General features: G+C 65.5%; 40 protein-coding genes, 2 tRNA genes and 3 rRNA genes. 30 read left to right on the forward strand and 15 right to left on the reverse strand.

Annotated features, from left to right (window positions below; translation table 11 throughout):
* The first annotated feature begins 1619 nt into the window (after positions 1-1619).
* Positions 1620-1946, forward strand: a complete 327-nt coding sequence (locus WS66_RS33010; RefSeq protein ID WP_059600788.1) for a hypothetical protein — start codon at positions 1620-1622, stop codon at positions 1944-1946.
* A gap of 366 nt (positions 1947-2312) precedes the next feature.
* On the opposite strand, the gene gcvA is transcribed toward WS66_RS33010, so the two are convergent.
* The gene (gene gcvA, locus WS66_RS33015; RefSeq protein WP_059600791.1) at positions 2313-3215 is read right to left on the reverse strand and encodes a transcriptional regulator GcvA; all 903 of its coding nucleotides are present in this window, start codon (positions 3213-3215) and stop codon (positions 2313-2315) included.
* 140 nt (positions 3216-3355) lie between these two features.
* Here gcvA and WS66_RS33020 point away from each other — a divergent pair, with 140 nt between their 5' ends.
* Positions 3356-4645: an adenylosuccinate synthase gene (locus WS66_RS33020; RefSeq protein ID WP_059600793.1), complete on the forward strand. Its 1290-nt coding sequence runs from the start codon at positions 3356-3358 to the stop codon at positions 4643-4645.
* Between the two features lie 225 nt (positions 4646-4870).
* Positions 4871-5812, forward strand: a complete 942-nt coding sequence (locus tag WS66_RS33025) for a LysR family transcriptional regulator (RefSeq protein WP_059600850.1) — start codon at positions 4871-4873, stop codon at positions 5810-5812.
* A 352-nt stretch (positions 5813-6164) separates the two neighbouring features.
* On the opposite strand, the gene WS66_RS33030 is transcribed toward WS66_RS33025, so the two are convergent.
* The 3 genes from WS66_RS33030 to WS66_RS33040 form a co-directional block, all read right to left on the reverse strand.
* The gene (locus WS66_RS33030) at positions 6165-6878 is read right to left on the reverse strand and encodes a dienelactone hydrolase family protein (RefSeq protein ID WP_059600795.1); all 714 of its coding nucleotides are present in this window, start codon (positions 6876-6878) and stop codon (positions 6165-6167) included.
* A gap of 312 nt (positions 6879-7190) precedes the next feature.
* The gene (locus WS66_RS33035) at positions 7191-7502 is read right to left on the reverse strand and encodes a DUF4148 domain-containing protein (protein WP_059600798.1); all 312 of its coding nucleotides are present in this window, start codon (positions 7500-7502) and stop codon (positions 7191-7193) included.
* Positions 7503-7916: 414 nt separating this feature from the next.
* Positions 7917-8882, reverse strand: coding sequence for a GlxA family transcriptional regulator (locus tag WS66_RS33040; protein WP_059600800.1), 966 nt, complete (start codon positions 8880-8882; stop codon positions 7917-7919).
* Positions 8883-9105: 223 nt separating this feature from the next.
* On the opposite strand from WS66_RS33040, the gene WS66_RS33045 reads away from it, so the two are divergent.
* The 5 genes from WS66_RS33045 to WS66_RS33065 all read left to right on the forward strand — a co-directional run bounded on the left by WS66_RS33045 (position 9106) and on the right by WS66_RS33065 (position 13483).
* Positions 9106-9747 (forward strand): HD domain-containing protein, encoded by a 642-nt coding sequence (locus tag WS66_RS33045; RefSeq protein ID WP_059600803.1) that lies wholly within the window; start codon positions 9106-9108, stop codon positions 9745-9747.
* A gap of 313 nt (positions 9748-10060) precedes the next feature.
* Positions 10061-10516, forward strand: coding sequence for a type II RES/Xre toxin-antitoxin system antitoxin (gene parS, locus WS66_RS33050; RefSeq protein ID WP_006753033.1), 456 nt, complete (start codon positions 10061-10063; stop codon positions 10514-10516).
* A complete protein-coding gene (locus WS66_RS33055) occupies positions 10513-10992 on the forward strand; it encodes an RES family NAD+ phosphorylase (RefSeq protein WP_059600805.1) in 480 nt (159 codons plus the stop codon). Before parS ends, WS66_RS33055 begins: the two co-directional genes overlap by 4 nt.
* Before the next feature lie 335 nt (positions 10993-11327).
* On the forward strand, positions 11328-12005 hold the full coding sequence (locus WS66_RS33060; protein WP_059600853.1) for a heavy metal response regulator transcription factor: 678 nt from the start codon (positions 11328-11330) through the stop codon (positions 12003-12005).
* Positions 12002-13483, forward strand: coding sequence for a heavy metal sensor histidine kinase (locus WS66_RS33065; protein WP_059600808.1), 1482 nt, complete (start codon positions 12002-12004; stop codon positions 13481-13483). Before WS66_RS33060 ends, WS66_RS33065 begins: the two co-directional genes overlap by 4 nt.
* Here WS66_RS33065 and WS66_RS33070 read toward each other — a convergent pair.
* The 3 genes from WS66_RS33070 to WS66_RS33080 are packed head-to-tail and all read right to left on the reverse strand — an operon-like array spanning position 13464 to position 19635.
* A complete protein-coding gene (locus WS66_RS33070) occupies positions 13464-14957 on the reverse strand; it encodes an efflux transporter outer membrane subunit (protein ID WP_059600811.1) in 1494 nt (497 codons plus the stop codon). The two genes, WS66_RS33065 and WS66_RS33070, sit on opposite strands and share 20 nt — an antisense overlap.
* Before the next feature lie 30 nt (positions 14958-14987).
* Complete coding sequence (locus WS66_RS33075; protein ID WP_059600814.1) at positions 14988-16355, reverse strand: efflux RND transporter periplasmic adaptor subunit; 1368 nt, start codon at positions 16353-16355, stop codon at positions 14988-14990.
* 49 nt (positions 16356-16404) lie between these two features.
* Entirely contained in the window at positions 16405-19635 is a 3231-nt protein-coding gene (locus tag WS66_RS33080; RefSeq protein WP_059600817.1) for an efflux RND transporter permease subunit, read from the reverse strand.
* Between the two features lie 269 nt (positions 19636-19904).
* Here WS66_RS33080 and WS66_RS33085 point away from each other — a divergent pair, with 269 nt between their 5' ends.
* The 6 genes from WS66_RS33085 to WS66_RS33115 all read left to right on the forward strand — a co-directional run bounded on the left by WS66_RS33085 (position 19905) and on the right by WS66_RS33115 (position 28151).
* Positions 19905-20186: a DUF4148 domain-containing protein gene (locus WS66_RS33085; RefSeq protein ID WP_059600819.1), complete on the forward strand. Its 282-nt coding sequence runs from the start codon at positions 19905-19907 to the stop codon at positions 20184-20186.
* A gap of 832 nt (positions 20187-21018) precedes the next feature.
* A complete protein-coding gene (locus WS66_RS33095; protein WP_059600824.1) occupies positions 21019-21558 on the forward strand; it encodes a hypothetical protein in 540 nt (179 codons plus the stop codon).
* Positions 21559-22087: 529 nt separating this feature from the next.
* Positions 22088-23338 carry a metallophosphoesterase family protein gene (locus tag WS66_RS33100; protein ID WP_059600826.1) on the forward strand — a complete coding sequence of 417 codons (1251 nt, stop codon included), beginning with the start codon at positions 22088-22090 and terminating at the stop codon, positions 23336-23338.
* Between the two features lie 3 nt (positions 23339-23341).
* A complete protein-coding gene (locus WS66_RS33105) occupies positions 23342-26812 on the forward strand; it encodes an ATP-binding protein (protein WP_059600829.1) in 3471 nt (1156 codons plus the stop codon).
* Positions 26813-26933: 121 nt separating this feature from the next.
* Positions 26934-27458 carry an HD domain-containing protein gene (locus tag WS66_RS33110; RefSeq protein WP_059600831.1) on the forward strand — a complete coding sequence of 175 codons (525 nt, stop codon included), beginning with the start codon at positions 26934-26936 and terminating at the stop codon, positions 27456-27458.
* Positions 27459-27467: 9 nt separating this feature from the next.
* The gene (locus WS66_RS33115; protein ID WP_059600833.1) at positions 27468-28151 is read left to right on the forward strand and encodes a DUF429 domain-containing protein; all 684 of its coding nucleotides are present in this window, start codon (positions 27468-27470) and stop codon (positions 28149-28151) included.
* 183 nt (positions 28152-28334) lie between these two features.
* Here WS66_RS33115 and WS66_RS33120 read toward each other — a convergent pair whose 3' ends face one another.
* The gene (locus WS66_RS33120; protein ID WP_059600836.1) at positions 28335-28805 is read right to left on the reverse strand and encodes a hypothetical protein; all 471 of its coding nucleotides are present in this window, start codon (positions 28803-28805) and stop codon (positions 28335-28337) included.
* Between the two features lie 672 nt (positions 28806-29477).
* On the opposite strand from WS66_RS33120, the gene WS66_RS33125 reads away from it, so the two are divergent.
* The 5 genes from WS66_RS33125 (at position 29478) to rrf (ending at position 34728) form a co-directional block, all read left to right on the forward strand.
* A 16S ribosomal RNA gene (locus tag WS66_RS33125) occupies positions 29478-31010 on the forward strand.
* Between the two features lie 63 nt (positions 31011-31073).
* Positions 31074-31150 (forward strand) — tRNA-Ile (locus WS66_RS33130).
* Positions 31151-31187: 37 nt separating this feature from the next.
* A tRNA-Ala gene (locus WS66_RS33135) sits at positions 31188-31263 on the forward strand.
* A 281-nt stretch (positions 31264-31544) separates the two neighbouring features.
* Positions 31545-34426: ribosomal RNA gene (locus WS66_RS33145) — 23S ribosomal RNA — on the forward strand.
* Positions 34427-34615: 189 nt separating this feature from the next.
* Positions 34616-34728 (forward strand): 5S ribosomal RNA (rrf, locus tag WS66_RS33155).
* Together the 16S, 23S and 5S rRNA genes with 2 tRNA genes alongside form the textbook arrangement of a ribosomal RNA operon.
* Before the next feature lie 239 nt (positions 34729-34967).
* Here the strand turns inward: rrf and WS66_RS33160 are convergent.
* Both WS66_RS33160 and WS66_RS33165 read right to left on the reverse strand, forming a co-directional pair.
* Positions 34968-36088, reverse strand: a protein-coding gene (locus WS66_RS33160; RefSeq protein ID WP_108064606.1) for an IS3-like element IS407 family transposase whose coding sequence is annotated in 2 segments (ribosomal slippage) — positions 34968-35830 and positions 35830-36088 — 1122 coding nt in all. Because the reading frame shifts where the segments join, the coding sequence is not laid out codon by codon here.
* Between the two features lie 181 nt (positions 36089-36269).
* Positions 36270-37274, reverse strand: coding sequence for an AraC family transcriptional regulator (locus tag WS66_RS33165; RefSeq protein ID WP_059606005.1), 1005 nt, complete (start codon positions 37272-37274; stop codon positions 36270-36272).
* Positions 37275-37409: 135 nt separating this feature from the next.
* Between WS66_RS33165 and WS66_RS33175 the strand changes: the two genes are divergently transcribed.
* The 3 genes from WS66_RS33175 to WS66_RS33185 are packed head-to-tail and all read left to right on the forward strand — an operon-like array spanning position 37410 to position 41080.
* Entirely contained in the window at positions 37410-39083 is a 1674-nt protein-coding gene (locus WS66_RS33175) for an acyl-CoA synthetase (RefSeq protein WP_059606008.1), read from the forward strand.
* Between the two features lie 20 nt (positions 39084-39103).
* Positions 39104-39871 (forward strand): 3-hydroxyacyl-CoA dehydrogenase, encoded by a 768-nt coding sequence (locus WS66_RS33180; RefSeq protein WP_059606011.1) that lies wholly within the window; start codon positions 39104-39106, stop codon positions 39869-39871.
* Positions 39872-39889: 18 nt separating this feature from the next.
* Positions 39890-41080, forward strand: a complete 1191-nt coding sequence (locus WS66_RS33185; RefSeq protein ID WP_059606014.1) for an acetyl-CoA C-acetyltransferase — start codon at positions 39890-39892, stop codon at positions 41078-41080.
* Between the two features lie 112 nt (positions 41081-41192).
* Here the strand turns inward: WS66_RS33185 and WS66_RS33190 are convergent, their stop codons facing one another.
* Positions 41193-41885, reverse strand: coding sequence for a TetR/AcrR family transcriptional regulator (locus WS66_RS33190; protein ID WP_059606017.1), 693 nt, complete (start codon positions 41883-41885; stop codon positions 41193-41195).
* 362 nt (positions 41886-42247) lie between these two features.
* Between WS66_RS33190 and WS66_RS33200 the strand changes: the two genes are divergently transcribed.
* The 8 genes from WS66_RS33200 to cdd all read left to right on the forward strand — a co-directional run bounded on the left by WS66_RS33200 (position 42248) and on the right by cdd (position 52977).
* Complete coding sequence (locus WS66_RS33200; protein WP_059606020.1) at positions 42248-43528, forward strand: Zn-dependent hydrolase; 1281 nt, start codon at positions 42248-42250, stop codon at positions 43526-43528.
* Positions 43529-43657: 129 nt separating this feature from the next.
* The gene (locus tag WS66_RS33205; protein WP_059606023.1) at positions 43658-44995 is read left to right on the forward strand and encodes an NAD(P)-dependent oxidoreductase; all 1338 of its coding nucleotides are present in this window, start codon (positions 43658-43660) and stop codon (positions 44993-44995) included.
* 90 nt (positions 44996-45085) lie between these two features.
* Entirely contained in the window at positions 45086-46393 is a 1308-nt protein-coding gene (preA, locus tag WS66_RS33210; RefSeq protein WP_059606025.1) for an NAD-dependent dihydropyrimidine dehydrogenase subunit PreA, read from the forward strand.
* 99 nt (positions 46394-46492) lie between these two features.
* Positions 46493-48001, forward strand: coding sequence for an NCS1 family nucleobase:cation symporter-1 (locus tag WS66_RS33215; RefSeq protein WP_059606029.1), 1509 nt, complete (start codon positions 46493-46495; stop codon positions 47999-48001).
* Positions 48002-48047: 46 nt separating this feature from the next.
* Positions 48048-49505 (forward strand): dihydropyrimidinase, encoded by a 1458-nt coding sequence (hydA, locus tag WS66_RS33220; protein ID WP_059606032.1) that lies wholly within the window; start codon positions 48048-48050, stop codon positions 49503-49505.
* Positions 49506-49846: 341 nt separating this feature from the next.
* Complete coding sequence (locus WS66_RS33225; protein ID WP_059606035.1) at positions 49847-51121, forward strand: NupC/NupG family nucleoside CNT transporter; 1275 nt, start codon at positions 49847-49849, stop codon at positions 51119-51121.
* A gap of 20 nt (positions 51122-51141) precedes the next feature.
* Positions 51142-52458, forward strand: coding sequence for a thymidine phosphorylase (gene deoA / locus WS66_RS33230; RefSeq protein WP_059606037.1), 1317 nt, complete (start codon positions 51142-51144; stop codon positions 52456-52458).
* 129 nt (positions 52459-52587) lie between these two features.
* Positions 52588-52977, forward strand: a complete 390-nt coding sequence (gene cdd / locus WS66_RS33235) for a cytidine deaminase (RefSeq protein ID WP_059606040.1) — start codon at positions 52588-52590, stop codon at positions 52975-52977.
* A 17-nt stretch (positions 52978-52994) separates the two neighbouring features.
* On the opposite strand, the gene WS66_RS33240 is transcribed toward cdd, so the two are convergent.
* The 4 genes from WS66_RS33240 to msrB all read right to left on the reverse strand — a co-directional run bounded on the left by WS66_RS33240 (position 52995) and on the right by msrB (position 57569).
* Positions 52995-54110: an aromatic ring-hydroxylating oxygenase subunit alpha gene (locus tag WS66_RS33240; RefSeq protein ID WP_059606043.1), complete on the reverse strand. Its 1116-nt coding sequence runs from the start codon at positions 54108-54110 to the stop codon at positions 52995-52997.
* A gap of 205 nt (positions 54111-54315) precedes the next feature.
* Positions 54316-55059 (reverse strand): peptide-methionine (S)-S-oxide reductase MsrA, encoded by a 744-nt coding sequence (gene msrA / locus WS66_RS33245; RefSeq protein ID WP_059606046.1) that lies wholly within the window; start codon positions 55057-55059, stop codon positions 54316-54318.
* 60 nt (positions 55060-55119) lie between these two features.
* Complete coding sequence (locus tag WS66_RS33250; protein ID WP_059606049.1) at positions 55120-57000, reverse strand: cytochrome c biogenesis protein DipZ; 1881 nt, start codon at positions 56998-57000, stop codon at positions 55120-55122.
* Positions 57001-57035: 35 nt separating this feature from the next.
* Positions 57036-57569: a peptide-methionine (R)-S-oxide reductase MsrB gene (msrB, locus tag WS66_RS33255; protein WP_059606051.1), complete on the reverse strand. Its 534-nt coding sequence runs from the start codon at positions 57567-57569 to the stop codon at positions 57036-57038.
* Positions 57570-57671: the final 102 nt, after the last annotated feature.

Raw genomic sequence — 57671 nt, forward strand, 5'->3', positions numbered from 1 at the left:
TTATCAAAGATGTAAACACACGTGCGCCTGTGCAGAAAAACAACCCCCATAAACCGCTACCCAAGCGAACCAGTGAGGCTCCACAAGCACAGCAATCCTGACGCAAGGCCTGTGGATCCCTCATCTCTGCCTCATTTTGCACGCGTTCCAGGCCTGACAAGGCTTCCAAAGAAGGTGAGTACCTACTAACAAGTGCTCAAACGTGGAAACTTATGGGAGGGAATTGGTGTTTTCGGGACATAGGTTCCCACCTATGGGATTGAAAAATGCAGGCAGCGGTCCGTTTTCCGTCAGGGATTACCCGCAGACGACGGCAGCCTCGCTCGACACAGAAGCACCGCTAGCTTCCGTCACGGCGGTGAAAAATCGCCGGAATTCATTCTCAGGCCGTCTTTTTTCGTCAGCGCCGAGGCTTCCGCAGAAAAGTCTTCGGCTGTCACGTGTTGATCTGCCTGTCACTTTCCAGTCGATGGCGCGTGCACAGACGAAATTGGCTGGCTCTCGTCCCGCTCATTCTTTATCGCGGTTTTCTACCTTTGGGTCAGTATCGGAATTGGTACAGCGTTCCGATCGACGCGACCAGAATCGCATAGCTGTGCCGATCGAGACGCTGACCGCGGCCGCTTGATCACGACGATCCTGGCAACTGCCTCGAACGTGAGGCTGGCGTCATCAACATGGCTCATCCTCATCGGATCCGCACTCGAATCCCGAAAATTCTCACCGCTGGAAGTTGCCCCGTCCTGTAAAAGCTGACCTACAAGGTGTCCGTCGGATTAACAAACCGTGCGCGCGATGCCTCCGCACCAGATGCGGCCGCACAATGGAAAAGCTGTGATGAATGCGCCAAGCGCTGGACGTGTCGCCGTCCTTGCCGCACAAGCTCGAGACGCTTCGTGACGTCGGTACGATGCCAAGCGCCACGCATTCGCACAGGCGACCGCTCGCGTGATGCTCGTGCGCAATCGTGAACGAATGCCGATCGAAGGGCTCACCTTGCGCGGCGAAGGTCGCCTCACCCGCAAACGTCATCTCCCACATCTGGCGACGAATAGAATCGAACAGGTAGCCATGCGTGCGACATGCGGGGGAATGAGACAGGCTCGGTGCAGAATGAATCGTGGTCGTTTATGGGAGGAACCGTCGTTCGCGCGGCAGCGAGTCACAACATGGCGCACAGGTTCGCGATTTCGTCGTCTATCCCGCTCATGGGGCGACGATCGCGTTGCACGAGCAGCAGATTCCACAGGTGAAACAGTCGGCGTCGTGCGAGTGCATGCATCACCGAAATCGATCTCATCCTCACCGGTAATCTGCACCGTATCGGTGGAACGATCCGATTCGCCACGCGGTTGCCGCGGTCGTGCACGCTGCGTGATTCCCGAGCGCGATGTATCGTCGTAGCCCCTGCGAAACGCGGATAGGGCGGGCGCGGGATACGTGACAATACGACGTCTCCCATACGTGTATCCCTGAGAATGCACGCATGATGGCGCCACATTTTTTGCAACGCGGTTATGATGCAAAGGCCCTGACCGCGACATGAAGACCGGCTAGGGGCAGGGGCGGTATTTAGATGTGCTTTCACTCCGTGACCAATCAGAAAAGAGAGTTCAGCGATGCGAATCCAGATCAAAAAACTGACGCTGGCTGCTACAGCAGCAGCGTTCCTCTTCGGCTCGGCCGCTCCGGTGTTCGCGCAGACCGTCGCCAGTGCACCGGCCGCCTCCACCGCATCGGATGCGAAAGCCGCGAAGCGTGAAGCACGCAAGGCAGCTCGGGCAAAACGCAAAGCCGAACACAAGGCAGCGCGCGCGAAGAACAACGCCGAGCTGAAGAAACTCGAAGACGCTGGTTACAAGCCGGCGGCCAACGATCCGAACTATCCGCAGAATCTGCAGAACGCTCAGAAGAAGGCGGGCGAAGCCGCTGGCGCAAGCCAATAAGCGTTCCCCCACGAGACAAACCCCGGCGCGAACCGGGGTTTGTCGTTTATGCTGCTGAAACGCGATGCGCGACCGGTCATCGTGCAGGTGTGACATCCAAGTCAATTGATTCGGTATCCTTCGTTTCTAGGTGAGATGAATGCCATCTCGATGCGTTGAATCTTCCTGCTCTCCGTGAACGACACGCGCCATTCTGCTTGTTCAGTTTCAGAGGAATCCTACGGAATACAACAGATCGCTGGATGAATCACGAGACGAAAAGCGATCATGCACGAGCAATACGGCTCCGCGCAAAGGTACACGAAACCCGCGCGAATGGAGCCAGTGCGCGTGGCGCAACGACTGGTCGCCGACATACCGACTTGGTCAGCGCCGCGCTTCCGCCGTCGCGTTCCCAGTCGCTTTTAACCAGTCCTTGAAGGCCCGCACGGCTTCGTCTTCCGCGCGCGCAGTCGCCACGTAAGTGAAATAGCGCCACGGCGGGAGTGCTGGTTCGCTGAACGGCCGCACCAGCCGGCCTTCGGCGATGTCGTCCGCGACGAGCGCGATCGGCCCCATTGCGACACCGAGGCCGTCGAGCGCGCCCTGCAGCGTCAGATAGAAATGCTCCAGCGTGAGCGAATGCCGCGGCACCAGATTCGCGTGCCCGGCCGCCGCGAGCCACTCGGGCCACATACCGGGGTACGTCGCCGCGTGCAGCAGCGTGAAGCCGGCGAGATCAGCCGGCGTACGCAACGGCCGGCCCTCGAGCAGCTTCGGCGCGCATACGGGCAGCCGGATTTCGGACAGAAACTCCTCGGCAACATATCCGTCGATCGCTTGCGGGCCGCCGCGGACGATCAGGTCGACCTTGTCACGCAACTTCTCGATCGGCTCGTTCGACGTTGACAGCCGCACCTCGATGGCCGGATGCGCTACCTGGAACGACGACAGCTTAGGCACGAGCCAGCGCAGCGAAAACGTCGCGGGCGCGCTGACGCGCAGCACGCGCTGCTGCCCTTGGCCGAAATGCTGCGCGGTGGCGAGCGCGATCCGGTCGAACGATGCACCGACCTCGGCAAGGTATACGCGACCGGCGTCAGTCAGTTCGACGCGCCGGTTGTGCCGCTCGAACAGCGGTCGGCCAAGCCATGCCTCGAGTTGCTGAACATGCCGGCTGATCGCGCCATGCGTCACGCACAGCTCGTCGGCGGCGAGCGTGAAACTGCCGAGGCGGGCCGCGGCTTCGAAGGCGCGCAGCGAATTCAATGGAGGGAGTCGTCGGGCCATGCATCGTTTCGTGTGAAATTTACTCACACGACTGCTCAGATTTAATCGTTTGATTGGGTGATCCTAGTCCGCCAATATGGCACACGAACGGCCGATGCGGCCGAAACGGATGTCTGGATTTCTCACATGGAGTATGGAGCATGCCGAACGTGGTGGTGGTGGGCGCCCAATGGGGTGACGAAGGCAAGGGGCGCGTCGTGGACTGGCTGGCGGCGCAGGCCGATCTCGTCGCACGCTACAACGGCGGCCACAACGCGGGCCATACGCTGGTCGTCGGCAACAAGACCTACAAGCTCGCGCTGCTGCCGAGCGGGATTGTGCGTGGCAAGCGCGGCGTGATCGGCAACGGCGTGGCGCTCGATCCGGAGGCGCTGCTGGACGAGATCGGGCGGATGGCCCAACTCGGGCTGTCGGTGACGCCGGACAATCTGTCGATCGCGGAGAACGCCACGCTGGTCCTGCCGATTCACCGTGCGATCGACCAGGCGCAGGAGCGTCTGCGTCGCGAACCCATCGGCACCACGCTGCGCGGGATCGGGCCAGCTTACGAGGACAAGGTTGGGCGCCGCGGGCTGCGGGTCGCGGATCTGGCCGAGCCGGGCCGGCTTGCCGACAAGCTCGACGTGCTGGTCGATCACCACAATGCATGGTTCCGCGGCCTGGGGCTCGAGCCGTGCTCGCGCGACGCGATGCTGGCAACGCTGGTCGACATCGCGCCGAAGATCCTCCCGTTCGCGCGTCCCGTGTGGGCCGACCTCAACGACGCGAACGACCGCGGCGAACGCATCTTGTTCGAGGGCTCGCAGGCCGTGATGCTCGACATCGACTGGGGCACCTATCCGTTCGTGACGTCGTCCGGCACCGTTGCATCGGCCGCGGCGGCCGGCACAGGGCTCGGCGCGTCGAAACTCGGCCACGTGCTGGGCGTAACCAAGGCGTACGCGACGCGCGTCGGCGGCGGCCCGTTCCTCACCGAACTGACCGACGCCACCGGCGAAACGCTGCGCGCGCGCGGGCAGGAGTTCGGCGTCAACACCGGCCGGCCGCGCCGCTGCGGATGGCTCGATGCCGCGCAGTTGCGGCAGGCCGTCCGGATTTCGGGTATCGATTCGCTCACGCTCACCAAGCTCGACGTACTCGACGGCTTCGCGTCGATCGAGCTGTGCGTCGGCTACGAGCTCGATGGCGCACGTGTCGACCATCTGCCCGCGAGCCTCGATGCGCAGGCGCGCGCAACGCCCGTCTACGAAACGTTCGCCGGGTGGGACGGCACCGTGAAGGGCGTGCGCGAGTTTGCGGCGTTGCCGCGTGCCGCGCAGAATTTCATCGCGCGCGTCGAGGCGGTCGCGGGTGCGCCCGTATCGATGATCACGACCGGCGCCGAGCGCGACGACACGATCGTGCTGAGCAACCCCTTCGAGCGGGGCTGAGCGCGACGCGCACGTGCAATGCGTGCGCTGCAGGCCGCCGCCGTGCGGCCTGCAGCGATCCGATGCCGGCAGCGGTTGTCGCGTGAGCGAGGGCCCGCCGGAGCGGCGCACGGCAAACTGGACACGCCTGCACCGCTGCGGTACTGTTCCGCACAATTCGCGCCAGACCGGGCTGTGCCGGGGCGGGCGCCGCCGCGAAGCGATTTCAATCCCGGGGACATGTCGATGGACACGTTACAGATGATGCGCATTTTCGTCCGGGTGGCGGAGGAGGGCAGCTTCACGAGCGCGGCCCAGCGCCTGGACATCACCACCGCCTATGCCTCTCGTTCGGTCGCGCAACTCGAAACGCATCTGCGCACGCGTCTGCTCAACCGGAGCACGCGCCGCATCGCATTGACCGACGCCGGACAGCGCTATCTCGACCGCTGCCAGCGCATCCTCGGCTATATCGACGAAGCGGAAGCCGAGGCGGCCGACGCGCAGGCGAAGCCGTCGGGGCGCCTGCATGTGCACGCGACCACAAGTTTCGGCCAGGCCTACGTGGTGCCCGCGGTCGTGCGATACCGGCAGCGCTATCCGTCGGTGGCGGTCGAACTTACGCTGTCGCAGCACGTGCCCGACATCATCGACGAAGGTTACGACGTGTCGCTGCAGCTGAGCGCGACGGAGCTGCCCGACTCGGGCCTGGTGTCGCAGCGGCTCGGCGATGTTCACAGCGTGCTGTGCGCGTCGCCCGCGTACCTGAAGGAGCGCGGCACGCCGCGTACCGTGCGCGATCTCGAAGCGCATTCATGCCTGCAGATCGTCACGCCGATCTTTCCACGCGACCGCTGGCACCTCGACGGCCCCGACGGTCGCGAGACATTCGAGCTGCCGCTGCCGAACTTCCAGGTGAACATCGCCGACGCGCTCGGCGCCGCGCTGCGCGCCGGCCTCGGGATCGGCTCATTGCCGATGTCGAGTGCGGTGCCCGCCCTGGCGAGCGGCGCGCTGGTTCGCGTGTTGCCCGAGTACCGGCTGCAGAAGCTGACGGTCTACACGCTGTATGCGTCGCGCCAGTACCTCGACGCGAAGATCCGGACGTTCGTCGATTTCCTGCGGGAATGCGTGCCCGAAATGCTGGCCGCCGACGAGGCTGCGCTTCGCGGTTCCTGCGAGTCCTGAGCGGAGGCGAACAACGAGTTTCGGGTCGAATGACTCGTCACTTGCAACGTCGTCCGTGAATCGACGACCAGCCGTTCGGGATATTTTGCATACCGAACTTGATGATGACGGCACTGCGGCATGACGTCTTCGATTGGTTGCGTCGATCGACTCGCGCGTTTATGAGAATCCCAGTCCGGAGCCGGCCGTGCCACTCGCATTTCGTCGTGCGTGCTTCGGTGTCGAACCCGTGATGCGCGAGACGGTCGCATAAGAAATTCATCCCATAAAACGACAACGCCACGGCTGCAAGTCCGTGGCGTTTCGCTTCATGAGGATCGTTACCCGTCAGCGGCAGGTGCCTGCTGCGGTATTACTGCTGCTGGCCCCAGAGCGTGCGCCCGAAGAACGTCAGCGTGCGGTCCCACGCGATCTGCGACCACACCGGATCGAACTGCGTGCCGCCGATGCGGCCGGGGCCGACGGCCGTTTCGTTCGCGAACGCGTGATGGGCGAGATAGCGGTGGAATTCGATACCGACCTTCGCGTCGGTCAGCTTCTTCTCCAGCGCATCGACCTGGTCGATCGCGAAGAACGCATCCTGGGTACCCCAGTGACCCATCAGCGGCACCCTGATCTTCGACGGATCGAGGTAGTCAAGCGGAGGGAAGCCGTACCACGTGACGCCGGCATCGACATCGGCGAACTGCAGCGACAGCAGTGTGAGTGCGCCGCCCATGCAGAAGCCGGTGACCGCCACGCGTGACGCGCGCGTCTTCAGGTATTGCACTGCGCCGGGAATGTCCTGCGACGCGGCGTCGCCGAAATCGAGGCCGGTCATCAGGTGGTGCGCTTCTTCCTCCTCGACCGTCGACTTGCCGCGATACAGGTCGGGCACGAGCGCGAAGTAGCCGCAGCGCGCGAGGCGATCGGCAACGCCGCGGATCTGGTCGTTCAGGCCCCACCATTCCTGGATGACGACGACCGCGGGTGCACCTTCGGTCTTTTCCGGCGTCGCGAGATAGCCCTGCAGTTCCTGGCCGTCGGGGCGGCGAAACGTGATCATGGAACCGGATGTTTGAGACATGAAACCGCTCCTTTTCGAAAAATGCGATGAGTGCGGCATCGGGTCGGCCAGCGAGTGAGGTATGCCCGGGTGACTCGAGGCTTCGCTCGCGTTCGCTTCGGCCGGCGCCGACCACGCGGCCATTCTATGCGCAAACGCCGGCCGTCTGCGTGAACGGTTCGGGGCTGCAACCGATCCACGCTGCGCATCGATCGTGCGTCGCGGAGCGCGTAAGTCGGAGCCACCGAAAACGCAACACCCCGCCCCGATGAACGGGAGCGGGGTGTTGCGTCGACAGCGCGCGTATCGAGGTACGCGCTGCGTGCGTCGGTCTTACTGACCGAAATAGACCGAGTCTCGAGCGGTTTGCTTGACCGCGATCACGCGGCCGGCACGCACGCCGGCCGCGGCTTGCGCGCCGTAACCCGTTGCGTCGCTGTTCGTCACGCGGGCCTGCGCGGTTTGCAGCGCATTCGGATAGTGGGCGTCGGACACTTCCGGCTTGTAACCGGCTTGCTCGAGCTGCACGAGTTCTGCGCGGACCTGGGCGCGCGTCAGTTCTCCCGACGAGTTCGACTGGGCGAATGCGCCAACGGATGCGGTAAGGGCGGCGACAGCGGCGACTGCGTAGATGAACGACTTCATGGTGACCTCCGGTTTTCGTAGATTTCGCGCTTCGCTTGTTGCGTTCAGCGGTTGATTGCATCGTAGCGATCGCGATACCGGTCGGAAATAGGCGTTCCGGCGAATAATTATTGCAACTGGGTAAACGATTCGCGGGGAATGCGGGGTTTTGTCTGATGATTATCCGTATGCCGGCGCGCATTCGATGAGTGTGATTGCGGGCGCCGAACCGGGAGCTGGCGTGATCCGGGACAGAGGTGTATTGCAACCGCACGCCGACTTCGGCCGATGGAAAGATCAATTAAATCGGATAACGAATCATTGGTCGAGAACGAGGAAGTGTGTTCGCCCCTCGCTGTGCAATCCGGGCCGACTCCGCCTTCTCGCACATCGACGTGAGTATTAACGGCCGCATCGTCGTGCGTACCGCGTCACTCACTCCTCGACGACCGACTGTCGTTTCCGGTATTCGGCGGGCGTGATCCCGACGTGCCTCGCGAACGACCGTCTGAGCGTATCGACATTCGCGAAGCCGCATTTTGCGGCGACCTGCTTCGGCGTGTCATGTCCGTCTTCGAGCAGTTGCCGGGCAGCGGAGATGCGGGTCGCTTCGACCCACGCGGCCGGCGTCATGCCGACCTCCGCGCGAAAGAGCCGCGCGAAGTGGCGCGGGCTCATGCCCGCATGCTTCGCGAGTGCCGCCACCGAGTGTTCGAGTTCAGGATGGCTGGCGATCCAGCGCTGGACTTCCTGCAGCACGGAGCGCCCGGCCGGCCGTGCCTCGCCGCTGCGGCTGAACTGGAGCTGTCCGCCCGGGCGCTTGAAGAACATGACCAGTTGCGCGGCGACGCGCCGTGCGATTTCCCGGCCGAGATCTTCCTCGACCAGCGCGAGCGCGAGATCGAGCCCGGCCGTGACGCCCGCTCCGGTGCGCAGCTTGCCGTCGCGTACATACAGCGCGTCCGCTTCGACCGTGAGCGACGGATACGCATCGGCGAGCGCGTCGGCGGCGGCCCAGTGCGTCGTCAGGCGGCGTCCTTTCAGCAGGCCGGTCGCCGCGAGGATGAACGCGCCGGTGCAGATCGAGCCATACCGCTTGCTTTGCACGGCGGCCGAGCGCAGCCACGCGAGGACGTCGGTTCGCAGCGCGACCGCGGCGGCACCCGGCGCACCGGCGACGAGCAGCGTGTCGAGGCGATCGGGAATGGCGGGAGCGATCCAGTCGGCCAGCAATTGCGCGCCCGATGACGCGCGGATCGGCCCGGACTCGCTCGCGATGATCCGCAGCGTATAGAACGGCTTGCCGCATTCGGCGTTAGCCTGGGCGAATACGTCGAGCGGCGCGGAAACGTCGAGCAGTTGTACGCCCGGTACCGCGAAAATTCCCACGACCTTCGGCATGTTCGGTTGCGTGTGGTATCGATGTGTCGAACGTGACGCGTAGCAGTATAGACGCGCAACGCGAGGCGACGAGGGAGCATCGGCGCACTTCGCGGGCGCGGTTCGAGGGTTGCGGCCGCGATGGCCGTCGATCGCGCGAAATGGCAGAATTCGTCGTAACACGCCGATTGATGCCAAACCCGGGCCTCCGGAGAATGGGTGCTGTCTTCAATGGAGGTCGATCATGACTGTGAACGTCGCCGGCATCACCGTTCCCGATAGCCAACTCGCTCGCGAGATCACCGAACTCGTACGGGATACCGAGTCCGAGTTGCTGTTTCACCATTCCAGCCGCGTCTACTACTTCGCCGCGCTTGCGGGGCAGCACCGTGGGCTCCGCTACGATCCCGAACTGCTCTATTGCGGCTGCATGTTTCATGACATGGGGCTCACGCATCGGCACAGCAGCGCGTGCGAACGATTCGAAGTGGACGGCGCCAATGCCGCCCGCGATTTTCTGAAGAGCAAGGGCATTTCGCAGCAGGACATCGAGGTCGTATGGACTGCGATCGCGCTGCACACTACGCCAGGCATTCCGAAGCATATGCATCCGGTCGTCGCGCTCGTCACCGCGGGGGTCGAGATGGACGTGCTGGGCCTCGCGTATCCGGAGTACAGCGACGTCGAACGAGATGCCGTCGTCCGCGCACATCCGCGCACGCCGCATTTCAAGGAAGACATCATCCAGGCGTTCTACGACGGCATCCGGCACAAGCCGGACACGACGTTCGGCAACGTGAAGGCCGATGTGCTGGCCGACAAGGATCCGCATTTCCATGCAGGCAATTTCTGCAGCGTGATCCGATCGTCGGCATGGGCCGGCTGATCGGCATCGGCGCCGGGCAGGGCGTGGGAGGGAGGGCGCCCTGGGCCGCGCACGTCGCGCCTGCCGATCACTATTCCTTAGAAAAGTTGTTACGTGACAACCACATGACGTCGATGCAGGCCTTCATATCCTGAATTTCACCGCCTTGGCTTCCGCAGGGAATCGTCGATTCGCTCGATCCGGGCGACGGGTAATGGGGCCGGAGTCGGGTGCCGAAAGCCCGGTCCGACGCCCGGTGAACCCCTGACGACAAGAATCCGCCCGCCTTCGGCAAAACGCCTATAATGATTGGGCAAATTGCCGGAGAAGAATCATGAGCACGATCGCGTTTCACCCTTCGGGCGTCGCGCACCCGCGCCAGGCCGAATTCACGATACTCGAGCAACTGCTCGCGATTCGCGTGCGCTCGGGCGCCGATCTCGCCGAGCTGGCGAGCGCGCGCGTCGACGTCGCGGTAATCGATCGCCTGTCGGAGCGAGGCCTGAAGTCGGATGAACTCGCCTTCATCATCCCGCGGCGCACGTTGAGCCATCGTCGCCAGGCGCACGAGCGCCTGTCGCCGGAGGAATCCGACAAGGCGATCCGGCTTGCACGCATCGTCGCGCAGGCGACGGCCACGTTCGGCGACCAGGACAAGGCAATGGCGTGGCTGCGCAACGGGCTCCAGCGCTTCGGCGGCCGCACCTCGCTCGACATGTCGAGCACCGAGCACGGCGCCCGACTCGTCGAAGAGGCGCTCACGCAGATCGACGAGGGGTATTTCGCTTGACGACGCTGTGGCGCATCAGCAATTACGCCGATCTGAAAGGCATCGGCGGCTTGCGGGCCGGCGGGCGCTGGCATTTTGCCGGGCAGCCCGTCGTCTATCTCGCCGAGCATCCGGCGCTCGCGCTGCTCGAGACGCTCGTCCACTTCGAAATAGCCACCGTTGCGCAATTGCCGAGCGCATACCAGTTGCTGCGTGTCGAGGTGTCCGAATCGGTGGACGTTGCCGAGATCGCGGAAGGCGATGCGCCGGCCGACTGGCGGGAGAACGTCGACTGGACCCGCAGCGCCGGCACCGAGTGGCTGCACACGCAGCCGAGCGCGCTGCTGCGCGTACCGAGCGTCGTCGTGCCGCACGCGCACAACTTCCTGTTGAACCCGCTGCACCCGGCCGCATCCGACGTCCGCGTCGCGGAAGTCATGCAGTCGCCGTACGACAGCCGGATTTTGCGGCTGGTCCAGTCGAACAAGAGCGAATAGGGCGCGTCGCGCACGACGAGCCGCAGGAACATGTCGTTCATTGCGTCGCCGCAGCGTGCCGCGGGAAACGGTAGCGCCGCCGCAGGCGCACCCGCCGAGGTCGACCGCCATCCCACCAGCAGCCTATTACGCAGGAAGCGAACGTGCGGCGCAGGCCGCGGTATGGCAAATCGCCGACGCGTCGTCATGACGTGCGCAATGCCGCGACAGTCAATGCGCTGACCCTCGGATTACATTTTCGTAATCGAGCTGTCCCGCTGGTCGGCGAAGACTTTCACCTGCCGGTTTACCGGTAACATCGCCGCATATTTCAACCGAATGCGATGGAGCCGAGCATGCGCATCCTGATAGTCGAAGACGAACCGAAGACGGCCGCGTACTTGAAGAAAGGGCTCGAGGAATCCGGCTTCAGCATCGATCTCGCAAAGGACGGCGCGGAAGGGCTGATGCTCGCGCAGGAAGAGAACTACGACGTGATCGTGCTCGACGTGATGCTGCCCGTGCTCGACGGGTGGGGCGTGCTCAAGCGCCTGCGCGATACCCATACCACGCCGGTGCTGTTCCTGACCGCGCGCGACGATGTGCAGGACCGCGTGCACGGTCTCGAACTGGGCGCCGACGATTACCTCGTGAAGCCGTTCGCATTCGTCGAACTGCTCGCGCGCATCCGCACGCTTGCTCGCCGCGGCCCACCACGCGAGACCGAGCGCATCGTGGTCGGCGACCTGGAAATCGACGTCGTGCGTCGCCGCGTGAAGCGCGGCAAGGTGCGGATCGACCTGACGCCACGCGAGTTCTCGCTGTTGCAGTTGCTCGCGCGTCGACAAGGCGAAGTGCTGAGCCGCACGCAGATCGCGTCGTATGTCTGGGACATGAACTTCGATAGCGACACCAACGTCGTCGAAGTCGCCATTCGGCGACTGCGCGCGAAGATCGACGATGCGTTTCCGGTCAAGCTGATCCACACGGTGCGCGGCGTAGGCTACGTGCTCGAACCGAAGGACGGTGCATGACGCTCGGTCGATCGCTTGGCGCGACGCTCGCGCTCGCGTTCGGCGCGACGATGCTCGCGGTCTTCGCGCTCGTCGGCACGTACGTGTATACCGGCCTCGACCGGCAAGTGAGGACGCAGGACGATCTGGACATCGTGCTTGCCGCACGACATACGCGCCGGCTTGCGGGAGAACTCGATACGCTCGACGCCGTGCGCGCGCACGCGGACCGGCTGACGAGCCAGGTGCTCGGGAACGCGGCACTCTCGATGGCCGTGGTCGACGATCGGGGCAATGTGCTCGCGCGGCACAACGTCAGGCGGACCGAGCGCGAGGATCTGCCCTCGGCCGCGTCGGGCACGGCGTCGCCCGCACCGCCTGCGTTGCCCGATGCCGAACTGTTTCCGCCCCACGCGACGCCGGTGCCGGCGGCCGAACGGATCACCGTCGACCGGATCGCGACATGGCGCGCCGGCGGCGGCACGCCCGTGCGCGGTGTCGTGGCCGGCGCAATGCTGCGCGACGGTACGCAGATCCGCATCGCGATCGCGCGCGACATGAGCGATCGCGCCGAACTGCTCGACGGCTATCGCAACAAGCTGAAGCTCGCCGGCGGGCTGGGCGCGCTGTGCGCAATGCTGCTCAGCTACTGGCTGATCCGCACGGCGCTCGCACCGCTGCGCGAGATCGTCGCGAACACCGGCCGGATCACCGTCGACAAGCTCGACGCGCGGCTCGACGCCGCGCGTGCGCCGCGCGAACTGCGTGCGCTCGTCGATGCGCAGAACGCGATGCTCGGCCGCCTGCAGCAAGCTTTCGGACATTTGTCGCAATTCAGCGCCGATCTCGCGCACGACCTGCGCACGCCGCTGAACAACATGCGCGGCGCGACCGAAGTAGCGCTTGCGCGGCCGCGTTCGCCCGGCGAATACCAGGCGCTGCTCGAATCGAATCTCGAGGAATACGACCGTCTCGCACGCATGATCGAGAACGTGCTGTTTCTCGCGCGCGCCGAACACCCGACCTTCGTGACGCGGCAGCGCGCGTTTGACGTGCATGACGAGCTGACGCGCATCGCCGAATACTTCGAAGGGCTCGCCGATGAAGCGGGTTCGACGCTGCGCGTCGAAGGGCACGGCCAGCTGACTGCCGATGTCGAACTGTTTCGCCGCGCGGTCGGCAACCTGCTCGCGAATGCGCTGCGCTATACGCCTGCGGGCGGCGTCATTGCGCTGAGCGTCGACGAAACGGCGGACACGATACGCGTCGTCGTCGAGAATCCGGGCGAGCCGATCGATCCCGCGCTGCTGCCGCGCATCTTCGACCGATTCGTGCGCGGCGACCCCGCGCGCAGCGGCGGCGTGCCGGGCGGCACGGCCGGGCTCGGGCTCGCGATCGTGCGCTCGGTGATGGAGCTGCACGGCGGTACCGCGCGCGTCGAAAGCGATGCGGCGGGCACGCGGTTCATCCTCAACTTCGTCAGGAGCCCTGCGTCTTGATCGCTGTACCCGATCCGGCGGCGCGAGCGGCGATATCCGCGCCCGAGTGCCAGCCGCCGCCCAGCGCCTTCAGCAATCCGACCGATGCTTCCATCCGACGTGCGGCGATCTCGTCGGCCTGGCGCCGATTGGTCAGCGCGATCGTCTGCGCGGTCACCACGTCCAGATAGCTGACGGCGCCGGCATTGAAGCGATTCGTCGTCAGCCGCAGCGACAGGTCGGCCGCGTCGGTCGCGCGCTGCTGACTGGCGGCCTCGGACGCGAGCGCATCGAGCGCGGACAATTGATCCTCCACCTGCTGGAATGCGCCCAGCACGGTCTGCCGATAGCCGGCAACCTTGCCATCGTACTGCGCGTGCGTGCCGCGCAGCGTCGCGCTGCGCCTGCCGCCGTCGAACAGCGTGCCGACGAGTTGCGGGCCGAGCGACCAGAACAGGCTTGGCGCGGTCAGCCACGGCGTGAAGAGCCCGCTTTCGAGCCCCGCGCTCGCGGACAGCACGAGGTCGGGGAAGAACGCGGCGCGCGCTTCGCCGATCTGCGCGTTCGCGGCCGCGACGCGGCGCTCGGCAGCTGCGATGTCCGGCCGTCGTTCGAGCAGTTGCGACGGCACGCCGGCCGGAATGGCGGGCACGTCGAACGCTTGAACGCGCGCCGGCAATGCGAACGTCGATGCGTTTTCGCCGACGAGCGTCGCGATCGCATGCTGGAGCTGCGCACGCGACGCGTCGATGTCGGTATCCTGCGTGCGCGTCGCATCCAGTTGCGTTTCGGCTTGTGCGACGGCGGACGCATCGATCGCGCCGGCTGAGAACTGCTGTTGCAGCAGATTCAGCGCATCCGCATAGGCCCGCACCGTGTCGTCGAGCAGCTGCTTTTGCGTGTCGAGCGAACGCAGCGCGAAATAGTCGGTCGCGAGTTCGGCCGTGACCGACAGTTTGACGGCTTGCAGATCGGCCGCACTTGCGTCCGCGTTCGCCTGCGCACCTGCCACCGCATCGCGCACGCGGCCGAACACGTCGGGTTCCCAACTTGCCGCCACGCCGACCTGATGGTCGGGTGTCGTCTTGCCGGCGAGTGACGAACCCAGCTTGTTCCGCGATATGCGCGAACGACTTTGCGCCACGCCCGCCGTGACTGTCGGCAGAAACCCCGCATGCTGGTAGTCGACCGTCGCGCGCGCTTGCTCGAGGTCGGCAACGGCTTTCTTGACGGTCTGGTTCGACACGTCGACGCGCGCTTCGAGCGCGTTCAGATCCGCGTCGTTGAACACCGTCCACCACGCGCCGCGCGACGCGGCATCGGCCGGCGCCGCGACTTGCCAGCCCGGTTGCGCGGCCGACGTGCCGGCATAGTGCGTGGGTACCGCGACGGTCGGCGGCGAATAGGGCGGCAGCGTCGAGCAAGCGGCCAACGCGGTGACAACGCCGAGCGCGACGACGCGGCGGGCGAACGGGAGTGGGTGAGGAAGGCGCATGGCGGGAATCTCACAGGTAGGCATGGCGGGTCAGGTGCGGGCGTTCGAGGTACGCGCAACCGGCGCGGAGGCGGGCATGGACGTCGCCGCGCGTGGCACTGACGGCACACCGCTTGCCGTGGCCGGTTGCGCTGCCGGCGAAGCGGCCGGCACCGCGCTGTGCTCGACCGACACGATCTTCACGGTTTCGCCGCTTGCGATCGAATCGCCCGGGTTGTCGATCACGCGATCGGTCGCGCCGAGCCCGGCGACGATCTCGACATGCGTGCCGAAATCGCGTCGGATCTGCACGGTCTTCAGTGCCGTGCGTCCATTCGCGTCGACCGTTGCAACCGTCACGCCGTTCGGCCGGTACAGCAGTGCACTGACCGGCAGCTCGAACGCCGGCGCCGCGCTCGGCACGAGCAGGTGCGCCTGCGCATACGCGCCGGGCAGCAACGCGCCATCGCGATTGTCGACGTCGACCTCGACGCGCAGCGTGCGCGTGACCGGGTCGATCGCGCCCGCGCTGCGGACGACGTGCGCGGCGAAGCGCCGCCCCGGATACTGCTGCGTGGTCAGGTAGACGGCCGTGCCGGTGGAGACGCCGGCCGCGCTGTCCTGCGGCACGTCGACGAACACGCGCAGCGTGTCGGTCTGCTCCAGATGGAACAGTTCGCCCGACTGTCCGGGGCTGCCCGGCGTGCCGCCCGCCGTCACGAGCGTGCCGACGTCGACGTTGCGCGCGGTAATCACGCCGTCGAATGGCGCGCTCACCGATTCGAACGATACGAGTTCGTTCAGATGGGCGGTATTGGCCTGCGCGGATGAGAGCATCGCGCGCTTCGCGTTCATGTCGGCCACCTTCGTGTCGGTGTCCTGCTGCGACACCGATTGCGTCTTCAGCATGTCCTGCCAGCGCTGCGCGGTCGATTTCGCATAGTCGTAGTTCGCTTGCGCGGTCGCCGCGTCCGCGCGCGCCTGGCGCAGCTGCGCGTCCAGGTCGGGCGCGGTGATCTGCGCGAGCGTTTGCCCGGCCTTCACATGCGTGCCGATGTCCGCGCTCCAGTGGGCGATGTAGCCGCTGGTACGCGCGTAGATCGACGCTTCCGCATACGGCGTCACGGCACCCGGCAGCGTGAGCGTCTGATCGGCCGGCGCGGCGCCGGGCTGGATCACGGTCACCGGCAGCGCCTGCTGCGCCGCCACCTGGTGGCGCTGTGCGGCGCGCGCGGCGATGCGCGGCACGATGCCGATCGCGAGCAGCGTGGCGGCGAAGGCAATCGCGGCAAGCGGGACGGCCAGCTTGCGGCCGCGCCGGGACGGCGGCGTTTCTGGCGTTGCGTCGCGCGCGGCAGGCGGCATCGTTGCCGGTTCGGCAGCCGGCGGCGGGGTCAGCGGTTCGATCGTGTCGTTCATGATGAGTTCGATGTCGGGCGAGTCGTAGGGAATCGGGATGCGTTCTTGGTCAGCGCACCACCGGCATGTCCTGCACGCGGCGGGCGGCGGCCGCTTCGCGGCGTCGGTCGAGCCACGCGTGGATGAAGCCGAACAGCACGGGTACGAACAGCAGTGTCGACAGCGTGCCGAACGCCAGACCGCCGATCACCGCACGGCCAAGCGGGGCGTTTTGTTCGCCGCCGTCGCCGAGGCCGAGCGCCATCGGCAGCATGCCGATCAGCATCGCGAGCGCGGTCATCACGACCGGACGGAAGCGGCTGAAACCGGCCTCGAGCGCGGCCTGCCACGGTGATGCGCCGCTTGCGATCAGCTCGCGCGCCGCGTTGACGACGAGGATGCTGTTCGCGGTCGCGATGCCGATGCACAGGATCGTGCCGGTCAGCGCGGGCACCGACAGCGTGGTGCGCGTGACGAACAGCATCCACGCGATGCCCGCGAGCGACGCGGGCAGGCCGCCAACGATCACGAGCGGGTCCAGCCACGACTGGAAGTTGACGACCATCAGCAAGTAAACGAGCGCGATCGCGATCGCGAGGCCGCCGAGCAGTCCGGTAAACGATTCGTGCATCGCCTGCACCTGGCCGCGCAGCACGATCGACGAACCGGGCGGCAGTTGGGCGCGCGCATCGTCGACGAGCTTCGTCACGTCGGCCGTGACGCCGCCCAGATCGCGTCCCTGCACCGACGCGAAGATGTCGAGCACGGGCTGCACGTTGTAGTGCGACACCACGGCCTGCTGCGTCGCGCGGGAGAACGCGCCCATTGCGCCGAGCAGGTTCTGTGCGGGCGCGCCTGCGGCCGGACCGCCGGCGGGCGTCTGCGGCGGGCGCGCGGCACCCGCAGGCAGCGGTATGTTTGCCAGCGCCTGCAGCGAATCGACCGAATACTGCGGGGCCTGCACGATCAACGGGTAGCTGACTCCGTTGCGCGGATCGAGCCAGAAGTTCGGCGTCGTCTGCGAACTGCCCGACAGCGCGATCAGCAAGTTCTGCGCGACGTCGCGTTGTTCGAGGCCGGCCTGAATCGCCTTCGTGCGGTCCACGTCGACGTTGATCGCCGGCTCGTCGCCCGGCTGCTGGATGCGCGTATCGACGAGGCCGCGCACGCCGCGCAGCTTCGCAAGCAGCGCGTTCGCCACCGCGCGGTTCTGGTCCAGCTTGTTGCCGACGATCTGGATGTCGACCGGCGCGGGCAGTCCGAAATTGAGAATCTGGCTGACGATGTCGGCCGGCAGGAATGCGAACGTTACGCCCGGGAACGATTGGGCCAGCAGGTTGCGCAGCTTCGCGACATACGCCGCCGTCGGCGCATGGTTCGGCTTCAGCGTGATGTTCACGTCCGCATCTTCGGTGCCGATCGGATCGGACGAGTCGTACGTGAGGTTGATCCCGCTCACCGGCACGCCGATGTTGTCGAGCATGCCGGCCAGCTGGTTCGCCGGAATCACGGTACGGATGCGCGCTTCCACTTCGTCGGTGAGGCGCGCGGTTTCCTCGATCCGCGTGCCGGTCGGTGCGCGCAGATGCAGACGGATCTCGCCCGTGTCGACCGACGGGAAGAAGTCCTGGCCGGCGAATGCGAACAGGCCGGTCGATGCGGCGCACGCAAGAAGAAACGCGGCCGCGAAACGGCGGCGATTCGAGATCGCTGCCGACAGCAGTGCGCGATAGCGCAGCCGGACCGCCTCGAAGCGACGTTCGAATGCGGCCTGGAATCGTGTGATGCGCGCGAACACGCCACGCGGCGGGCGGCCTTGTCCCTTTGCGCGCATCAGGACCATGGCGAGCGTCGGCACCAGCGTACGCGAGAAGAAATACGACGCGACCATCGCGAAGATCACCGCTTCGGCCAACGGCGCGAACAGGTAGCGCGCGACGCCCGTGAGCATGAACATCGGCACGAACACGATGCAGATCGACAGCGTCGATACGAAGGTCGGCACGGCAATTTCGCCCGAGCCGGTCAGAATGGCGTCTTCCGGCGGCGCGCCGCGTTCGAGATGGTGCGTGATGTTCTCGATCGCGACGGTCGCGTCGTCGACGAGTATCCCGACCGCGAGCGCGAGCCCACCGAGCGTCATGATGTTGATGGTCTGGCCGAGCGCGCCCAGCGCGAGCAGCGATGTGAGCACGGCGAGCGGAATCGATACGGCGATGATCAACGTCGCGCGCCAGCTGCCGAGGAACAACAGGATCATCAGCGCGGTCAGGCAGGCGGCGATCAGCGCTTCGCGCACGACGCCCTGTACCGCCGCCTTCACGAACACCGACTGATCGCCGAGCGCGGAGATGTGCAGCGCTTTCGGCAAGCCGGCCGCGATCTTCGGCAGCATCGCCTTGACCTGGTCGATGATCGTCAGTGTCGACGCGCTGCCGGTCTTCTCGACGGTCAGCAGCGCCGCGCGCTTGCCGTCGACGCGCACGATGTTGGTCTGCGGGGCGTAGCCGTCGCGAACGTGCGCGACGTCGTGCACATAGACCACGTTGCCGTCGATCGTCTTGACGGGCAGGTTGTTCAGCGCGGCGACCGTCTGTGTGCTGCCGTTCATCTGCACGTTGTACTCGCGCGTGCCGATCTTCGCGGTGCCGCCCGGCAGGATCAGGTTCTGCGCGTTGATCGCGTTCACCACGTCGATCGGCGCGAGCCCCTTCGCCTGCAGCGCGCGCGTGTCGAGATCGACGACGATCTGGCGAATCTTGCCGCCGAACGGCAGCGGTACCGCCGCGCCTTGCACCGTCGCGAGCTGCGTGCGGATGAAGCTGTTGCCGAGGTCGTACAGTTGCTGTTCGGCAAGCGTGTTGCTCGACAGTCCGAGCTGCAGGATCGGCACCGTCGACGCGTTGTACGTGATGATGTTCGGCGGCAGCGTGCCGGGCGGCAGGATCCGCAGGATCGACGCGGAATTGCTCGCGGCTTCCGCGATCGCGCGATTGATGTCCGCGCCGGGGTGGAAGAAGATCTTCACGACCGACACCCCGTTCAGCGACTGCGATTCGATGTGCTCGATGTCGTCGACGTCCGACGTCAGTGCGCGCTCGTAGTTGGACGTGATTCGCTTGGCCATGTCCTCGGCGGAAAAGCCGTTGTATGACCAGACGATGCTGACGACCGGAATGTCGATGTTCGGGAAGATGTCGGTCGGCATGCGCAGGATCGCGAGCGGTCCCGCGATGAAGATCAGCAGTGCGAGTACGACGAATGTATAGGGCCTGCGCAACGCCAGCCGGACGATCCACATGATTTTTTTCCTCGAAGCAGGGCATGGGTGCCGCATTCGATGCGGTGAGCATGCAGTCTGCTGGCGCGGCGTTGACCCGTTGCTGACCTGAACATTACGAAACCGTTATCCGTGCGTGGGCGACGGATTTCAAAGTTGTCATCTGCCGGTCAGCGTGGGGTGCGGGTCGATCGCCAGAATGGACGTGTCAGGCGGCGAATCGCGATTGCGGTCACGCCGGCGGCGCATCGACGATGCGTCTTCATTGAACCGTTCTCGGGAGTGTCATCATGAATCGCAAACTGATCGCAGCCGCGCTGCTCGCCGTCGTCGTCGGAACGCCGGTCGCCGCCTTCGCACAAACTTCGTCGTCCGGCGTGACCCGTGCCGAGGTAATCGCCGATCTCGTTCAGGCACAACGCGACGGCACCGTGCCCACGTCGAACTCCGACTATCCGCCGAGCGCGGCGACGGTCGCACGCAACCGCGAGCTCTACGCGATCGCGCACGGTGACCAGCGCACCGGCATGGCCGCCGCGGCAACGACCGTATCGACCGCGAGCGCGCAATGAAGCAGGGGAACGCGACGAAGCTCCGTTCCCGGATGGTGGTCGCCGCGCTGCTCGCGGCGACGGCCATGCCGGCCTTTGCGCGCGGGCAGCCGGAATTGCCGAGCGACGACGGTGGCCGTGCGAGTGTGCTGCGCGAGCTCGATCCGACGCATGCGTCGGATGATGCGCGATCGTGCACGGCATCCGCCTCCTCGCATGGCGGCGGCAATGCACACGGGACTGCCGCGACCTGGCGGGTCCGAGCCTCGTCGAGCCCACAGGGGTGATCCGGGGTGCCGCCTCGAGACCCTTTTCACGCACGTACGTCGAAGTCGGCGCGACAGTGAGCAGCGACGGTGCAACCCTGTCGCGCGTCGGCCATCACCCAGGCGATCGGCTGGGTCGCATCGCCAGTTTCGCCCACCGTGTCTGAAGTCCCGATACCGAATCCGTACGCACGGTCACGCGTGGGGAGCCCGCATGCCGGCCCGGACGATGGTGTCAAAAAGGTGTCGTGCGGATTGGCACGGGAGACCGGCGGCGTAAGCGCCGGCGTCGTCAAGCAAGCCTTTCGGATGCCTACAGGAATGGTCGCTTTCCCTGCTAGCCGGTGCGTCGTGCCCGGCGCACCGAAGCAAGCCATCGGACGGCGCCAATCACGAGCCGGTTCCGATGATTGTCAAACAGTGTGAGTCAATCGTCAGCATTTGCAACGGAAGTAACAGTCCCCGCAATTCGACGGTTTTGGGCGGCGGCGCCGCTACATTAGCTCCACCTGCCGCACGTCGCGGTGAGGCATGCGACCAGCCGCGGAACGCGGCCCGCAGCAACAACGTCTTTGGGGAGAATGACCATGAACAAGATTCGCACGATTCTGCTTGGCGCCGCGCTGACGGCAATCGCATCGGCGGCTTTCGCACAAACGGCCCAGACGGGCGCTGAGGGTTCCGCCGGCGTCGGCGCCCAAGTCCAGACGCCGCTGCTCGGCGGCGGCGTGGGCGTGCAGGCAGGTGCCGGCGCGAATGCCGCGGGCTCGGGTTCGGGCGCAGGCAACGTCGTCGGCGGTGCGCTGAACGGCGTGGGCAAGACGGTTGGCGGCGTCGGCTCGGCGGCCGGTAACGCTGTCGGTGGCGCGACGCAGGCAGTCGGCTCGGCCGCCGGTTCGGCGAAGGACGCGGCGGTATCGGCCACGCACGCGGCGAAGTCGCACGTGAAGCACGTCGCGAGCTCGGCGAAGAACCATGCGCAAGGCGCGGCGTCGACGGCGGGCGATGTCGCCGGCGGCGCGAAGGCGAAGGCTGGCGAAGCGCTCGAAGGCGCGGCGAACTCGGTGCAGGGCGGCGCATCGGTCGGCTTGAAGGGTTCGGCGTCGGCGCAAGGCGGCGCGCTGTAAGCAACCTGCGTCCCGCACAGGCCCGGCCCGCTTCGATGCGGGCCGGGCTTTTTCATTGATGCGCCGTGCATCGTGACAGGAAGCGTGTGCCGCGGACCGAAACAGGCGGTCCGTATACTCTCTGCCCATTGCCTGCACGCCATGCTTAAATAGCGGGGCTCCCGGGCACCGAGGCTCCCGGCATGGTCCGGTAACATGCCGAGGCATCACGAATTCGAAGTACGGCGAGACGGCGAACGCCGGTGTCATCGGCGTCGCATTGTTCGCGCGGAAGGAAAGCGCCGAGGAAGCGCTGCGTCGCAACGCGAATCCGCTCCGGACAACGACAACGGCTTTGCACTGCCGCCCGTGACGCGCGGCGAGTGACGCCGACGAACTTCGCCGTCGTCGGGATGCTGGGCCGTGGTCTGCGCGGTGCCCGCTTTCAGGTACCATCCCGACCCGCTGGCGACGGGCGGCCGTGCCCGGCGTTCGATCGCGCACGATGCCGGTCGACATCGCCCCTTCGTCATGAAACAGAGGAATCTTCGTGAAGTTCATCCACGCGGCAGACATTCACCTTGACAGTCCGTTGCACGGCCTGAGCGCGTATCCCGACGCGCCGGCCGCGCAGTTGCGCAACGCGTCGCGCGAGGCGCTGCGGCAGCTCGTGGATCGTGCGATCGAAGAGGAAATTGCGTTCCTCGTGATCGCCGGCGACCTGTACGACGGCGACTGGAAGGACCACAACACCGGCATTTTCTTCGGCCAGCAAATGGGCCGCCTGCGCAAGGCCGGCATTCGCGCATTCGTGCTCGGCGGCAATCACGATGCCGAAAGCGAGATGACGAAGAAGCTCACGTTGCCCGACAACGTCACCGTGTTCGGCCACCGCAAGCCGGAAACCCACCGGCTGCCGGAATTCGACGTGGTGTTGCACGGGCAGAGCTTCAAGGACAAGGCTGTCGTCGACAATCTCGCGATCGGCTATCCGGACCCGGTGCCGGGTTACTACAACATCGGCGTGCTGCACACCGCGCTCGAAGGCTATGCGGCGCATGCGAATTATGCGCCGTGCACGCTGGCGGAACTGCACGCGAAGGGCTACGACTACTGGGCGCTCGGCCACGTGCACGAGTTCCAGCAATGGTCGGGGCCGTCGACCGTCGTGTTTCCCGGCAACCTGCAGGGTCGCCATATCCGCGAGACGGGCCGCCGCGGCGCGGTGCTCGTGACGATCGAGCAGGGGCGCACGCACATCGAACGTCTGTATCTCGACGTGTTGCGCTGGGAAGCCGTGTCGGTCGACGCGTCCGACTGCCTCACGGTCGCCGACCTGTCGAGAAAAATCGGCCAGTCGCTGGAGGCGCTGCTGAACGTCGATGGCCATGTGCCGCGCGCGGTGCGCGTGACGGTCACGGGGCGTACGCCCGCGCACGGCCTCTTTTTCGGGCGCGCCCCGCAACTGCGCGCGGAGGTGCTGAACCAGATCGGCATCATCGGCAACGAACGGCTGTGGCTGGAGAAGGTTCGGCTCGCGACATCCGCGCCCGAGCAGCCGCAGGGCGAGAGCGAGCAACTCGAGGCGCTGGAGGATCTCAAGCAGATCCTGGCCGATGCCGCGCACGATCCGGATTTCCTCGCGCTGCTTGAGCGCGACCTGAAGCCGTTCATCGGCAAGGTGCGCAGCGACGTGAAGGAGGAGGTGCCGCTGCTGACGATGGCGCGCGCCGGCGAACTCACGGCGCTGGTCGAGCAGGTCGGGCCCGCGTTGCTCGCGCGGCTGGCGAGGGGGGAATAAGCGATGCGCATCAGCCAGCTCGATCTGATCAAATACGGCAAGTTCACCGACGAGACGCTGCGCTTTCCGTCGGCCGGCCAGGATTTCCACGTGATCGTGGGGCCGAACGAGGCCGGCAAGTCGACGATCCGAACGGCCGTGTCGGAACTGCTGTTCGGGATGAAGCTGCAGACGCCGCTCGACTTCCTGCATGCGACGCCCGAACTGCGGATCGGCGGCGTGCTGGAGAGCGGCACCGGCGCGCTCGCATTTCATCGCGCCCGCGGACGCAGCCCGCTGCGCACACCCGCCGACGACAAGCTGCCGGACGACTATCTGAACGCCGTCGTCGACGGCGCGACGCGCGAATTCTTCGAGCAGATGTTCGGGCTCGACCACGGTCGGCTCGTCGACGGCGGCCGGAGCATACTCGATGCCTCCGACAAACTCGGCCAGGTGCTGTTCGAATCGGCGGCGGGCGTCGGCACGCTCGGGTCTGTGCGCGAGGAACTCGACGCGCGCGCGGGCGAGCTGTGGGCGCCGCGACGCAGCGGCAGCGCATTCGCGCAGGCCGAGGCATTGTTCAACGAAGCGGTCGGCGAACTGAAGGCAGTCCAGGTGCGCACGCGCGACTGGGTCGATCGCAAGGAAGCGCGCGATGCGGTCGAGCAGGAGATCGAGCAGGCGCGCGCGGAGCAGCGCCAGCTTGAGGCGCTGCGCTCGAAGCTCGAGCGCGTGCGGCGGCTGGCGCCGTACCTGAAGGAATTGACGATCAAGGAAGCGGCGCTTGCCGAACTGGGCGCCGTCGTCGAATTGCCGCCGACCGCGTACGCAGACCTGCTGAAAGCGCAAGGCGATCTCGCGGCCGAACAGAAGGTGCTCGAGGAGCGCCGCGCGGACCTGCTCGCGAAACGGCAGGCGCGCGACGCGATCGATCCGGATGCCGACGCGCTAGCTCTCGAAGGTGACATCGAAGCACTCGACCGGTTGCGCGGCGCCTGCATGAATCACGCACAGGATCTGCTGTTGCTCGGCGCGGACGTCGAGCGGCATCTGTCCGCTGCCGGTTCCGCCGCGGCTCAGCTCGGCTGGCCGACCGACGAGGCGTCACTGCGCGCGGCACTGCCGAGCGCGCTGTCGCTGAAGACGGTCGCGAACCTGTTGCGCGATCACGGCGCGCTGCATCAGGCGCTGGCCGGCGCGCGCGAATCGCTCGACGAACGCACGCAGGAACTCGCGCAGGCGCAGGAACAACTGGCGCGCCTGTCGACGGTCGATGTGCCGGAAGTGCTTCGAGCGGCGCTTGCCGACGCGCAGGGCTTTCGCAGCAGCGGCCAGCGCGAACAGGCGCTCGAACGCGACATTGCCGCCGCAGAGCGCGCGCTCGCCGATGCGGTCGATGCGCTCGGCCAGTGGCGCAAGCCGGTCGACGCACTGCGGGTGCTCGATGTGCCGTCGGCGGCGCGGCTCGGCGCGCTGCTCAACGAAGCAAGCGAGCGCGCGAGCGCGGCGGCTGCCGCACGCGATGCGCGGGACGGCGCGCAGGAGGAACTCGAGCGGCTCGTATTGCAGGAGAAGCATTTCGCCGAGACTCACAAGGTCGTCACGACCGCCGAGGTGCTGGCGGCGCGCGCACGCCGCGACGATGCGTGGGGCGATATCCGCAGCGGCGCGGTCGATCTCGCAACGGGTGCGCCGGCCGTCGACGATGCGATACGCCTCGCCGACGAACTGGTCGATGCGCAGCTCGGTGCCACGCAAGCGGCGGCGACGTTGCAATCGCTGCGTCAGCAGGTCGAGTCCGCCCGCGCGGTATTGACGCGCCGGCAGGCGGCAGTCGACGAGCGCGAGCGCGAGCTGGCCGCGCACCGCGACGCATGGTCCGACCTCGCGACGACGGCCGGCGTGCCCGGCATGCCGCTGGCAGCGATGGGCGACTGGCTCGCGAAGCGCGACGTGGTGTTTGCCGCGCAACTCGAGCTTGACCGCCAGCGCCGCGAATTCGAGGCGATCCGCGAAGCACGGGCCGGCGCGGAGGCTACGTTGCGTACGGCGCTGCGCCTGGTTTCGCGCGGCAGCGACGCCGACGGGCTGGCGGCGCTCATCGCGATCGCCGAGACGTTCGTGCAATCGGCTGAAAAGACGCTCGCGCAGAAGGACAGCCTGGAGGACCGCGCGCGCGAAGCCGAACGCGGCTGCGCGACGGCCCGTTCACGCGCCGGCCAGGCCCAGGCGGCCTACGATGCGTGGCAAGCGCAATGGCGCGATGCGCTCGCCGACGCGAAGCTGTCAGCGAATGCGGTGACGCTGGCCGCAGCAGAAGGGGCGCTCGGGCTCGCGAATGCGGTGACGGCCGAACTGGCCGGCGCCGATGCGCCGCGCAACCGGATGGCCGCGATCCGTGCTGAGCTGGCCGCGCTCGAGGCCGGCGCACGGCGGCTCGCTGATGCGCTGGAGCCAGCATGGCTGGCGAGCGGCGACTGGCTGGACGTTGCGCGCCGGTTGACGATGCGCGTGGCGGCCGCACGGGAAACCGCGCGCGCGATCGATCGTGCCGACGAGGCGGTGCGGCAGGCCGACGGCAAGGTCGCCGATGCGGCCGCCGCGGTGGCGGGTGCGGATGCACGCATTCAGCCGTTGCTGCAACTGGCCGGCGTTGCGTCGATCGACGCGGCGCTGCCGCTGGCCGAGCGATCGGATCGGCAGCGCCAGCTTCGGCAGGCTGTCGATGCCGCGAAGGAGGCGCTGGTGCGCGATGGCGACGGGTTGTCCCAGGCGGCCGTCGAGGCCGAGGTCGCGGAACAGGACATCGCAGACGTGCCCGCGCATCTCGAAGCAGTGAAGCAGTCGCTCGGCGACGTTGGCAAGCGCCTGAACACGCTCGCGCAGCAACAGGTCGTCGCCCAGCAGGCATTCGGTGCGATCGACGGCCAGGCGAGCGCGGCCGTGGCCGAGGCGAAGCGGCAGGAAGCGCTGGCCGCGATGGGTGACGCGGCCGAACAGTATCTGGAAGCGGCGACGGCGAGCCGTCTGCTGAAGTGGGCGACCGATCGCTATCGCGACCAGAAGCAGGGGCCGATGCTGCGCCGGGCGGGCGAGATTTTCGCGGGGCTCACGCTCGGCGAATTTTCGCGGTTGACCGTCGACACCGAACGGATGCCGCCCGCGCTGTACGCGCGGCGCACGAAGGGCACGTCGGTCGAGGTGGCCGGCCTGAGCGAAGGCACGCGCGACCAGTTGTTCCTCGCGCTGCGGATCGCGGCGCTCGAACTGCAGCTCGCCAGCCGGACCGCTCTGCCGTTCGTTGCCGACGATCTGTTCATCAACTTCGACGATGCGCGTGCGAAGGCGGGGCTCGAGGCGCTGCGCGATCTGTCGACGCGAACCCAGGTGCTGTTCCTGACGCACCACGATCACCTGCTGCCGCTCGTGCGGGACGTGTTCGGCGCGCAGGTCAACGTGGTCGCGCTGCAGCGCGAGGTAGCCGGCGCATGACACGGGGCGGCCCGATGGTCCCGATACTTGGGAATGGTCATCGCGTGCAGGTAGTATGTGCGGTTCCGAAACGGACGTGACCGGTTCTGCCGGCCGCAGTCCGGCCACACGAGGGATCAATATGAACAAGCTGGTAGCTGCCATCGCATTCGCGGCGGACAAGCATCGCAATCAGCGGCGCAAGGATGACGAGGCATCGCCGTACATCAACCATCCGATCGCGCTGGCCGATGTGCTGGCCAACGAAGCCGGCATCGAGGACGAGCGCGTGATCGTCGCGGCCGTGTTGCACGACACGATCGAGGATACGGAGACAACCGAGCAGGAACTGCTGCGGCTGTTCGGCAAGGACGTCGCGGACATCGTGATGGAAGTCACCGACGACAAGTCGTTGCCGAAGGACGAGCGCAAGCGCCTTCAGGTCGAGCATGCGGCGAACATCAGCCGGCGCGCGAAGCTCGTGAAGCTGGCCGACAAGATCTGCAACCTGCGCGACATCACGCGGCATCCGCCCGCGGACTGGCCGCTCGAGCGCAAGCAGGCGTACTTCGACTGGGCGAAGTCGGTCGTCGACCGCATGCGCGGCGTGCATCCCGGCCTGGAAGGAATCTTCGATGCCGCGTACGACGCGCGGCCGGCGGACTGACGCGCAGCCATGCAGGCGGCCCGATCCCGATCCGTCGCGTGGTCATCGCCTGCGGTGGCGGGCGTCGACGTCGGCGGCGACAAGAAGCAATGCGATCTCGTGATCCTGCGCGGCTCGACGATCGTCTGCCGCGAGGCGCGGATCGCGCCCGAAGCGCTGCCTGCGCTGTGTATCGAGCATGACGTGGTGGCCGTCGGCGTCGATGCGCCGAGCCTGTGGTGGACGGGAAGCGGACGCCGCGCGGCCGAGCAGGCGCTCGCGCTTGAACGGATCTCGTGTTTCCCGACGCCATCGCGCGAGCAGGCCGTGGCCAGCACGTCGGGCTTCTTCGACTGGATGTTCATGGGAGAGCGCGTCTACCGCGCGCTGGCTGAGGCCTATCCGCTGCTGACCGACGCACGCTATGCCGGCGGGCGCGTGAGCTTCGAGACTTATCCGTACGCGATTACCTGCGCGATGCTTGGCAAGGCGATCGCGTCGGCGAAGCAGAAACGCAACCAGCGCAGGCAATTGCTGACCAAACTCGGGATCGACGTGTCGACACTACGATCGGTCGACGCGCGGGACGCGACGTTGTGCGCATTGACCGCGCAATACGTGATCGACGGAAATGCGCACGCGTATGGCGATGCGGCGGGCGGGTACATCCGTGTGCCGATCGTCGGCGAGACGATCGTGCTCGATACGCTCTAGTCACTCACGGGCCGCGGTTGGCTGCTACCCGTGAATCCGTGACGGCAAGGTGAGCTTTTGCGGGGGACGTATCTGATCGTCGACGTCAAGGTGCCGAGCAGTGACAGCCGGTCGGCATGTGCGAAGCCGGTGGCATGCGCAACCTGTTTAGTCGATGCGCCGTGCGCCTCCCGACCGTGCTGCTCAGTCTTCGAGAATGGACTTCGGCACGCTGGAGAGATCGCAGGCAGCCGCGTGCTCGAAATAGCCTTGCGCATCGTCGATCATCACGACCGCGACATCGATCAGCTCGTCGAGTCGCTGCAGCAGCGATTCGCGCCACTCGATGTCCTCATCGCGCTCGGGCGTCTTGTCGAGCTGCTCGATGATCGAGTCGGCCGTTTGCAGGAACGGGATCGCCTGTTGATAGTTTTCGATCGAGACCATCGCTGCGTTGCGCGCGCCGACGAGTCGTTCACGATGCTCATCCGCCAATTCGGACACGCCGCTGATGCGCGGCAGGACATCCGAGATGCGTTGCAGTAGCGGTGGGACCTGTTCTTCGAGCATGACGGCGCGCTCGCGCAGCGCGGCGTATTCATCGCGAAGATCGGCGTCGCCGGATTGAGTGGTGCTGTCCATCGTCGGTATGAGAGGGTTGTTCGATCGCGGCATGATACTCGACGGCTTGCACCCCCTTTGTTTGATTCGCAGCCGGGTGACCGGCGTAAGGCAAATGGGGGCGTGCTCGAACAGCAGATGTTGTCGCCCAACCGGTATAGGAGTTAAGAACGGCTCGCCCTGAATCTGTCGCGGACTCTCCGCGCTGAGGTAATGTAGAGCGCCCCACCACCAAGCCCCCGTGCGCGTTAGCGCACGGGGGCTTTTTCAAAATATTTTCACAAAGGGGGTTGCGCAGACCGGGGCGGGTGCATAGAATCACGCCTCTTTCGCGCTAACGGAAACGCAGCGCGGAGGAAGAAGGGAAGCGGTGCGATGGAGGGTCGGTTGTCGAGCCCCGGCGCACACGAAGTTGAACCCAGTCGTCGCAACGAAGCAGTTCAAAAAGTTGTTGACTGACTGAGAAACACGGTTCATAATCTCGCTTCTCTGCTGCTGAAAACGCAGCGCTGCTGAGAAACTCCAGGTTTCTCGCAGAAATGCTCTTTAAAAATTAACAGCCGATAAGTGTGGGCGCTTGATGGCCGCGAGCTGATCTTCGGATCAGATGGCGAAAGTATCAAGAGTCTCACACTAAAGTAAGTCAGGTTTATGAAGCAATTCATATTCCTGTCAGCTTTGAGTGAGCGACCGGTTCTTAACCGAACCGAAAACAGTAACAGGTTTAAACTGAAGAGTTTGATCCTGGCTCAGATTGAACGCTGGCGGCATGCCTTACACATGCAAGTCGAACGGCAGCACGGGTGCTTGCACCTGGTGGCGAGTGGCGAACGGGTGAGTAATACATCGGAACATGTCCTGTAGTGGGGGATAGCCCGGCGAAAGCCGGATTAATACCGCATACGATCTACGGATGAAAGCGGGGGACCTTCGGGCCTCGCGCTATAGGGTTGGCCGATGGCTGATTAGCTAGTTGGTGGGGTAAAGGCCTACCAAGGCGACGATCAGTAGCTGGTCTGAGAGGACGACCAGCCACACTGGGACTGAGACACGGCCCAGACTCCTACGGGAGGCAGCAGTGGGGAATTTTGGACAATGGGCGAAAGCCTGATCCAGCAATGCCGCGTGTGTGAAGAAGGCCTTCGGGTTGTAAAGCACTTTTGTCCGGAAAGAAATCCTTGGTTCTAATATAGCCGGGGGATGACGGTACCGGAAGAATAAGCACCGGCTAACTACGTGCCAGCAGCCGCGGTAATACGTAGGGTGCAAGCGTTAATCGGAATTACTGGGCGTAAAGCGTGCGCAGGCGGTTTGCTAAGACCGATGTGAAATCCCCGGGCTCAACCTGGGAACTGCATTGGTGACTGGCAGGCTAGAGTATGGCAGAGGGGGGTAGAATTCCACGTGTAGCAGTGAAATGCGTAGAGATGTGGAGGAATACCGATGGCGAAGGCAGCCCCCTGGGCCAATACTGACGCTCATGCACGAAAGCGTGGGGAGCAAACAGGATTAGATACCCTGGTAGTCCACGCCCTAAACGATGTCAACTAGTTGTTGGGGATTCATTTCCTTAGTAACGTAGCTAACGCGTGAAGTTGACCGCCTGGGGAGTACGGTCGCAAGATTAAAACTCAAAGGAATTGACGGGGACCCGCACAAGCGGTGGATGATGTGGATTAATTCGATGCAACGCGAAAAACCTTACCTACCCTTGACATGGTCGGAATCCTGCTGAGAGGTGGGAGTGCTCGAAAGAGAACCGGCGCACAGGTGCTGCATGGCTGTCGTCAGCTCGTGTCGTGAGATGTTGGGTTAAGTCCCGCAACGAGCGCAACCCTTGTCCTTAGTTGCTACGCAAGAGCACTCTAAGGAGACTGCCGGTGACAAACCGGAGGAAGGTGGGGATGACGTCAAGTCCTCATGGCCCTTATGGGTAGGGCTTCACACGTCATACAATGGTCGGAACAGAGGGTTGCCAACCCGCGAGGGGGAGCTAATCCCAGAAAACCGATCGTAGTCCGGATTGCACTCTGCAACTCGAGTGCATGAAGCTGGAATCGCTAGTAATCGCGGATCAGCATGCCGCGGTGAATACGTTCCCGGGTCTTGTACACACCGCCCGTCACACCATGGGAGTGGGTTTTACCAGAAGTGGCTAGTCTAACCGCAAGGAGGACGGTCACCACGGTAGGATTCATGACTGGGGTGAAGTCGTAACAAGGTAGCCGTATCGGAAGGTGCGGCTGGATCACCTCCTTTCCAGAGCTTCTCGCAAAATTGAGCGCTCACGCTTATCGGCTGTAAATTTAAAGACAGACTCAGGGGTCTGTAGCTCAGTCGGTTAGAGCACCGTCTTGATAAGGCGGGGGTCGTTGGTTCGAATCCAACCAGACCCACCATTGTCTGGCGGTAACACCTGAGGCAATCTGTACTCATGGGGGCATAGCTCAGCTGGGAGAGCACCTGCTTTGCAAGCAGGGGGTCGTCGGTTCGATCCCGTCTGCCTCCACCAATCACCAACGCTAAGGGCTTGGTTCAGACACTGAACCGAGAATTTTGCATTGGCGATTGAGCCAGTCAGAGGATACGTAGTATGTATCGGCTGTCGTTCTTTAACAATCTGGAAGAAGTAAGTAATTTGGATAGCGGAAGCGTCTTGAGATGGACGTGGAAACTATCCGGGTTGTGATTGTATCGATGTATCTCAAGATGATTCGAACTCTATGTTCGGCTCGATTTTGGAATACGGCACAACGCGAGAACTCAACCTGTAACGAGACAGACTCGTTATAGGGTCAAGCGAACAAGTGCATGTGGTGGATGCCTTGGCGATCACAGGCGATGAAGGACGCGGTAGCCTGCGAAAAGCTACGGGGAGCTGGCAAACGAGCTTTGATCCGTAGATGTCCGAATGGGGAAACCCACTCCTTTTGGAGTATCCATGACTGAATACATAGGTCATGTGAAGCGAACGCGGTGAACTGAAACATCTAAGTAACCGCAGGAAAAGAAATCAACCGAGATTCCCAAAGTAGTGGCGAGCGAAATGGGATGAGCCTTGCACTCTTTATTTGTATTGTTAGCCGAACGCTCTGGAAAGTGCGGCCATAGCAGGTGATAGCCCTGTAGGCGAAAACAGTATGAAAGAACTAGGTGTGCGACAAGTAGGGCGGGACACGTGAAATCCTGTCTGAAGATGGGGGGACCATCCTCCAAGGCTAAATACTCGTGATCGACCGATAGTGAACCAGTACCGTGAGGGAAAGGCGAAAAGAACCCCGGGAGGGGAGTGAAATAGATCCTGAAACCGCATGCATACAAACAGTCGGAGCCTCGTAAGGGGTGACGGCGTACCTTTTGTATAATGGGTCAGCGACTTACGTTCAGTAGCAAGCTTAACCGTATAGGGCAGGCGTAGCGAAAGCGAGTCCGAATAGGGCGTTCAGTTGCTGGGCGTAGACCCGAAACCAAGTGATCTATCCATGGCCAGGATGAAGGTGCGGTAACACGTACTGGAGGTCCGAACCCACTAACGTTGAAAAGTTAGGGGATGAGCTGTGGATAGGGGTGAAAGGCTAAACAAACTTGGAAATAGCTGGTTCTCTCCGAAAACTATTTAGGTAGTGCCTCGTGTCTCACCTTCGGGGGTAGAGCACTGTCATGGTTGGGGGGTCTATTGCAGATTACCCCGCCATAGCAAACTCCGAATACCGAAGAGTGCAATCACGGGAGACAGACATCGGGTGCTAACGTCCGGTGTCAAGAGGGAAACAACCCAGACCGCCAGCTAAGGTCCCCAAATATAGCTAAGTGGGAAACGAAGTGGGAAGGCTAAAACAGTCAGGAGGTTGGCTTAGAAGCAGCCACCCTTTAAAGAAAGCGTAATAGCTCACTGATCGAGTCGTCCTGCGCGGAAGATGTAACGGGGCTAAGCTATATACCGAAGCTGCGGATGCGTGCTTTGCACGCATGGTAGGAGAGCGTTCCGTAAGCCTGCGAAGGTGCCTTGTAAAGGGTGCTGGAGGTATCGGAAGTGCGAATGCTGACATGAGTAGCGATAAAGGGGGTGAAAGGCCCCCTCGCCGTAAGCCCAAGGTTTCCTACGCAACGTTCATCGGCGTAGGGTGAGTCGGCCCCTAAGGCGAGGCAGAAATGCGTAGCTGATGGGAAGCAGGTCAATATTCCTGCACCATTGTTAGATGCGATGGGGGGACGGATCGCGGAAGGTTGTCCGGGTGTTGGAAGTCCCGGTCGCTGCATTGGAGAAGGCACTTAGGCAAATCCGGGTGCGTAATTCAAGGGTGTGGCGCGAGCTTCTTCGGGAGCGAAGCAATTGGAAGTGGTTCCAAGAAAAGCCTCTAAGCTTCAGTCTAACGATGACCGTACCGCAAACCGACACAGGTGGGCGAGATGAGTATTCTAAGGCGCTTGAGAGAACTCGGGAGAAGGAACTCGGCAAATTGGTACCGTAACTTCGGGATAAGGTACGCCCTTGTAGCTTGACTGGCCTGCGCCAGGAGGGTGAAGGGGTTGCAATAAACTGGTGGCTGCGACTGTTTAATAAAAACACAGCACTCTGCAAACACGAAAGTGGACGTATAGGGTGTGACGCCTGCCCGGTGCCGGAAGATTAAATGATGGGGTGCAAGCTCTTGATTGAAGTCCCGGTAAACGGCGGCCGTAACTATAACGGTCCTAAGGTAGCGAAATTCCTTGTCGGGTAAGTTCCGACCTGCACGAATGGCGTAACGATGGCCACACTGTCTCCTCCCGAGACTCAGCGAAGTTGAAGTGTTTGTGATGATGCAATCTACCCGCGGCTAGACGGAAAGACCCCATGAACCTTTACTGTAGCTTTGCATTGGACTTTGAACCGATCTGTGTAGGATAGGTGGGAGGCTATGAAACCGGAACGCTAGTTTCGGTGGAGCCGTCCTTGAAATACCACCCTGGTTTGTTTGAGGTTCTAACCTTGGCCCGTGATCCGGGTCGGGGACAGTGCATGGTAGGCAGTTTGACTGGGGCGGTCTCCTCCCAAAGCGTAACGGAGGAGTACGAAGGTACGCTAGGTACGGTCGGAAATCGTGCTGATAGTGCAATGGCATAAGCGTGCTTAACTGCGAGACCGACAAGTCGAGCAGGTGCGAAAGCAGGTCATAGTGATCCGGTGGTTCTGTATGGAAGGGCCATCGCTCAACGGATAAAAGGTACTCTGGGGATAACAGGCTGATACCGCCCAAGAGTTCATATCGACGGCGGTGTTTGGCACCTCGATGTCGGCTCATCTCATCCTGGGGCTGTAGCCGGTCCCAAGGGTATGGCTGTTCGCCATTTAAAGAGGTACGTGAGCTGGGTTTAAAACGTCGTGAGACAGTTTGGTCCCTATCTGCCGTGGGCGTTGGATATTTGAAGGGGGCTGCTCCTAGTACGAGAGGACCGGAGTGGACGAACCTCTGGTGTACCGGTTGTCACGCCAGTGGCATCGCCGGGTAGCTATGTTCGGAAGAGATAACCGCTGAAAGCATCTAAGCGGGAAACTCGCCTTAAGATGAGATATCCCTGGGGACTAGATCCCCTTGAAGGGTCGTTCGAGACCAGGACGTTGATAGGTCAGGTGTGTAAGCGCAGTAATGCGTTCAGCTAACTGATACTAATTGCCCGTAAGGCTTGATCCTATAACAAGTCTGTTTCGACAGTCGTTAGCGCTTCAGCGCTTTACGAATGTCGAACGTCGAGTGCAAGGCACTCGACGTACAGCGGTTGAACTACCGCGTATGTGTGAGATACAACCTCACAACCCAACGAAATTACTGCTTCTTCCAAGATTGATTCTGTTGGCCACGCCAGCAGAACAACCCTCTTTGCCTGATGACCATAGCGAGTCGGTCCCACCCCTTCCCATCCCGAACAGGACCGTGAAACGACTCTACGCCGATGATAGTGCGGATTCCCGTGTGAAAGTAGGTAATCGTCAGGCTCCCTAAGCCAAGAACCCCCGCCCAAAAGGCGGGGGTTTTTGCATTTGAACAGCGAAAATACGCGAGATGGCAGATAGCCGTCTCCGTCTTGCAAGCTGCATGCTGTCTCGGACCGGCAGATCCCGCGGCAACCCACCCCAATAAACTTAGCCGGATTGCAGTCGATTCCGTTGTCACGCCCGCGCCGTGACTGACCTGCCCCCTTCAATAGGGCCAATGGGTTTCTAGCAAAGTCCTGTTAAACCAGCTCCTGGAAAGCGGCAGGAGCATCCGCGGTTGCCCGGTGTTTCGCCGCAAACTCTGACGGCGCAAGGTAGTTCAGTGCGCTGTGCGGCCTTTGCTCGTTGTAGTCCTGACGCCATGCCGCGATGACAGCCCGAGCGTGCGCGAGCGTCGTGAACCAGTGCTCGTTAAGGCATTCGTCGCGGAACTTGCCGTTGAACGATTCGATGTACGCATTTTGCGTTGGCTTGCCCGCCTGAATCAACTTCAGCGTGACGCCGTTCGCATATGCCCACTGGTCAAGCGCGCGGCTCGTGAATTCGGGTCCCTGGTCTGTTCGCACCGCCTTGGGATAGCCACGGAAGCGAGCTGCACGGTCCAATGCCCGAGCGACATACAAGCCTGAGATGCCATGGTCGACGACGATGTCGACAGCCTCTTTCGTGAAGTCGTCGACGACGGTCAGGCACTTCACGCGACGGCCGTTGGAAAGCGCATCCATCACGAAATCGATTGACCACACCTCGTTGGGCGCGCCCGGCAATGCCAGTTGCTCGCGCTCAATCATGACGCCATGGCGCTTGCGACGGCGCCGCACAGCCAGCCCTGCCTCACGGTACAGGCGATAGATGCGCTTGTGATTGGCGTGCGTGCCTTCGCGCTCCACCAGGGCGTGCAGTCGACGGTAGCCGAATCGACGACGTTCGTGTGCCAATTCCACCAGACGCGCCGCTAGCAGCTCATTCTCGTGGTCCGGCTTCGCGTCGTAATGCAGCACGCTGCGAGAAAGCCCGACAAGCCGGCAGGCGCGGCGCTCAGAGATATTGACCTTCTCCCGAATCGCCGACACTGCTTCGCGTTTGGCTTGCGGGCTCAGGGCTTTCCCTTGACGACGACCTTCAACGCTTCCATATCGAGCATTGCTTCGGCCAGCAGCTTCTTCAGCCGGGCATTCTCCACCTCAAGGTCCTTGAGCCGGCGGGCTTCCGAGACTTCCATGCCGCCGAACTTCGCGCGCCAGGTGTAGAACGACGCGTCACTGAACCCGTACTTCCTGCACAGTTCCTTGACCGCCATACCGGCTTCGGCTTCCTTCAGAAACCCGATGATTTGCTGTTCCGTAAAGCGCTTCTTCATGTCCGTCTTCTTCTCCGAAAACGAACTTTACTAGACTCCGGCTGGCCCTGTTTGTAGGGGGCAGGTCAGGCTAGGGTCACTCTTCGGGGCGGGCCAAATCGGCCCGATCGGTGCACTGGCGGGCGAATTCTGCCGGTGTCATCCACTGCAGCGCAGAGTGAGGACGCGCCCGCGCCGCAATTCAATGCTCCGCCTGCGCCGCATTGACATCCCGCCGAAATGCGCCCGGGCTCGTCCCGGTCCATTTCCGGAACGCGCGATGAAACGCGCTGGGCTCCGTAAAACCGAGTTCCGCCGCGATTTCCGCGACGCTGAGCGTGTGCCCGCGCAGCAGCGACTGGGCCAGCGCACCGCGCAGCTCGTCCTTGATCGACGCGAAGCTCTGCCCCTCGCTGCGCAACCGTCGCCGCAGCGTCGCAGGCGTCGTGCCGAGGCGCACGGCCAGCGTGTCGAAGTCCGGCCACTCGGCGGCCGGTTGCGCCTTGAGATGCGCACGCGTTTTCGCCACCCAGCCGGTGTCGTGCCGATAGCGCACGAGCAGGTTGCCGGGCGTGCCGCGCAGGAAGGGTTTCAGCGCCTGCGCGGAGCGGATCGTCGGCAGCGCGAGGTACGCGGCGTTGAACGCGAGCCGGCTGTCCGGGCGGTCAAAATGCACGGGCACGCCGAAGAACTGGTGGTAGTCGCTGCGCTGGTCGGGGCTCGGGCACGCGAAATCGATGCGCTGCAGCGGAATGCGTCGGCCGATCAGCCAGCAGGCGACGCCGAGCAGGATCAGCCAGAACGTCCGGTACGCGAACGCCGAATACGGTGCGCCCGCCTGCGTGAGGACGATCTGCGCCTGGCCGTCGGCGACCACGAGCTCGCCACGCGGTTCGTCGAGCACCACGCGCAGGAACTGCAGCGCACGCCGCAGCGCCTTCTCGAGCGTGCCCGCGTGCAACACGGCGTGGCACAGCAGCGTGAAGCTGCCGCGCCGCATCGGGCGGGCCGCGAGCCCGAAGAATTCGTCGTCGATCGCGTTGGCGATCGCCAGCCACAGGCGACCGTACTGTTGTGGCGTGACGGGCTCGCGCACGGTGGCCGGCAGGCCGGCAACGCGCAGCACGGGCTCGGTCGGAATCTGCTGCCGGCGCAGGCTCTCGAGCGCGTCCTCGACGAAATCCGGCGAGATCATCTGCGGCCCCATTTTTCATGTCCTCCAGACATGGCAAAAGCGATCACGATTCTAGATTCTGTTTGTCATTGATTGCAATGTGACGGCTGTCTACCATCATCGATATACCCCCGGTTCGCCGGCGGACATAACGAACAGGAGACACGCATGCGTGATGGAGCAACCACCCGGGTGGTGCCGGCTTACGCCGACGCCGTGGCCGGCTTCCGTATCGAGACCGCCGCCGCATATCTGCACGGCGACCTGGAGCAGGGCCTGAACGCCTGCGTCGAATGCTGCGACCGGCATGCGGCGGCGGACGCGAATGCGATCGCACTCGACTGGATCGACGTCGGCGGCCGGCACTGCAGCTTCACGTTCGCGCAGATGCAGGCGCTGTCTGCGCGGGTCGCAAACCTGCTGGTCGAGCAGGGCGTGAAGCCGGGTGACGTGGTTGCCGGCCTGTTGCCGCGCACGCCCGAACTCGTCGCGACGATCCTCGGCACGTGGCGCGCGGGCGCCGTCTATCAGCCGCTCTTCACCGCGTTTGGGCCGAAGGCGATCGAGCACCGGTTGCGCATGAGCGATGCGCGGCTGGTCGTCACCAACATCGCGAATCGCGCGAAGCTCGACGAGATCGTCGATTGCCCGCGGGTCGCGACGGTGCGCGAGTCGGGCGACGTGCTGCCGGCGCGCGACATCGATTTCCGAGCGGCACTCGACGCGCAGTGCGACGTATTTGAACCGGTCCCGCGCAAGGGCACCGACCTGTTCATGATGATGTCGACGTCGGGCACGACGGGTTTGCCGAAGGGCGTGCCGGTGCCGGTGCGCGCGCTGCTCGCGTTCGGCGCGTACATGCGCGACGCGGTGGACTTGCGCGCCAGTGACCGCTTCTGGAACATCGCCGATCCGGGCTGGGCATACGGCCTCTATTACGCGATCACGGGCCCGCTGCTGCTCGGCCATGCAACGACGTTGTACGAGGGCGCTTTCACGGTCGACAGTACCTACGACGTGATCGAACGGCTCGGCATCACGAGCCTCGCTGGTTCGCCGACCGCGTTCCGGATGCTGATGGCGGCCGGCACCGACGCGGCCGCGCGCCTGAAGGGGCAACTGCGGGTTGTCAGCAGCGCGGGTGAACCGCTGAATCCGGAAGTCGTGCGCTGGTTCCACGCGGCGCTCGGCGCGCCGATCTACGACCACTACGGCCAGACCGAACTCGGGATGGTCGTGAACAATCATCACGGGCTCGCGCACGTCGTCCATGCCGGCTCGGCGGGTTTCGCGATGCCCGGCTATCGCGTCGCGGTGCTCGACGAAGCCGGCCGCGAACTCGGCCCCGGCGAGCCCGGCATCCTCGCGATCGACATCGCGCGCTCGCCGCTGCTGTGGTTCGATGGTTACTGGCAGCAAGACACGCCGGCGATCGCGGGCGGCTATTACCGCACCGGCGACAACGTCGAACTCGAGCCGGACGGCACCGTGAGCTTTATCGGCCGCGCGGACGACGTGATCACATCGTCCGGTTACCGGATCGGTCCGTTCGACGTGGAAAGCGCGCTGATCGAGCATCCGGCCGTCAGCGAGGCCGCGGTGATCGGCGTGCAGGACCCGGAGCGCACCGAGATCGTCAAGGCGTTCGTCGTGCTGTCGAAAGACTTCGACGGCACACCGGCGCTGGCCGAAGAACTGAGCCAGCACGTGAAGCGGCGGCTGTCGGCACACGCCTATCCTCGCGCGATCGACTTCGTCGACGCGCTGCCGAAAACCCCGAGCGGCAAGATTCAGCGCTTCATGCTGCGCAAGCTGGAAGCCGAGAAGACCGCTCAATCCTGAATATTGACTATGGACTGCGAATGAACATCAAGGATCGCGTTTTTCTGATTACGGGTGCCGGTTCGGGCCTCGGCGCGGCGGTGGCGCGCATGGTGGTCGCCGAAGGCGGCAAGGCCGTACTGCTGGACGTCAATGAAGACGCCGGCGCGAGCCTCGCGCACGAACTAGGTACGTCCGCACGCTTCGTGAAGACCGACGTGACGAGCGAAGCCGACGGGCAGGCCGCCGTTGCTGCCGCGCGCGACGCGTTCGGCCGCATCGATGCGCTCGTGAACTGCGCGGGCGTCGCGCCGGGCGAGAAGGTCGTCGGCCGCGAAGGCCCGCATTCGCTCGACCGTTTCGCGCGTGCGGTGTCGATCAACCTGGTCGGTACGTTCAACATGATCCGGCTGGCGGCGGAAGCGATGTCGAAGCAGGACGCCGACGCGGAAGGCGAACGCGGCGTGATCGTCAACACCGCGTCGGTCGCGGCGTTCGACGGACAGATCGGGCAGGCCGCGTATGCGGCATCGAAGAGCGGCGTGGTGGGCATGACGCTGCCGATCGCGCGCGAACTCGCGCGGTTCGGCATTCGCGTGGTGACGATCGCGCCGGGCATCTTCGCGACGCCGATGATGGCCGGCATGCCGCAGGACGTGCAGGACGCGCTCGGCAAGAGCGTGCCGTTCCCGCCGCGGCTCGGCCGCCCGGAAGAATTTGCGGCGCTGGTGCGCCACGTCGCCGAGAATACGATGCTGAACGGCGAAGTCATCCGTCTCGATGGCGCGCTGCGCATGGCACCGCGCTGACACTGGAGGAATGCAATCATGACGACACAGGATCCGATCGTAATCGTTGGCGCGGCGCGCACGCCGATGGGTGGTTTTCAGGGCGACCTGGCCGCGGCCAGCGCGAGCGAGCTTGGCGCGGCGGCGATTCGTGCGGCGCTCGAACGCGCGAACGTGCCCGCCGAGCGCATCGATGAAATCGTGTTCGGCTGCGTGCTGCCGGCCGGCCAGGGTCAGGCACCGGCGCGGCAGGCCGCGCTGAAGGCGGGCTTGCCGCTGGCGGCGGGCGCGACCACGGTCAACAAGATGTGCGGCTCCGGGATGAAGGCCGCGATGTTCGTGCACGACCTGCTGCTGGCCGGATCGGCGGACGTGGCCGTCGCGGGCGGGATGGAGAGCATGACGAATGCGCCGTACCTGCTGCCGAAGGCGCGCGCGGGGATGCGCATGGGGCATGGCCAGGTGCTCGATCACATGTTCCTCGACGGGCTCGAGGACGCGTACGACAAGGGCCGGCTGATGGGCACGTTCGCGGAGGATTGCGCGCAGGCATATCAGTTCACGCGCGAGGAGCAGGACGCGTTCGCGATCGCATCGCTGACGCGCGCGCAGCGTGCGATTGCAGAAGGACGCTTCGTGTCGGAGATCGCGCCGGTGACCGTGAAGGCCGGCAAGACGGAAGCCGTCGTGTCGATCGACGAGCAACCGGGCAAAGCGAAGCTCGACAAGATTCCGACGCTCAAGCCGGCATTCCGAGAAGGCGGCACGGTGACGGCGGCCAATTCGTCGTCGATTTCCGACGGCGCGGCCGCGCTCGTGATGATGCGTCGCTCGGAAGCGGATCGGCTCGGCCTCGCGCCGAAGGCAGTGATCGTCGGGCATTCGACCTACGCGAACAAGCCGGGCCTGTTCGCGACGGCACCGATCGGCGCGATCCGCAAGCTGTCGGAGAAGACCGGCTGGAACCTGCGCGACGTCGACCTGTTCGAGATCAACGAAGCGTTCGCGGTGGTCGCGATGGCCGCGATGCGCGATCTCGACCTGCCGCACGACAAGGTCAACGTGCACGGCGGCGCGTGTGCGCTCGGCCATCCGATCGGCGCATCGGGCGCACGCGTGATGGTGACGCTGCTGGCCGCGCTCGAAACGCACGGCCTGAAGCGCGGCGTCGCGTCGCTGTGCATCGGCGGGGGCGAGGCGACGGCGATCGCGATCGAGCGGGTCGCGTAACGCGAACGCATTGATGTATCACGCGCGAGACGGCATCCATGCCGTCTCGCGACGCGGGCGGCGGGCATCGTGCCCGTCGCACGTTTCGCTTTCCGGTGCGCGCGCGATCGCGTTACGCGTTCGCCTCCGGCGACACGGCCCCGCACGCACGAATCACGAGCTGCACGACCTGCTCGGTCTTCTCGACGAACGCCTTCTGCGTGAACGCACGCTTGCCGCTCAGCGCGCGGATCTGCGCATCGAAATCCGCATAGTGCTGCGTCGTCGCCCAGATCAGGTACATCAACGCGTGTGCATCGATCGGCGCGAGCAGCCCGCGCGCGATCCAGCCCTCGATCACCTTCACGCGCGTGTCGAACCAGGGCTTCACGCGTTCCGACAGGATGTCCTGCATGTGCGCGGCACCGTGGATGATCTCGTTGGCCCACACTTTCGAGCCGAGCGGGCGTCGTCGCGACAGATCCATCTTCGCGCGCACGTAGCCGCCGATCGCTTCCACCGGATCGTCGCCGGCCTCGAACGAACCTGCCGCGCGATGCCAGTCCTCGAACAGGTCGTCGAGCACGCGACGGTACAGCGCAAGCTTCGTCGGGAAGTAGTAATGCAGGTTCGCCTTCGGCAGGCCCGCACGTTCGGCGATCATCGCCGTGCTCGCGCCGTCGAGCCCGCGCTCCGCGAACACGGCTTCCGCACAGGCCAGCAGATGCGCTTCGTTGGACTCGCGGATGTGCGCCTTGCGTCGCCGCAAGGGCGTGTTCGTTTCGTCGTCGCCGGTGGCTTCGGCGGCCGCTTCGTCATGTTTCATCGTTACCCTCGCGCGGCTTGCATGCCGCGTTGCGCTTCATTCTAGCCGCTGGTTCGCATCGAACGCACGTGCCCGCCCACATCGGCGCGCGTGATGCTGCAATGCGGTGGCACGTTTCTCGCTCGCTCGATTCACGCAAGAAAGACATTGCGCTGGGCATTTTGATCGTCTAAAACCTGTCCAATCGGACAGGATTTGATGATCGACGGAATGCAGTGCCGGCAATCCGCCGATCGGTCGGACGAATCACACGAACGATGCGCATCTGCACCTTGCCGGTGCGGGCTTGCCCCGACAGCGGCAATGCGTGCAACGGCGGCAACCGGAATGACAACATGACCGACCCCACAGGAGCGATACGAATGAACGCGGTATCGGAAACAGTGAAGCGGGCAGCATTCGACACGTCGATCAAGGTCGACGGCAAGCGGTTGTGGGACAGCCTGATGGAAGTCGCGAAGATCGGCGCGACGCCGAAGGGCGGCGTGTGCCGCCTCGCGCTGACCGATCTCGACAAGGCCGGACGCGACCTGATCGTCGGCTGGGCGAAAGCCGCCGGCTGCACGGTGACGGTCGATACGATGGGCAACGTGTTCATGCGCCGCGCGGGCCGCGTGGCCGACGCGGCGCCGGTCGTTACCGGCTCGCATGCAGATTCGCAGCCGACGGGCGGCCGCTTCGACGGCATCTACGGCGTGCTCGGCGGCCTCGAGGTGATTCGCAGTCTGAACGATCACGGCATCGAGACCGAGCATCCGGTCGAGGTCGTGATCTGGACCAACGAGGAAGGTTCGCGTTTCGCGCCGGCGATGGTCGCGTCGGGCGTGTTCGCGGGTGTGTTCCCGCTCGAGTACGGGCTGTCGCGCAAGGATGTCGACGGCAAGACGATCGGCGAGGAACTCGCGCGCATCGGCTACGCGGGCGACGTACCCTGCGGCGGCCGCAAGCTGCATGCGGCGTTCGAGCTGCATATCGAGCAGGGGCCGATTCTCGAGGCCGAGTGCAAGACGATCGGCGTCGTGACGGACGCGCAGGGGCAGCGCTGGTACGAGATCACGTTCACCGGCCAGGAAGCGCACGCGGGGCCGACGCCGATGCCGCGCCGCCGCGACGCGCTGCTCGGCGCATCGCGTGTGGTCGATCTCGTGAACCGGATCGGCCTCGATCACGCGCCGTTCGGCTGCGCGACGGTCGGGATGATGCAGGTTCACCCGAACTCGCGCAACGTGATTCCCGGCCGCGTGTTCTTCACCGTCGATTTCCGTCATCCGGACGACGCGGTGCTCGCGAAGATGGATGCTGCATTGCGCGAAGGTGTGGCGCGCATCGCGGGCGAGATCGGGCTCGAGACCGCGCTCGAGCAGATTTTCTACTACAAGCCCGTCGCGTTCGATCCGGCCTGCGTGGCGGCCGTGCGCGGCGCGGCCGATCGCTTCGGCTACTCACATCGCGACATCGTGTCGGGTGCGGGGCATGACGCGTGCTATCTGGCGCAGGTTGCGCCGACGTCGATGGTGTTCGTACCCTGCGTCGACGGCATCAGTCACAACGAGATCGAGGACGCGACGCCCGCATGGATCGAGGCCGGCGCGAACGTGCTGCTGCACGCGATGCTGTCGCGCGCATGCGAGCCGGCTTCATGACGGACCGGATCTAGCGCAGCCGGCAGGCCGCTCATCGCCTGACCGTGGCATTCCCAAGCAGGACCGCCCCGACTGTGCATTCGCAGCCGGCCGGGACGGCTTTGTCTCCACCCAGTCGAAGGAACGCGTATGACCACCAAGCCAACCGGCGATATCGCCGCGCATCGCCTGTCGTCCACGCAACTCTCGTGCGAATTCGCAGATATCGCGCCGCTGCTCGATCCGACTGCCGCCGCGGCCGCCGCCAGCCGCTGCCACTACTGCTACGACGCGCCGTGCGTGCAGGCCTGCCCGACGCAGATCGACATCCCGAGCTTCATTCGCAAGATCGGTAACGGCAACCTGAAGGGTGCCGCGAGCGACATCCTGTCTGCGAATCCGCTCGGCGGGATGTGCGCACGCGTTTGCCCGACCGAGATCCTGTGCGAAGGCGCGTGCGTGCGCAATCACCAGGATGCGCAGCCGGTCGCGATCGGCGCGCTGCAGCGGCACGCGACCGACTGGGCGATGGCGAGCGGCGCGGTGCGCTTTACGCGTGCGCCCGATACGGGGCGGCATGTCTCGGTGGTCGGCGCGGGGCCGGCCGGGCTCGCTTGCGCGCACCGGCTCGCGCTCGCCGGGCATCGCGTCACGCTGTTCGACGCGCGGCCGAAGGCGGGCGGCTTGAACGAATACGGGATCGCCGCGTACAAGACGGTCGACGATTTCGCGCAACGCGAAGTCGAGTGGTTGCTGTCGGTCGGTGGCATCGCGCTGCAGACGGGCGTTGCGCTCGGCCGCGACGTCACGCTCGACGCGCTGCGTGAGCAGCATGACGCGGTGTTTCTCGCGATGGGCCTGGGCGGCGTGCGCACGCTCGCGATCGACGGCGAGGAATTGAGCGGCGTGATGAACGCGGTCGACTTCATCGAGCAGGTGCGGCAGGCCGACGCGCTGGAGAACGTGCCGGTCGGGCGGCGCGTGGTCGTGATCGGCGGCGGCAATACGGCGATCGACGCGTCCGTGCAGAGCCGCAAGCTCGGCTCGGAGCGCGTGACGATGGTGTACCGGCGCGGGGTGGACGCGATGAGCGCGACCTGGGCCGAACGCGAGTTTGCGCAAAAGAGCGGCGTCACGCTCGTCACGCACGCGAAGCCGGTGCGTATCGCGGGCGCGGACGGGCATGTGACGGGTGTCGAATTCGAGGCCGCGTCGGGCGAGCGTTTCACCGTCGACGCGGACATGGTGCTGAAAGCGATCGGCCAGACGCTGGTGCCGGACGGTGTCGCGGCCGCGCTGCTGACGGCGGACGGCACGCGCATCGCGGTCGACGCGGACGGACGCACGGCGTTGCCCGACGTGTGGGCCGGCGGCGATTGCGCGGCGACGGACGGCATCGACCTCACGGTGCAGGCCGTGCAGGACGGCAAGCGCGCGGCGGCGGCGATCGACGCGGCGCTCGCGCGGCGCGCCGCCAAGGCCGCGTGAGCGCGGCATACGCAACGGCATCCCGCGCATCGCGTGCGTTGCGCGCGCCACGCGAATCACGATAGACGCCCCATTTTTACGGAGCCGAACATGGCCGACCTTCGCTGCACCATCGCAGGCATCACTTCGCCGAATCCGTTCTGGCTGGCCTCCGCGCCGCCGACCGACAAGGCGTACAACGTCAATCGCGCGTTCGAGGCGGGCTGGGGCGGCGTCGTCTGGAAGACGCTCGGGCTCGATCCGCACGTCGTCAACGTCAGCTCGCGCTACGGTGCGGTGCAGTGGAACGGCCAGCGGATCGCCGGGCTGAACAACATCGAGCTGATCACCGACCGGCCGCTCGACGTGAACCTGAAAGAGATCGCGCAGGTGAAGCGCGACTGGCCCGATCGCGCGCTGATCGTATCGCTGATGGTGCCGTGCAACGAGCGCGACTGGAAGTGGATCCTGCCGCTCGTCGAGGATACGGGCGCCGATGCGGTCGAGCTGAACTTCGGCTGTCCGCACGGGATGAGCGAGCGCGGGATGGGCGCGGCGGTCGGACAGGTGCCGGAATACGTCGAGATGGTCACGCGCTGGGTCAAGGAAGGCACGAAGTTGCCCTGCCTCGTGAAGCTCACGCCGAACATCAGCGACATCCGGATGGGCTCGCGTGCCGCCTACAAGGGCGGCGCGGACGGCGTGTCGCTGATCAACACGATCAACTCGATCGTCGCGGTGGACCTCGACCAGATGGCGCCGATGCCCACCGTCGACGGCAAGGGCACGCACGGCGGCTACTGCGGCCCGGCGGTCAAGCCGATCGCGCTGAACATGGTCGCGGAGATCGCGCGCGACCCGGAAACGCCGAATCTGCCGATCTCCGGCATCGGCGGGATTTCGTCGTGGCGCGACGCGGCCGAGTTCATGGTGCTCGGCGCCGGCAGCGTGCAGGTGTGCACCGCCGCGATGCATTACGGATTCCGGATCGTGTCGGACCTCGCCGACGGGTTGTCGAACTGGATGGACGAGAAGGGCTACGCGACCCTCGACGACGTGCGTGGCCGCGCGGTGCCGAACGTGACCGACTGGAAATATCTGAACCTGAAGTACGACATCAAGGCGCGTATCGACCAGGACCGCTGCATCCAGTGCGGGCTGTGCCATATCGCGTGCGAGGACACGTCGCACCAGGCGATCACGGCCGAGAAGGACGGCGTGCGGCACTTCGAGGTGGTGGACGCGGAGTGCGTCGGGTGCAATCTTTGCATGCATGTGTGTCCGGTCGAGCAATGCATCACGATGGAGCGGGTCGACGCGGGCGACTACGCGAACTGGACCACGCATCCGAACAACCCGGCGCGTGCCGACGCGGGTGCGAGCCCGGCGGAACCCGCGAAGCATGCGAAGGCGGCCTGACCGGCGGCCGGCGGCGCGGCATCGTCCGCACCGCTGCTTGTGTCCTGTTCTGCCGGCATCGCACGATGCCGGCGCTGACGTTTACGTGGAGCGCGTCCGATGAAACCAGCAGCGATTCCCGCCGATCCCGACAGCGCCGCGGCGCCGGCCGGCAGCCTGTACAACGACGACCTCGCGCCGACGACGGCGTCACAGCGCACGTGGCGCTGGTATCACTTCGCGGCGCTGTGGGTCGGGATGGTGATGAACATCGCGTCGTACATGCTTGCGGCCGGACTGATCCAGGAAGGCATGTCGCCGTGGCAGGCCGTGCTGACCGTTTTGTTCGGCAACCTGATCGTGCTCGTGCCGATGCTGCTGATCGGCCATGCGGGCGCGAAGCACGGGATTCCGTATGCGGTGCTCGTGCGCGCGTCGTTCGGCACGCAGGGCGCGAAGCTGCCCGCGCTGCTGCGCGCGATCGTCGCGTGCGGCTGGTACGGCATCCAGACCTGGCTTGGCGGCAGCGCGATCTATACGCTGCTGAACATCCTGACCGGCAACGCATTGCACGGCGCCGCGCTGCCGCTCATCGGCATCTCGTTCGGGCAACTTGCGTGCTTCCTCGTGTTCTGGGCGCTGCAGCTGTACTTCATCTGGCACGGCACCGATTCGATCCGCTGGCTCGAGAGCTGGTCCGCGCCGATCAAGGTCGTGATGTGCATCGCGCTCGTGTGGTGGGCGACGTCGCAGGCGGGCGGCTTCGGCACGATGTTGTCTGCGCCGTCGCAGTTCGTCGCGGGCGGCAAGAAGGCGGGACTCTTCTGGGCGACGTTCTGGCCGGGCCTGACCGCGATGGTCGGCTTCTGGGCGACGCTCGCGCTGAATATTCCCGACTTCACGCGCTTCGCGCATTCGCAGCGCGACCAGGTGATCGGGCAGTCGATCGGGCTGCCGCTGCCGATGGCGCTGCTGTCGGTGGTGTCGGTCGTGGTGACGTCGGCTACCGTCGTGATCTATGGCAACGCGATCTGGGATCCGATCGACCTGACGAGCCGGATGACGGGCATCGGGGTCGGCATCGCGCTCGTGATCCTCACGCTCGATACGATGTGCTGCAACCTTGCGGCGAACCTGGTCGGTCCTGCTTACGATTTCTCGAGCCTGTGGCCGAAGGCGATCTCGTACCGCACGGGCGGGCTGATCACCGCGACGCTCGCGATCGTGATGATGCCGTGGAAGATCCTCGCGACGACGGACGGTTACATCTTCACCTGGCTCGTCGGTTATTCGGCTTTGCTCGGGCCGGTCGCGGGCATCCTGATGGTCGACTACTTCCTGATTCGCGGCACGCGGCTCGATACGCGCGCGCTGTTCGACGAGCGCGGCGACTTCAGCTACGCGCGCGGCTGGAACCCGGCCGCGCTGGCGGCGCTCGCGATCGGCGTGCTGCCGAACCTGCCGGGCTTCCTGCACACCGCGTTCCCGGCGTCGTTCCCGAACGTGCCGGCGTTCTTCAACACGCTCTACACGTATGCGTGGTTCGTCGGCCTCGTGCTGGCGTCCGGCGTGTACGGTACCTGGATGAAGTGGCGCGCCGGACAGCGCGCGCAGATCGCGAGCGCGTGATGCGCGAACGCATGCGGCACCCGACAGTCAACGAGGAGGCAACCAAATGGCAATCCTGATTCGCGGCGGCACCGTGGTCGATGCGGACCGCACCTATCGCGCGGACGTACTGTGTGCCGACCCGCAGGACGGCGGCACGATCTTGCAGATCGCGGAGACGATCGACGCGCCGGCCGGCGCGACGGTGGTCGACGCGCACGACCAGTACGTGATGCCGGGCGGCATCGATCCGCATACGCACATGGAACTGCCGTTCATGGGCACGACGGCGAGCGACGACTTCTATTCGGGCACGGCCGCCGGGTTGTCGGGCGGCACGACCAGCATCATCGACTTCGTGATCCCGAGCCCGAAGCAGCCGCTGATGGACGCGTTCCACGAGTGGCGCGGCTGGGCCGAGAAGGCCGCGGCCGACTACGGCTTCCACGTGGCCGTCACGTGGTGGGACGAATCGGTGCACCGCGACATGGGCACGCTCGTGCGCGAGCACGGCGTGTCGAGCTTCAAGCACTTCATGGCGTACAAGAATGCGATCATGGCCGATGACGAGGTCCTCGTGAACAGTTTCTCGCGTTCGCTCGAACTCGGCGCGCTGCCGACGGTGCACGCGGAGAACGGCGAACTCGTGTTCCGGCTGCAGCAGGCGCTGCTCGCGCGCGGGATGACGGGGCCGGAGGCGCATCCGCTGTCGCGACCGCCGGAGGTGGAGGGCGAGGCAGCGAACCGCGCGATCCGCATCGCGCAGGTGCTCGGCGTGCCCGTGTATATCGTGCACGTGTCGGCGAAGGACGCGGTTGACGCGATCACGCGCGCGCGCAGCGAAGGGCTGCGCGTGTTCGGCGAGGTGCTGCCGGGACACCTGGTGATCGACGAGTCGGTGTATCGCGATCCGGACTGGACGCGTGCGGCCGCGCACGTGATGAGCCCGCCGTTCCGCTCGGCGGAGCATCGCGAGGCGCTGTGGCGCGGGCTGCAGGCGGGGCAGCTGCATACGACGGCGACCGATCACTGCGTGTTTTGCGCGTCGCAGAAGGCGATGGGCCGCGAGGACTTCACGAAGATCCCGAACGGCTGCGGCGGCGTCGAGGATCGCATGTCGGTGCTGTGGCATCACGGCGTGAATCATGGCCGCATCACGCCGAATGAATTCGTGCGGATCACGTCGACGAACGCCGCGCAGATCTTCAACCTGTATCCGCGCAAGGGGGCGGTGCAGGTCGGCGCCGACGCCGATCTGGTCGTGTGGGACCCGTCCGCGACGAAGACGATCTCGGTGAAGACCCATCACCAGCAGGTCGATTTCAACGTGTTCGAAGGGATGACGGTGCAGGGCGTCGCGACCCACACCCTCACGCGCGGTGCGCTCGCATGGGCCGACGGCGAGCTGCGTGCCATGCGCGGCGCGGGCCGCTATCTGAAGCGGCCACCCGCGGCCGGGTACTACGAGGCCGCGCGCATCGCGAACCGACTGCGCGAGCCACATCCGGTCGAACGCGCGGGCTGAGCGGCGTACTGCGTCCGTTGCGCGGGGCGTGTCTGTTCGAACGGCACGCCCCGCGCGCGTTCACGCGGCCGGTCACGTGCATCGCCGGCCCTACATCCTCTCGGCCCCCCGTCGATTCTCTCAATATATGGGACGAATCGGGCATCGTCACGTCCATCCGATTTCCAGGTACATAGAAGAACTGAGCAAATAGACGACGCAAGCGAGACCGCACGGAGCATGCCATTTTGATTGCGTTGTCGTCATGCATGACGGCGAGTAATATCCACCGACGGCGTTACACGGGCGTGCCGGGCCGCCTGCCGATCATTCAAATAAACATCGAGAGAAAGGAGTACGAGGTGGATATTCTGCGCAGTCTCCTGGGCATGCTGTTCCTGCTGCTGGTGGCCTATCTGCTGTCGAACAACCGGCGCGCCGTGAGCGGCCGGACCCTGATCGCCGCGCTGCTCACGCAGTTCGCGATCGGCGCGCTGGTGCTGTTCGTGCCGTCGGGCCGCGCGGCGCTCGCGGCGGCCGCGAACGGCGTCAATCGCGTGCTCGACATGGGCAATCACGGCATTGCGTTCGTATTCGGCGGGCTGGTCGACGCCCGGATGTTCCAGTTGTTCGGCGACGGTGGGTTCGTGTTCGGCCTGCGCGTGCTGCCGATGATCATCTTCGTCACCGCGCTGATCGCGGTGCTGTATTACGTGGGCGTGATGAAGTGGATCGTCGCGATCCTCGGCGCGGGGCTCGCGAAAGTGCTCGGCGTGAGCCGCATCGAGGCGTGCTCGGCCGTCGCGACGATCTTTCTCGGGCAGAGCGAAATGCCCGCACTCGTGAAGCCGTTCGTGCGGCACATGACGGGCGCCGAGATCTTCACGGTGATGGCGAGCGGCATGGCGTCGGTCGCGGGCTCGGTGCTGGTCGGCTACGCCGGTCTCGGCGTGAAGATGGAGTACCTGCTCGCTGCATCGTTCATGGCGGTGCCGGGCGGGCTGCTGTTCGGCAAGCTGCTGTTCCCGACCGTGGAGCCGAGCCGTGTCGTGGTCGACGGGCTCGATTTCGACGACAAGCGGGCCGCCAACGTGATCGAGGCAGCGGCGTCCGGCGCGTCGGTGGGCCTGCGGATCGCGATCAATGTCGGCGCGATGCTGATCGCGTTCGTGGGGCTCATCGCGCTGATGAACCTCATCGTCGGCGGCGTGGCCGCGTTCGCGGGCTTTCCGAAGGTGACGCTGCTGGGCATCATCGGCCACCTGTTCGCACCGCTGGCGTGGATCATCGGCGTGCCGTGGCACGACGCGGCGCTGGCCGGCAACTTCATCGGCGAGAAGCTGATCTTCAACGAGTTCGTCGCGTACGGCGACCTGTCGCCGTATCTGAAGGGCGGCGCGCACGTCGCGGCGGCCGGCCTGCAGGTGCTCGACCCGAAGACGCTCGCGATCGTGTCGTTCGCGCTGTGCGGCTTCGCGAACTTCTCGTCGATCGCCATTCTCGCGGGCGGCTTCAGCGCGGTCGCGCCGGAGCGCCGCTCGGAAGTCGCGCGGCATGGCTTGCGTGCGCTGACGGCCGCGACGTTGTCGAACCTGATGAGTGCCGCGATTGCCGGCCTGTTCTTTTCGCTGCACTGAGCGATCAAGGAGACGCAACGATGTTTCTGCCGCAGGAGTTCATTCGCCGCAAGCGCGACCGGCAGCCGCTCGATCGCGACGAGATTGCCGCGTTCGTGCGCGGCGTGACCGACGGCAGCGTGACCGAAGGCCAGGTGGCGGCGTTCGCGATGGCGGTGTACTTCAACGACCTGAGCACCGATGAGCGTGTCGCGCTGACGATCGCGCAGCGCGACTCGGGCGACGTGCTCGACTGGCGTGCGCTCGATCTCGGCGGACCGGTGATCGACAAGCATTCGACGGGGGGCGTCGGCGATGTCGTGTCGCTGATGCTCGGGCCGATGGTGGCCGCATGCGGCGGCTATGTGCCGATGATCTCGGGGCGCGGGCTCGGCCATACCGGCGGCACGCTCGACAAGCTCAGTGCGATCCCCGGCTACGACGTGACACCGGACACGGACACGTTTCGTCGTACGGTGCGTGACGTCGGCGTCGCGATCATCGGGCAGACCGCGCGGCTCGCGCCGGCGGACAAGCGCATCTATGCGATTCGCGATGTGACGGCGACCATCGAGTCGGTCGCGATGATCACCGCGTCGATCCTGTCGAAGAAGCTCGCGGCGGGGCTCGACGGGCTCGTGATGGACGTCAAGGTCGGCTCCGGCGCGTTCATGCCGACCGCCGAGAAGTCGGCCGAGCTGGCACGTAGCATCGTCGACGTCGGAAACGGCGCCGGCATGAAGACGACCGCGATCCTGACCGACATGAACCAGTCGCTCGCGCCGTGCGCGGGCAATGCACTCGAAGTCGCGTGTGCGATCGACTACCTGACGGGCAAGTCGCGACCGGCGCGCCTGCATGACGTCACGATGGCGCTGTCGGCGCAGTTGCTCGTCACCGGCGGGCTGGCGCGCGACGTCGCGCAGGCGCGCACGATGTTGCAGCAGGCGCTCGACTCGGGCGCGGCGGCGGAACGCTTCGCGCGAATGGTGGCGACGCTCGGCGGCCCCGTGGACCTGATCGAAGCGCCCGCGCATCATCTTGCGCGGGCGGATGTGATCGTGCCGGTTCCGTCGCCCGCGAGCGGCGTGGTGAAGCGGGTCGATTGCCGCGCGCTCGGGCTCGCGGTCGTCGCGCTCGGCGGCGGCCGCACGCGCGCGGAGGATGCGATCGACTACCGTGTCGGCCTGACGGCACTCGCGGAGATCGGGCAGCGTGTCGAAGCCGGCCAGCCGCTCGGCTATGTGCATGCCCGCGACGACGCGGCGGCCGCGCGTGCGGTGGACGAGGTGCGGCAAAGCTACGTGCTGGGCGAGACGGGCGAGGCGAACCCGACCATTTACGAGCAGATCGGCTGACCGTGCGCCGATGCCGGCACGGCGGAACGTGCCGGTATCGGTGCTCGCCTTACATGACGGGGGAGTATCGTGCCGGCCGGGATGCGTCGTGTCGATGCATCCCCGCCCACGACTGGAGGCACCATCGAGATGGAACGAGACGAACTGATCGAACAGGCCAAGATGGCACGCGAACGCGCGTATGCGCCGTATTCGCGCTTCAAGGTCGGCGCTGCGCTACAGGCGCGCGACGGAACGGTTTTTCACGGCTGCAACGTCGAGAACGCGTCGTACGGACTATGCAATTGCGCGGAACGCACGGCGATGTTCGCGGCGATCGCGGCCGGCTATCGTCCGGGGGACTTCACGCGGCTCGCGGTCGTCGGCGATACCGACGGCCCGATCGCGCCGTGCGGCGCGTGCCGTCAGGTGATCATCGAGATCGGCAAGCCCGACATCGAAGTGATCCTGGCCAACCTGAAAGGGGCCGTCGAGGTCACGACGGCCCGCGCGTTGCTGCCGCGCGCGTTCAGCCTGTAACGGACACGCTGCGCGCATCACGCGCCGTCACGCGCGTCCCGGATCGGGATCACGGTGCGCGCGCCGCACTGGCGCAGCAGGTCGCGCAGTTCGTTGATGACCGGAAACACCTCGTGGTTCCAGTCGGCGCCCTGCCGGTCGTGCGCTTCCTGCTCGCGCTCGACGATCCAGCGATCCTCGCGGAAGATCCGCTCGGTGAACCAGACGAGCAGCGGCCACGCGAGATCGAGCGCGAACGGGATGCCGGGCTTGTGGATCGACAGCAGTCCGAACGTGCGGTTGGTACGCTGTTCCGCATCGAGCGGCACGTAGACGATCCACAGGTCCATCACGAGTGTACCTTCGCTCGAGCGGATCTGCAGCGTCTGGTACGGGTAGCCGGTGCGGACCGTCATCACGCTCTTGTCGGCCTGGTCGCCGGGCTTCTTGCTCGAGCCGAACACGAGCGCCTCGCCGACCGGCTGCTTGCCTTCCATGCGCGCGAACGTGTAATCGACCTCGACCCAGTCGTCGCCGCGGCGCCGGCCGAGTGCGCGCGCCCGCATCTGCCCCATCTGCTTGCGATGCAGGAACTGATGGTTCATGTCCATCAGGTTCTCGTGCATGAACGAGTAGTGGCACTTGACCTCGCGGCCGAAGCGGCGCGTCTTGAATGCGCGGTCGTCCGCCGATTCGAGCGCGGGGAACGGGCGTTCGTCGGCGAGCGTCGCGTCGCCGGGGAACACGAAGATCAGTCCGTGCGCCTCGCGGCACGGGTACGCCCGCACGCCGTTGGGCAAACGCTCGCGGCCGAGGTAGGGCACGTCGACGCAACGGCCGCTGTCGCACGCATAGGTCCAGCCGTGGTAGCAGCAGCGCAGCGTTTCGCCGCTCACGACGCCCGCATGCAGCGGCACTTGGCGGTGCGCGCAACGATCTTCGAGCGCATACACGGCGCCGGATTCGGTGCGCACGAGGACGATCGGATCGCCGGCGAAGCGCACGCCGAGCGTCTTGCCGCGCTTCAGTTCGCGCGACCACGCGAGCGGATACCAATGATCGGGATGGATGGGCACGCGGCGCAGGTCGCGCACGACCGCGCCGGTGGACGGTTCTTCGAGGGTGCTGCTGTCAGACAAAGGCACTGCGCGCATGCGTGACGCCTCCTGGCTGGACGGAAGGTCCGGACGCCGCAACAAGCGGCGTGGCTTGGGAGAAGTCTACGCGAAGTTGCACCGCATGTCGGACGCGATGCGGGTTTGCACCGGCACGGCGGGCGCGGTTTGTTTGATGCGGCGCAACCGGGGCGCGGGCGGCGCGCGCGGCATGCGCGGCCGCCCGGCTGCGGCCGGTGGCCGGTCACGAGCGGGCATCGCGCCACAGCACCGGGTCGGCGCGGTACAGCGCCGGGAAGTAGTGTTTCAGGCCGGCGACCTTCGGCAGGTCGTTGAACGCGATGTATGGCGCATCGGGATGCAGTTCGAGGTAGTTCTGGTGATAGGCCTCGGCCGGGTAGAACCCCTTGTAGTCCTCGATACGCGTGACGACCGGCGCCGGAAACACGTGCGCGGTGCCGAGCTGCGCGATGTACGCGGTCGCGACCGCGCGTTGCTGCCCGGTGGTCGGGAAGATTGCCGACCGGTATTGCGACCCTTCGTCTGGGCCTTGCCGGTTGAGTTCGGTCGGATCGTGGGCGACCGAGAAGAATACCTGCAGCAGCCGGCCGTAGGTGATCTGCGTCGGGTCGTAGACGATGCGCACCGATTCCGCGTGCCCCGTCAGCCCGGACCCGACGAGTGCATAGTGCGCGGTTTCGGACGCGCCGCCCGCATAACCGGCCGTGACCTGCTTCACGCCCTTCACATGCTCGAACACGCCCTGCACGCCCCAGAAACAGCCGCCCGCGAGCACGGCCGTCTCGTCGTGCGATGCGCCGGGTGTTTCGTCGAGTGTCGGCGCGGGCACGGTGCGCATCGGCTCGGCAGAGTTGACGATGCGCTGGTAGCCGAACACGGCGGCGGCCGCGACGGCGAGGGTGCCGATGCGGCGCAGCATCGCTGCGCGCCGTCGCGGCGTGGAAGCGCGGGTGGGTGTCGGGTTCATGGTGGGCTCCTTCGGAATGCGTTGGGGAAGACGGCGGTCGGGTGTCGGCCTGGCATGCGTTCAACCGAACGTGAATGCGTACGCATCGACACCCGGATCGAGAAACTCGATCGCGAACGTGCGGTCGGCGATGGCGCCCGGCTGACGGACGAGTTGGTACAGGCGCTGCCCGGTGACCGTGCCGTAGCCCTGCGCGTCGACGTCGGTGCCGTGTGCGGCACCGGGCGCCGCGCCGTCGAGCGTCACGCGAAAGCGCACCGGCTTGCCGTTCGCACCCGGGCCGAGCACGAGGTGCAGGTCGCGCGCATGGAAGCGGTAGACGATCCTGCCGGACGGCGCGGCGAGCGACGCGCGCTCGGCGCCGACCTGCCAGGTGCCGGCGAGGCCCCAGTCGTTCAGGTCGGGGTGGGCGGGCGCGTCGTAGCGGTGTGCCGCGTCGCGCACCACGCCGCCCGGCGACGTGAAGTCGTCCGCGCGCGCATAGCCGACATAGGTTTCGGGCGAGCGGACGTCGGCGCTGTCGGCCGCCGCGAGCGCGCCTTTCGCGGGAGCGCCGGCGAGCCCGAGCGGCACGTTCAGCGCTTCCGGGTGACCGGCCTCGGCGAGCAGCGACTGGATCGCGCGTTCCGACTGCGCGTATTCGCCTTCGCCGAAGTGGTGGCGGCGCACGCGTCCCTGTGCGTCGACGAAGTAGTGCGCGGGCCAGTATTCGTTGCTGAACGCGCGCCAGATCGTGTAGTGGTTGTCGATCGCGACCGGGAAGTCGATGCCGAGGTCGTGGACGGCCTTTTTCACGTTGCCGATGTCGCGCTCGAACGCGAACTCCGGTGCGTGCACGCCGATCACGACGAGACCGTACGGCGCGTACTTGCGTGCCCAGGCCGTGGTGTACGGCAGCGTGCGCAGGCAGTTGATGCACGAGTAGGTCCAGAAGTCGACGAGCACGACCTTGCCGCGCAGGCCGGCCGCGGTCAGCGGCGGCGAATTCAGCCACTGCACGGCGCCGTCGAGCGACGGCAGCGTGCCTTCGACGGGCAGCGCGGCCGGCGCTTGCGGCGCGGGCGTGATCTCCGCCGCGCGCATCATCGCGCCGCTGGACTGCACGGCATCGGCCGTCGCGGCCATCATCGCGCCGCCTGAACCGTTCGAGGTGCGGTCTGCCGAGCCGTCTGCCGGCGAACCTGTCGCGGCGATCGCCGCCGGCGCGCCGTTCGAGCGCCCGCCGAGCCGGTCGACGAGCTTCGTCTCGAGGCCGCCCGTCGTGACGGTCGACAACTGCGCGAGCGCACCCGTATCGAGGCCGAGCGCGATCGCGCCGACGCCGGCCAGCAGCGCGGCGCCGATCCCGCGCTTGATCCATTCGCCCGCGCCGAGCGAGCGCTTCATCGCGGCGAACACCTTGCCGCCGATCACGAGCGCGACGCCGAGCGACGTCGCTGCGCCGGCCGCATACGCAACGAGCAGCAGCGTCGTGCCGACGCTCGCGCCGCGCAGCGCGGCGCCGGTCAGCACGAGCCCGAGGATCGGGCCGGCGCACGGCGCCCACAGCAGGCCGGTGGCGACGCCGAGCAGCAGCGACGACAGCGGGCCGGCCGGGCGGCCGTCGCGCTGCGCGAGGCCGGTGAGGCGGTTGCCTGCGGCTACGAGCGGGCGCGTCAGGTGTTCGGCGAGGCGCGGCATCAGCAGCGTCAGGCCGAATACCGCGAGCAGCACGATGGCAACCCACCGGCCGGCCTGGTTGGCCTGCGCGACCCAGCCCCCGCCGACGGCGGCAAGCGTCGCGACGACGGCGAACGTGAGCGCCATGCCGGCCAGCAGCGGCAGGCCGGTGCGCACGAACGGCTGGTCGGCGCGCGCGAACACGAACGGCAGCACGGGCAGGATGCACGGGCTCAGGATCGTGAGCACGCCGCCGAGATAGGCAAGGACGATGAGCAGCATGGTGCGTTCTCCAGTCGGTCGGGGATGGGGCCGGATCAGGCGGTGGCCGGGTGGAAGGCGAGCGCGAGCCCGTTCATGCAGTAGCGCAGGTGGGTGGGCGGCGGGCCGTCGTCGAACACGTGGCCGAGATGGCCGCCGCAGCGGCGGCAGTGCACCTCGGTGCGGACCATCCCGAACGACGTGTCGGCGTCGGTCGCGACCGCGTGGTCGAGCGGCTTCCAGAAGCTCGGCCAGCCCGTGTGGCTGTCGAACTTGGTGGCCGACGAGAACAGCGCGAGGCCGCAGCCCGCGCACGCGAACGTGCCGGGGCGGTGCTCGTCGTTCAGCGGGCTGCTGTATGGCCGCTCGGTGCCGGCGTCGCGCAGGATCGCGTACTGGGCGGGCGTGAGCCGGCGATGCCATTCGGCGTCGCTGAGGGTCACCTCGTATGGCGCGGCCATCTTCGGCGCAGCCGTCGACGTGGCGAACGCGCGGCTGACCAATGTGCGGCGGCCGGCCGACGACAGCGCCGCGAGCGTGGCGAGGCCGGTGGCGCCGGCGAACAGCAGCAGATGTCTGCGGGTGGGCATGATGGGCTCCTGGAAGCAGGTCCTGAAAACATGCGCCCATCGTAGTCAGCGGCCGGTGTCGAAGTCCTCACGGAAAGTTAAATGAATTGTGATGTTTGCCGG

Source organism: Burkholderia sp. LA-2-3-30-S1-D2 (assembly GCF_001523915.2).
Lineage (GTDB): Bacteria > Pseudomonadota > Gammaproteobacteria > Burkholderiales > Burkholderiaceae > Burkholderia > Burkholderia diffusa.

Bases quoted from the DNA above. Each gene is read 5' to 3' on its own strand.
- WS66_RS33115 (WP_059600833.1), top strand. From the start codon at position 27,468: ATGCAGGCGGCCCGATCCCGATCCGTCGCGTGGTCATCGCCTGCGGTG.
- preA (WP_059606025.1), top strand. From the start codon at position 45,086: ATGGCCGACCTTCGCTGCACCATCGCAGGCATCACTTCGCCGAATCCG.
- msrA (WP_059606046.1), bottom strand. From the start codon at position 55,059: ATGAACCCGACACCCACCCGCGCTTCCACGCCGCGACGGCGCGCAGCG.
- WS66_RS33165 (WP_059606005.1), bottom strand. From the start codon at position 37,274: ATGGGGCCGCAGATGATCTCGCCGGATTTCGTCGAGGACGCGCTCGAG.
- WS66_RS33065 (WP_059600808.1), top strand. From the start codon at position 12,002: ATGACGCTCGGTCGATCGCTTGGCGCGACGCTCGCGCTCGCGTTCGGC.
- WS66_RS33105 (WP_059600829.1), top strand. From the start codon at position 23,342: ATGCGCATCAGCCAGCTCGATCTGATCAAATACGGCAAGTTCACCGAC.
- gcvA (WP_059600791.1), bottom strand. From the start codon at position 3,215: ATGGCCCGACGACTCCCTCCATTGAATTCGCTGCGCGCCTTCGAAGCC.
- WS66_RS33215 (WP_059606029.1), top strand. From the start codon at position 46,493: ATGAAACCAGCAGCGATTCCCGCCGATCCCGACAGCGCCGCGGCGCCG.
- WS66_RS33060 (WP_059600853.1), top strand. From the start codon at position 11,328: ATGCGCATCCTGATAGTCGAAGACGAACCGAAGACGGCCGCGTACTTG.
- cdd (WP_059606040.1), top strand. From the start codon at position 52,588: ATGGAACGAGACGAACTGATCGAACAGGCCAAGATGGCACGCGAACGC.
- WS66_RS33120 (WP_059600836.1), bottom strand. From the start codon at position 28,805: ATGCCGCGATCGAACAACCCTCTCATACCGACGATGGACAGCACCACT.
- parS (WP_006753033.1), top strand. From the start codon at position 10,061: ATGAGCACGATCGCGTTTCACCCTTCGGGCGTCGCGCACCCGCGCCAG.
- WS66_RS33035 (WP_059600798.1), bottom strand. From the start codon at position 7,502: ATGAAGTCGTTCATCTACGCAGTCGCCGCTGTCGCCGCCCTTACCGCA.
- WS66_RS33110 (WP_059600831.1), top strand. From the start codon at position 26,934: ATGAACAAGCTGGTAGCTGCCATCGCATTCGCGGCGGACAAGCATCGC.
- WS66_RS33070 (WP_059600811.1), bottom strand. From the start codon at position 14,957: ATGCGCCTTCCTCACCCACTCCCGTTCGCCCGCCGCGTCGTCGCGCTC.
- WS66_RS33095 (WP_059600824.1), top strand. From the start codon at position 21,019: ATGAACAAGATTCGCACGATTCTGCTTGGCGCCGCGCTGACGGCAATC.
- WS66_RS33085 (WP_059600819.1), top strand. From the start codon at position 19,905: ATGAATCGCAAACTGATCGCAGCCGCGCTGCTCGCCGTCGTCGTCGGA.
- hydA (WP_059606032.1), top strand. From the start codon at position 48,048: ATGGCAATCCTGATTCGCGGCGGCACCGTGGTCGATGCGGACCGCACC.
- WS66_RS33025 (WP_059600850.1), top strand. From the start codon at position 4,871: ATGGACACGTTACAGATGATGCGCATTTTCGTCCGGGTGGCGGAGGAG.
- WS66_RS33045 (WP_059600803.1), top strand. From the start codon at position 9,106: ATGACTGTGAACGTCGCCGGCATCACCGTTCCCGATAGCCAACTCGCT.
- WS66_RS33240 (WP_059606043.1), bottom strand. From the start codon at position 54,110: ATGCGCGCAGTGCCTTTGTCTGACAGCAGCACCCTCGAAGAACCGTCC.
- WS66_RS33250 (WP_059606049.1), bottom strand. From the start codon at position 57,000: ATGCTGCTCATCGTCCTTGCCTATCTCGGCGGCGTGCTCACGATCCTG.
- WS66_RS33075 (WP_059600814.1), bottom strand. From the start codon at position 16,355: ATGAACGACACGATCGAACCGCTGACCCCGCCGCCGGCTGCCGAACCG.
- WS66_RS33180 (WP_059606011.1), top strand. From the start codon at position 39,104: ATGAACATCAAGGATCGCGTTTTTCTGATTACGGGTGCCGGTTCGGGC.
- WS66_RS33020 (WP_059600793.1), top strand. From the start codon at position 3,356: ATGCCGAACGTGGTGGTGGTGGGCGCCCAATGGGGTGACGAAGGCAAG.
- WS66_RS33190 (WP_059606017.1), bottom strand. From the start codon at position 41,885: ATGAAACATGACGAAGCGGCCGCCGAAGCCACCGGCGACGACGAAACG.
- WS66_RS33175 (WP_059606008.1), top strand. From the start codon at position 37,410: ATGCGTGATGGAGCAACCACCCGGGTGGTGCCGGCTTACGCCGACGCC.
- WS66_RS33080 (WP_059600817.1), bottom strand. From the start codon at position 19,635: ATGTGGATCGTCCGGCTGGCGTTGCGCAGGCCCTATACATTCGTCGTA.
- WS66_RS33010 (WP_059600788.1), top strand. From the start codon at position 1,620: ATGCGAATCCAGATCAAAAAACTGACGCTGGCTGCTACAGCAGCAGCG.
- WS66_RS33205 (WP_059606023.1), top strand. From the start codon at position 43,658: ATGACCACCAAGCCAACCGGCGATATCGCCGCGCATCGCCTGTCGTCC.
- WS66_RS33040 (WP_059600800.1), bottom strand. From the start codon at position 8,882: ATGCCGAAGGTCGTGGGAATTTTCGCGGTACCGGGCGTACAACTGCTC.
- deoA (WP_059606037.1), top strand. From the start codon at position 51,142: ATGTTTCTGCCGCAGGAGTTCATTCGCCGCAAGCGCGACCGGCAGCCG.
- WS66_RS33030 (WP_059600795.1), bottom strand. From the start codon at position 6,878: ATGTCTCAAACATCCGGTTCCATGATCACGTTTCGCCGCCCCGACGGC.
- WS66_RS33185 (WP_059606014.1), top strand. From the start codon at position 39,890: ATGACGACACAGGATCCGATCGTAATCGTTGGCGCGGCGCGCACGCCG.
- msrB (WP_059606051.1), bottom strand. From the start codon at position 57,569: ATGCCCACCCGCAGACATCTGCTGCTGTTCGCCGGCGCCACCGGCCTC.
- WS66_RS33200 (WP_059606020.1), top strand. From the start codon at position 42,248: ATGAACGCGGTATCGGAAACAGTGAAGCGGGCAGCATTCGACACGTCG.